The sequence below is a fragment of the Pseudomonas sp. LB3P25 genome (assembly GCF_054897985.1).
Genome location: NZ_CM142711.1, coordinates 1,553,645 through 1,611,315 on the forward strand (window position 1 = coordinate 1,553,645; position 57,671 = coordinate 1,611,315).

Below are 57,671 nucleotides of genomic sequence, written 5' to 3' on the forward strand. Positions count from 1 at the left end.
AGCGCTATCAAGGGTTTATAGCAATGAAACTCGAAATTGCACGAGGTATATTTTTAATAGGAGCCTTGGCAGTTGCTTCACTGGCGGTGGCGGCTTGGGAGCAGCCCCGCACGCAAGTCCTCAGTTCAGTGAACGGCGACGCACACTGTCCGTTGCCACGAGTTGCCAAGGCATCCGTGGCATCCCGCCCCGATCATGATTTTTTGCTGTTCATGTTCGGACTTTCTCAAGGATTGAGGCCGCAAAGTTGAACACATTGAAGCCCAAATAAAAGGCCTCGCAAATGCGAGGCCTTTTTTATTGGTGCGCCAGGCATGGCGCGTTGCGCGTAAGCGCAACCAGTTTGGCTGTGGTGGCCACGCTGGTGACTTGGAGGTGAAAGTCCTCTACACACCCGGCAAGGGGAAGTGTTAGCTGAAGGCAAGGGTGTCGCGGGTGACCGCGAATCTGAAGGAAGCCCGAGGTAAAATGCTGGCCTGACGAACAGGAAGCGGATTAGGCGGCGCAGCGGGGTAAGAAGGCCAATATCTTCAAAGCCCGATACTTGCACGGAACGCTGTGACGTAGATCCGACAGGCATAAGCAGGAAGGTCGCGCGAATTACCCTGGGAGATCTGTTTAGCCTGCCATGTGCTACCGGCGCCGTGAGGTGACGGGATGGGCGACAGAAGTCAGCAGAGGCCGTAGTAGCTGCTCGAAACCGGAGCAATGAAGGGCTGAACCTGCCATGAGTGGATAGTCGGGTGTGATCTCTGTTGGAGCGTAAAGCAGAAACTCCGCGTAGCGGGGGTCGAGACCATCAGGAGGTAGGAGCCGGAAGCTCCGAGGGCCGGTCTGGGCGCTTAGATACCGCAGGCGACACATCAACGGAACCAAGCTCGCTGACGCTGTTTATCAGTAGGCAGGAACCGCCGTATACGGAACCGTACGTACGGTGGTGTGAGAGGACGGCGGGGGCAACCCCGCCTCCTACTCGATCCCTGAGTTCAGGTCGTGATGCCGAACCAATGTGGGAGCGAGCCTGTGTGGCGAGGGGATTTATCCCCGTTGGGCTGCGAAGCGGCCCCAAAATCGAAAACCGCGGTGTATTAGGTACACCGCACTTAATGGTTTTACGACTGCTTCGCAGCCGAACGGGGCGGTGCGACGTTTCGATAAATCCCCTCGCCACACAGGCTCGCTCCCACAGGGTTGTGCTGCGTTCCCTAGGGTTTATCGGGTTTTGCCAAAAGCGTGTAAACACACGGCAGCACAAACAACGTAAACAACGTCCCGATCGACATCCCCGTGGCGATCACCGTGCCGATGTCGAACCGGCTGACGGCGCCCGCCCCCGTGGCGATGATCAACGGCACCATACCGAACACCATCGCAGCCGTGGTCATCAACACCGGACGCAGACGAATGGCCGCCGCTTCCTCCACGGCCTCGCGCGGCGTCAGGCCTTTGTCCTTGCGTAACTGGTTGGCAAATTCGACGATCAGGATTCCGTGCTTGCTGATCAGCCCGATCAACGTCACCAGGCCGACCTGGGTGTAGATGTTCATGCTCGACCAGCCCAGGAACAGCGGGATCAACGCGCCACAGATCGATAGCGGCACGGTCACCAGAATCACCAGCGGATCGCGGAAGCTTTCGAACTGAGCGGCCAGTACCAGGAAAATGATCGCCAGCGCCAGGGCGAAGGTGACCCACAGCGCACTGCCTTCCTGGACGTATTGCCGTGATGCGCCGGCATAATCGAAGGCATAACCCACCGGCGCCTCTTCCCGAGCGATCTGGCGCACGGCGTCGATGGCTTCACCCATGCTGACTAGCGGAACCCCGGACAGGATGGCCGAGTTGAGTTGCTGGAACTGGTTCAACTGCCGTGGGCGCGCCCGGTCGCTCACAGTGATCAGGGTCGACAGGGCCAGCAGTTGGCCTTGGGTGTTCTTGACGTAGTAATTGTTCAGCCAGTCGGGGTTGTCCCGGAAAGGTCGTTCGACCTGAGCGATGACTTTGTAGCTGCGACCTTCAATGGTGAAACGGTTGATCTCCGCCTCACCCAGCAACGTCGCGAGCGTCCCGCCCAGGTCCTGCATGGAAACACCCATCTGTGCGGCCTTGGCGCGATCGATATCCACCACCACTTCGGGCTTGTCGAACGCCAGGTCGAGGTCGACGAAGGCGAACTTGCCGGACTCCATTGCTCTCTTTTTCACCCGGTCGGTCACTTGCAGCAGCGACTCGTAATCGTTGGCGGAGTTGATGACGAACTGAAACGGCAGCCCCTCACCGGTGCCGGGCAGGGAAGGCAGGTTGAAGCCGAAGATCTGCAGCCCGGAAATGCTCTCCAGTTTGCGCTGGACCTCGGGCAGGATTTTCATCTGAGTGCGGCTGCGTTCGTTCCACGGTTTGAGCAGGAAGCCGCCGATTCCCGATTGCACGCCGTTGAAGCCATTGATCTGGAACGACGAGTAGTACTCGGGAAACGTCTTGAAGATCGTGACGAACTCGTCGGTGTACGCGCTCAGATAGTCGAGGTTGGCCGGTTGCGGGGCCTTGGCCATCATGAAAATGATGCCTTGGTCCTCGTCCGGCGCCAGTTCCGACTTGGTGAACATGAGCAACACCGGAATCAGGCACAACACGATCACTGCGAACACCAGCACCACCGGCCGGGTGTTGAGGGTGCCATGAAGCATGCTCCGGTAGCGGCGCTTGAGGCCTTCGAAAATCAGATCCAGGCGATGGGCCAGACCGCTGGGATTTTCGTCGTGACGCAGCAAGAAGGCGCACATCATCGGCGACAGGGTCAGGGCGACAATGCCGGAGATCACCACCGCCCCGGCCAGGGTCAGGGCGAACTCCTTGAACAGCGCCCCCGTGAGTCCTGTCAGGAAGCCGATTGGCGCATAGACCGCCGCCAGGGTGATGGTCATCGAGACCACCGGCATGGCGATTTCCCGGGCGCCTTCGATGGCCGCATCCAGCGGCGTTTTGCCTTCTTCGATGTGCCGGTGGATGTTTTCCACCACGACGATAGCGTCGTCCACCACCAGGCCGATGGCCAATACCATCGCCAGCAACGTCAGCAGATTGATCGAGTAGCCCATCATCTGCATGAAGAACATCACGCCGATCATCGACAGCGGAATGGTGACTACCGGGATCACCACCGACCGCAGCGCGCCGAGAAACAGGAACACCACCACGATGACGATCAGCACCGCCTCGAACAATGTTTTGATCACCTCGTTGATCGAGGCCTGGATAAACAGCGTGGCGTCGTAGGCGATTTCACCTTTAAGGTTCGGCGGCAGCTGGGCTTCCAGGTCCGGCATGATCTTGCGCACTTCCTTGATCACGTCCAGCGGGTTGGCACCGGGCGTGGCCTTGATGCCGATGTACACCGAAGGGGTGCCGCCGAAAGAACTGATTGAGTCATAGTTTTCCGCACCCATTTCAACCCGCGCCACATCGCTGAGCAGCACACGACTGTCACCCTCGACCTTGAGCGGAATCGCGGCAAAGGCTTCGGCGGACTTGAGCTCGGTATTGGCGTTGATGCTGGTGACGACGTACTCGCCTTTCACTTCGCCGGCGGCGGAAAGGAAGTTGTACTTGCGCACGGCATCGGTCACGTCGCTGGCACTCAGGCCGAAACCGGCCAGCTTGACCGGGTCTAGCCACAGACGCATGGCAAACACCTGATTGCCGAGAATCTCGGCTTCGGCCATGCCCGGCAGGGTCGCCAGCTTCGGCTGGATGACCCGTGACAGGTAGTCGGTAATCTGCGGGTTGCTCAGCTCCTTACTGAAGAAGCTGATGTACATCAGTGCCGAGGCGTCGGCGGCTTCCTTGCTCAGTACCGGGTCTTCGGCGTCCTGGGGCAGCTGGTTCTTCACCTCGTTGGCTTTGGCCAGCAGTTCGGTGAACAAGCGGTCGCTGTTGGAGCCGATGCGCGCGTAGATCGAGATCACCGAGAAGTTCTGGCGACTGACCGAGGTCATGTAGTCGATACCCTCGGCACTGGCCAGACTTTGCTGCATCGGTTGGGTGATGTAGCCCTGGATGGTTTCGGCGTTGGCCCCGGGATAAGCGGTGGTCACCGTGATCAGGGCGTTTTCCATTTGCGGGTATTGGCGCAATGGCAACTTGCTCCAGGCCTGGAAGCCCAGCAGCACAATCAACAGGCTGACCACGGTGGCGAGCACCGGGCGGCGGATAAACGGGTCGGTAAAAGCCATGGGGATTCCTTGATCAGTCCGCGCGTGGCGGGCTGTTCTTCTCGGCTAAGGTCTTGTCGTCGCTGATCGCAATGTGTGCGCCGTTGTCCAGTTTGATCTGGCCGGCCGTGACCACTTTTTCACCGTTCTGTACGCCTTTGGTGATCATCACCTGCCCATCGCGGCGCTCGCCGGTTTCGATGAAACGTCGTTCGGCGATCAGGATCGGTTGGCCCTTGTCGTCTTTTTCAAGGCTGCCGTCTTCGGCTTTTTTCTGTGCAACGACATAGAGCGAGTTGCCGTACAGCGTGTAAGTGATCGCGCTTTCCGGCACGACGATGCGCGGCTGCGGGTCGGGCAATAACACTTGCAGGCTGGCGAACATCCCCGGCAGCAGTTTGCCGTCGGGGTTGGCCAGTGTCGCGCGGACCTGGACGTTGCGCGTGCTGTTTTCGACTTTCGGATTGATCGCACTGACGGTGCCGGGGAAGGTTTGTGACGGGTAGGCCGCGACAATGATCTGCACCGATTGGCCGAGGGCGATCTTCGGTACCGACTGCTCGGGCACGAAGAAGTCTACATAGAGGCTGCTGAGGTCTTGCAGGGTGGCAATCATGGTGCCGCTGGCGAGATAGTCACCGATGTCCACTTGACGAATGCCGATGGTCCCGCTGAACGGTGCGAGCAAGCGTTTTTTGGCCAGCGCCGCCTTGAGCTGATTGACCGTGGCCCGGCTCTTTTGCAACACCGCAGAGAGGCGGTCGAATTCGCCTTTGGAAATGGCCTGGCTGCCCACCAGTTGGCTGCCGCGACCGTAATCGAGCTGCGCCAGCCCCAGGTCAGCCTGAGCGGTTTCAAGCAGGGCGGTTTCCACCACGCTGTCAAGTTGCAGCAGCGGTTGGCCGACCTTGACCTTTTGACCGGATTCAAACTGCAAATCCCTCACCGTGCCCGAAGCTTCCAGGCTCAGGTCGACACCTTGCAGCGCCGTGAGGGTGCCGACCGCCGGCAGGCGCGCTTGCCACGGCCGCTCGGTGGCCGTGGCCACGGCGACACTGATCGCCGGTTTCGGCACAGCAAAGCCCTGAATCATCGTGTAGATGGAGAAGGCTTTGTAACCGGCCAGGATCAGCACGATCAGCAGAACAACACCCAACATGATCAGCATGCGGCGACGCAGCATATTTCCACTTCCTTGGAGAAAATCAGGTGAGACAGTGGGGCACATTACCGCGAGTGGGAAGGGGTTTCCAACTGGCAGAACTTACAGGTCGGCGTCACCCCGACCTGTAATTGAATGGACTCGCCCAAGCCGAGGCGTCTGTGCGCCACGGTGGCATTCTTATAGAAGCCAACGACAGCGAGGGCGAGGCCATGAAAAAGCATACGACGATCAACCAGTCTTTGTCAGCCGATGCGGCGGCATGCACCACAGTTGCGGTGGATCTTGCCAAAAGGGTCTTTCAAGTGGCCGGGGAGGATGCCCTCGGTCAGGTGATATTCGAGGATCGAATCAAGTCACGCGAGGCCTTTCAGGTATTTCTTCATAAGCTACCAGTGAGCGTGACGGTGTTGGTGGAAACCGGGCCAGGCGCTCAGGCGTGGGCGCGGTTGCTGCAAACGCAGGGTAATCCAGTGCGCATCCTGCCGGCCCAGTTGGTTGCCAATCATCGCAGCGGCCCGAAAAATGATCGCAACGATGCATTGGCTATCTTGCGCGCAGGCCGCGATTGCAAGATCTCATCTGTACCGCTCAAGAGTGCGGCGGCGCTGGCGATGCAGGCTCTGCACAGGGCCCGGCAGGGATATGTACGGCGACGTACTGCGGTCGGCAATCAGATGCGCGGTTTACTGCTGGAACACGGTGTGGCCATGGCGCAGGGCGAAATAGCTATCAGCCAGCTCGTGCCTCGGGTACTGGAAGATACCACCCAACCGTTGCCCGATTTGCTGCGCGAACTGATCGCCGAACTGCTGGGCGAATGGAGTCAACTGGGCGAACGCGTCAACGTGCTGACTGGTCGGCTGGAAACAGCCGCGAAGGCGGACGAGACGGCGAAGCGGCTGATGACGGTGCGCGGCGTTGGTCCGATCATCGCCACGGCGTTGTTGGCCAAGCAGACCGAGCCTGAACGCTTCGCCAACGCCCGCTTGTTCGCCGCCTACTTCGGGTTGGTGCCCAGCCAGCACAGCAGCGGCGAGAAGGTCCGGTTGGGCAAGATGAGCAAGCATGGCGATGCTTACTTGCGCAGTCTGACGATCCAGGGTGCCCATGCCGTTTTAAGACAGCTACGACCCGATTCACAGCAGCCGGACGACCAACGTCTCCAGCGTTGGATATCCCGCCTGGGTCGCAAGGAGGCGGCGGTGCGCTTGGCCAACCGCAACCTGCGCATCCTCTGGGTGCTATTGCAAAACGACCAGACTTATCGTCGCCAGCCGGGCACTGGCCAGGAGGCTGCGATGAGTCACTGATAACAGAGTTCTGCCACCGGGGCGTTAAGCCGCTCCAACCCATGCTAAGAACATTGACCCCAGGTCAGACCGTCGCGGATTGATGCCTAAGCTGCTACTGGCCCTTGAGGCCTTACTGTAATCGGCATACCGCGAGCTTACCCAATGTTGGCCAGAAGCCGTTGAAGGCTTCCTCGAACAGGCCTCATACATAGATGCAACCGGGTAGCAGTGTTTAAAAGCGGGTTGAACGTGGGGGCGAGTCCATACATAGCAGCTGGCGCAGCCTGCGTTCGGCTGCGGAGCAGTCGCAAATCCAGACACCTCGGTTTGCATGAAACATCGCGGCGCCTGATTTCACGACTGCTCCACAGCCGAACGCAGGCTGCGCCAGCTGCTACAAAGGACCGTATTTAGATGAGGTGAAGATGGTTGTCCCAGAGCCCTGCCGGCAGCTCCAGCGGTTTTGCAACAAGGCTTGTCTGGCGGCAATCGTAGAACCGGCAGCGTCCTTGCCCCGAGGTCACGACAAAGCCATCGGCTACCGCGCCGACCCCGGCGCAATCGGGAAGCGGTGCGTCCAGGCGTACTTCACCGCTGTCCAGGTCCCAGATGAAAAAGCGGTTGCCCCGTGGCGCGGTCAACGCGACCAGGCGAAGCTCGCTGTGCACCGCGACGCTGGCGGTGTAATGCCCCATGGCCTGCAACTGATGCTCAGGCACCGGGAAGGCCACGAACGGCTGGCCGGGACGCTTGATCGCCAGCAGCTCCGATGACTCATGAGACGGCCCCATGAACTGCTGGCCGGCGACGATGGTGCCGTCGTTGGCAATCCCCAAATGACGGACGCTGTTCATCGGCTGGGCGAGGGTTTCCTTGCTCAGCAGGGTGCCGTCGCGTTGCATCAGGACCAGGCTCGGTTCCATGGCGTTGAGGTTCATCTCGACGCGGCTTTCGGCCTCGGTGCGAATGCCGCCGTTGGCGACCACCAGGGTTTCACCGTCGGGCATCCACGACACCTGATGCGGACCAATACCGTGAGTCGCAATCTCGCCGCTGTGCACCAGCCGCTCACCTTCAAATTTATACACACCGAGCAAGCCGCGACCCGGATCGGAGGTATCGTTCTCGGTGGCGTACAGCCAGTCGCCGCTCTTGTGAATCACCGCGTGACCGTAGAAGTGCCGGTTCGGCTGTGAGACCACGGTTTGCAGCAGCGTGCCGTCGCGCAGGTCGATCAGGTAACTCTCGGTGCCAGGACGACGGGCGACGAACAGCGCAATCGGCAGCGTCGGGTGGTTGATGATGTCGTGGCAACGCTGGCCGACCTGGGTGGCAAACACCCGGGTGCCGTCCAGCCGGAAACCGACGGCGTAGTGTTTGCCGTCGGTGTCGTCCCGCGCCGAGAGCAGCAGCGGGCTTTTGTCCTTTTGCTTGAACAGCGTCCAGCCGCCCAGTGTCACCGCACCCAGCAGCAAACTACCTAACGTCAGAGCCTGGCGTCGCAGCATGGAACTTGCCCTCATCAGTCACCGTCGTTGGCGTTGAAGCCCAGTTGGATGCCCAGCGCCTTGGCCAGTTCGCCTTCGTGCAGGCGGTGGACGACGTTGAGGCTGTCGTAGAGGTCGTTGAGTTGCTGGCGACCGGCGTCGTCATTGAGCATTTCAGTCAGCGAACGCTGGTTGCTGGCGAACAGTTTCAGGGACGCAGCGTAAGCGGCGTCGATCTTGTCGGCCAAGGGTTTCTGCTCGCTCGGCAACAGGCCGCGCAGGCCTTTGTTGTCGACGCCTTCCCATACCGTTTTGGCGGCGGCGAGGCTGGCTTCCAGGCCAGTCAGGGACGACTGGCTGCGCCACGCATCGGCCTGGAACGGTTGCGGCACACCCTTCGTTTGACGGCCCATCGGCGTGCCGAGTTTTTTCTTCAGGCTGTCGAGTGCGGTGACTTGCACGCGTAGCAGGTCGGCGATGGCTTCGTGGGAATCGGCGTAGCGCTGGTTCGGGAATTTGCTCAATTGCGCGAGCATGCCGTCGGTGTTGTTCCAGGTTTTCAGGATCTCTTCGGCCAGCTGTTTCTGACGCTCGCCAATCGCTTTCAGCAGCGGGCAGTATTTGGCTTTCTGCGCGTCGTTGGCCACGTCTGGCTTGCTGTCGAACAGGATGTATTCGTAGGCGGAAAGGCCTTGAACCACAACGCTGGACTTGGCCAAGGCAGCGGCATCGATCTGCGGCTGTGCGGTGACCAGTTGTTCGACCTGACGGCCGACGAGGTTTTTCTTGTCCGGCCAGAACTGCACCTGCCAGGCGCGATTGCCTTCGGCCAGCGGCCCGATCAGCAGCGGTTGCAGCTCGGCCCAGGCTTTCTGCGCATGCAGGAAGTCGGCGCGGGCGGTGTCGAGGTTTTCCTTGCCTTCGCAGTAGGCGAGGGCGCTGACGGCCAATTGGCGGTCGGCTTCAACCCAGCGCGTGTAGGTCGGCAGGATCACTGACTTGGCGATCGCCGCGGAGGTGACGGCCTGCGGATCCTGAGGCGAACAGGCACCCAACGCTAGCGCGGCAAGGCTGGTGAACAACAATTTGGGACGGAACATGTCGGGCTCCCGGTTCTTATCGAAAAGTGTTTAGAGAGAATTCAAAAACGCCAGCAACGCAGCGCGCTGCTCGGCATTGAAAGACAAAACCTGTTGCTGCGCCGCTGTGGCTTCGCCGCCATGCCAGAGCACGGCTTCGAGCAGATTGCGGGCGCGGCCATCGTGCAAAAACTGGGTGTGGCCACTGACGGCTTGCGTCAGGCCGATGCCCCACAACGGCGGAGTGCGCCAGTCGCGGCCGCTGGCCTGGAATTCGCTACGGTTGTCGGCCAGTCCGTCGCCCATGTCATGCAGCAGCAGATCGCTGTAAGGGCGAATCACTTGATTGGCCAGTTCAGGTTCTGCGGCGTTGGCGGCGGTGGTGTATTTCGGGGTGTGGCAGGACTGGCATCCGGCCTGGAAAAACAGAGTCTTGCCGGCCAGCACTTCAGGTGCGCTGACGTCGCGGCGGGCTGGTACGGCGAGGTTACGGCTGTAGAACAGCACCAGGCGCAGGATGTTATCGCTGACTTCCGGCTCGCCATTCGGGCCATTACCGTTGGGCGCTTGCTTGCAAGCGGTTTGCGCGTCGGTGCAGTCATCAACGGGTCTTAGGCTTGTGGTGAGGCCCATGTCACCGGAAAACGCATGAACATTTTGTTGATTGAGGTTCGGTTGCCCGGCCTTCCAGCCAAGTCGCCCTAGGACGGTTTTTTGCTGCGCGTCATCCCAGACCCTGTTCGGACGTCCGGCGATGCCGTTTTTGTCCTTCGCCTGAGCCTCAGCGTTAGCCAGGATCGCCTCGTCGGGAATCGCTTCGAGCAGGCCCAGACCAATCATCGGCGGAGCGACACGCGCCGAGAAACGGGTATCAGGGTGCATCGGGCCGTAGCCCAATTGGGTAATGTTCAGACTTGGCTTGCGTAGTTCGATTTCAGTGCCGTCCTTGAAACGAATCGGAACGGGCGTGTAATCGACGCGCACTTTGCCTTCCGGCACGACACCCGGCACGGACATGTCCTGAAACTGGCCGCCATAGACCGGCTCCGGGACGACACCGAGCTGCTCGATGACGTTGGCATACGCCGGCGCATCGGGAATCGACAGGCGTACCAGCATCGACACGGCGTTCTGCGCATCAGGCGTGGGCGGATGACCGCGGCCGTCCTTGATGTGGCAGCCCTGACAGGCATTGGTGTTGAACAATGGGCCAAGGCCATCCCGGGCGGTGGTGGTCGAAGGGGCGATCACCCAGGGGTTGCGGAAGAAGCTATTGCCGACACTGAAGTCCACGCGCCGTGACGGCGGCAGGTTGGCGGACGGCAGGGAAAATGAATTTTGATCGGTCTTGCGCACGGTTGCGCTACCACCGGACCGGGCTTCACCGGGTTCGGCTTTGGTAAAACGCGGGGCGTCATCGCAGGCACTCAGGCCCAGGGCCAGAAACAGTGCGGACAAGCGAAGAGGCAGCGAGGGCATCAGACATCCTGCAAGACGAGCAAAACAAGGGGCGCAAAGTCTAACAGGGCAGGGGAGATTGAATAAGAGGAATTATCGTTTGGTTGATCTGAGGCAACTGATCGTTCCCACGCTCTGCGTGGGAATGCAGCCCGTGACGCTCCGCGTCACATCCAGAGCCGAACGCGGAGCGTCCGTTGAGGCATTCCCACGCAGAGCGTGGGAACGATCGGCGACCCGAAGGTCGCCTTTTTATTCAGCCAGCGTTGATCAGAACTCGTGATCAGCGTTGTCCGGGTTCAGGTCGCTGATGCCCAGTTTGCCAGCGGCCGCTTCGATCGAACCGGTCTGCTTGACCAGGGAGGCGATAGCGTCGCGGACGATCTGGTTACCAGCGGTGTTGCCGGCGGCGATCAGTTGGTCGTAGTGCTCACCCTTGTTGGCGTGATCGACCATGATCTGGATTTTGGCTTCGGTGGCGGCGAGGTCGGCTTTGAGCGCGGTGTCGGCAGCCGGGTCAGCCTTGGCCACCAGGGACGACAGGCTGGCGCCGGTCATTTTGGTGCCGTCGACGCGGGTGTATTCGCCCAGGTACACGTTACGAATGCCTTTGGCATCGTAGAAGTGCGAGTTGTGGGTGTTGTCGCTGAAGCAATCCTGTTCGTCTTCCGGGGAGTTGGCTTCCAGGGAAACCTTCATGCGCTCGCCCGCCAGTTCGCCCAGGGACAGGCTGCCCATACCGAACAGCATTTTGCGCAGGCCGGATTCAGCTGGCTCGGCTTCCAGGGTGGCGCGGTAGTTGTCGGCCACGTTCGGCTTCCAGTTACCGACCATTTCTTCCAGGTCGCTGACCAGCAGTTGGGTCACGGACTTCAGATAAGCGCGACGACGATCGTTATGACCGCCGGTTGCGCCTTTGCCTTCCAGGTAGTCGGAAGCTGGACGGTTGCCGGCGCCAGGGCCGGTGCCGTTCAAGTCCTGGCCCCAGAGCAGGAATTCGATAGCGTGGTAGCCGGTGGCGACGTTGGCCTCGGAACCACCCAGCTCGTTCAGGCTGGCAAGTTTTGCCGGGGTGATGTCTTTCACGTCGACCTTGTCTTCGCCGACCTGAACCTGGGTGTTGGCGATGATGTTGGCCGTGGCGCCCGGGTTACCCAGTGCGTGCTCGTAGGATTTGTCGACGTAGTCGATCAGGCCTTCGTCCAGTGGCCAGGAGTTCACCTGACCTTCCCAGTCGTCGATGATGGTGTTGCCGAAGCGGAACACTTCGCTCTGCAGGTAAGGAACGCGGGCAGCGATCCAGGCAGTCTTGGCGGCTTTCAGGGTGTCGGCGTTCGGCTTGGCGAGGAAGGCGTCGACGGCGGTTTGCAGGGTCTTCGCGGTGGATTCGGCATCGCTGTAAACGGCGAAGACGATGTCGGCGTAATGCGCGACAACGGCTTTGGCCGCGGCTTCATCGACTTTACTGGCAGCGGCAGGTGCAGCAGCCGGGGCCGTGGTGCTGGCGGCCGGAGTCGGTGCTTGCGCAGCGACAGCTTTGTCTTTGCCTTCGCCACAACCGGCGAGGGAAATAGCGATGGCCAACAGACTGGCGGTAGCCAGAGGCATACGAATCATGGCGAACATCCTGCTTCGAGAAGGGGTGGAATGGCGCAGCAAGCGCGCAAAACTGCGACATAATGCAAATCTTTCGCATTATCTGTAAAGGGCTGTACCTGGAAATATTTCTTATTCAGGCGGGAGTTGTGTCGTGGATCAAAAGATCGCAGCCTCGTTTCACTCGACAGCTGCTACAGAGTGAAACGAGGCTGCGATCTCTTGATCTTCTACAAAATAGCCGCGTTACTGCGCTGGGCCTGTTTCAGATACGCGCTCAATTCCCGCGCCGGCAGCGGCTTGCTGTAGAGATAGCCCTGACCTTCGTGACAGCCCTCGGAGATGATGTAGGCCTCTTGCTCGGCGGTTTCCACCCCTTCGGCAATCACCTGCATGCCCAGGCTCTTGCCCAGCTGGATGATGGCTCGAACGATGGTCGCATCGTCGTCGTCATCGAGCAGGTCCTGAACGAAGCTCTTGTCGATCTTGATCTTGTCCAGCGGCAGGCTTTTCAGATAGCTCAATGACGAGTAACCGGTGCCGAAGTCGTCGATCGCGATCAGCGCGCCGGAGCGACGCAGGCTCAGCAGGTGCTGGGCGGCCGTGCTGATGTCTTCCATCAGGCCGGTTTCGGTGACTTCCAGCTCCAGACTGCGCGGTGGCAGGCGATACATCTGCAGGAGGTTGTTGACCACCCGTGGCAACTCGGCGTGGTGCAGTTGCACCGTGGACAGATTCACCGCCATGCGCAGGTCGACGAAACCCTGGTCATGCCAGTCGCGCAATTGCTTGCACGCCTGATCCAGCACCCATTCACCGATGGCGATGATGGTGCCGTTCTGCTCGGCCAGGGGGATGAACAAGTCCGGCGGGACCAGCCCGTGCTCGGGATGCTGCCAGCGAATCAGCGCCTCGACACCCACCACCCGGTGATCGCGATAACTGATCTGCGGCTGGTAGACGAGGTAGAACTGGTCACGAGCCAAGGCGTCGCGCAGGTCTTTTTCCAGCTCGCGACGGCGGCGCATCTCGGTGTCGACGCTGGCGATATAGAACTGATAACGGTTGCGCGAACGAGTCTTGGCCAGGGTCATGGTCTGCTCGGCTTTTTGCAGCAGTTTCTCGGTGCTGTCACCGTCCTCGGGGAACAGGGTGATGCCGATGGTGGCGCGCAGGCGAATCTCTTGATGATCGAGGGCAAATGCCGCTTCCAGGTCATCGAGAATGCTTTGGGCCAGTTCGGCCGCTTCGTAGGGTTGTTCGATGTCGGCCTGAACCAGGGCGAACTGGTCGCCGCCGAGGCGGGCGAGGGCGCCGAGGCGTCCGCTGTGAGCACGCAGGCGATCGGCCAAAGCCAGCAGCAGTTGGTCGCCGGTCTGGTAGCTGAATTGTTCGTTGATGCCCTTGAAGTCGTCGAGGCCGACCACCAATACCGCGACCCGACGTTGCAACTTGCCGGCGTCTACCAGGATTTTGTCCAGTTGCTGCTGCAATTGCTGGCGGTTCGGCAGGCCGGTGAGGAAGTCGTACTGGGCCATGCGTAGCAGGCTGTTTTCCGCTTCGTGGCGCAAATGGGTATTGCGCTCGATGGACTCGAGCAACTGGTTGGCGGTGTTGATCCAGATCCCCAGTTCGTTCTTTTCATGCCCCTTGAGCAGCGGGATTTTGTGTTCGCTGGGGCGATCCGGATTGATTTCCGTGAGGTGCTCGATGATCCGCGACAGCGGTTTGGTCAGTAGCCAGTGATAGACCAGGTACAGCACCAGCCCCATGGCCATGGCACGCAACACGCCGGAGATGAAGATGATCACCGAACTGACGATGAAACCCTGGCCGTAGGTGGCGGTGTCGAGGGTGATGCTCAAGTCGCCGTAATACTCGCTGTAAGGGCCGCGACCCACCAGTTGGGTGGTGAAGGTGCGTTCCTTGCCAAGGATCAGGTCGGTCAGCCAGCGACTGTCGGAATGCTGCAGCTCCCGAGACTTTTGCGCGAGCATGGCTTCGTTGGGATGGCCAATGGAGGCCTTGCGCACAGCGTCGTCCTGAAACAGGCCTTCGATCACCTGCATGCCCATTTCCCGGTCCAGGCTGTAGACGGCCTGGGTCGAGGGGTCGCGGAACATGTCGAGGATGCGTTGGGCATCGCTGGCCACGGCCTGGCGTGTTTTATAGGCATCGAAAACGATCTGCGCGCAGCTCAAGACCACGCCGACGATCAATGCCGACAGGAGCACGACCCGAAGCAACTTCACCGACAAGCTGTTCTTGAGTTCCAGCTTCAAAGAGTCATTCCTTGTTCCGTGCGGGTAGCGTCAAGTTGCCATGAGTATTGGCAATCCGGTGATGGCAGTCAAAGGGACAATCAATCACATGGGGTTTTGCCTGTAGCTTGGCCGAAATGCTGTCGTTTGGAGTATTTGTCCTATTCGTACTGTGTCGGTTGTTGGGTCCTTCAACTTGAGGGGGATTTGGACATATTTTCCGTTTGGTTGATGTTAGACGGCTGTGGCGTTGGGGCAAGGGGCTGTAGGCTGGTTTCGCTGTAGGAATTTGGTCTGGTTTTTACGGATGTACCCCGAGCAATTGTAGGAGCTGAGCTTGCTCGCGATGGCGGCCTGACAGCCGACCATTTTCCTTCAGGTGTACATATCCATTCCTGCGGTAACGGCAGCTGGCGGTTTCGCTCTTACAGCGAGTCCCTTTTTCAAACGCCAAAAAGGAACCAAAAGGCTTCGCCCCAGCGTCCGGCCCCTCGCCTAGGCTCGGCGTTCCTTCGCTCCGGCATTCATCTGGGGGCATCGCCTCCGGTCGGCTTCGCTTCGACCTCCTCTCGATGTGTTCGACTTCGTCGAACGGCGCTGCGCGCCTGCCCCCCAGATGAACACCTCCACTCAGCCTCCCGAAGGGGCGGGTGGATCAAGATCACAAGCTGCAGGCGAGCTAACGCTCGGCCTGTTGAGTGGTGAGGAGCGAAAGGCGAACACCGATCCCCCTGTGGGAGCGGGCTTGCTCGCGAAGGCGGCCTGACAGCCGACCAATCTCTTCCTGCCAAACATCCAATCCCTGTGGGAGCGAGCTTGCTCGCGATGGCGGCCGCACAGGCAACGGATGCGTCCGTTTAAACAGCGGTAAAAAAACCAGACCTTTCCCACAAAGTTTTCAGGTTGCCTGTCGGAAGCGGGGTCAATAACATTTTGGCTGTCGCTGAAAATCAGCGATCGGGAGTGAGATCCCCGACTAAGCAATTGGAAACCAGCGCTAGGCCCTCCATAATTGCCGCCAGCTCCAGGCTGTCAGCAATTGTTTTATGGCGGCTGTGTGCGGGCGGACTTCGGTCCGGCCGGGTTCCTTTTGCCGGTGATCTCACCCTGCACATAGCTGCCACCTCTTTTTCGAGTGAGATCGGGAATCGATGGCACCGAACTCAAAAGGAAATGTAAGTGGATAAGTTAATCCCCGATCCCCCCTTCAATACCACCAAATCCTACAGTCCCAACACTATGTTCATGATCGTCCGGGACATGGATACCGAATCCCTCCTGGCCCACGCCTGTGAGTCATTGGCTTCAGCCAACGTATTGGCCAGTGATTTCGCCACCTACCTGACCGGCTCCCAGCGCAGTACGGCGTTGGCCATCGCGCAGATCGTCATGTTGGCGGACTTAGCCGTTAATCGGGCGTTGGATATCGTCGACCTGCAGGAATAGGCGTTCAGTCAGTTCTACCGCGTCATCGTTCTTTGCGAGCAAGCTCGCTCCCACAAGTACACCACTGAGCCCAGTGGGAGCGAGCCTGCTCGCGAAGACGGCCTGACAGGCAACACATTTCCAGCGCCCATAAAAAAACCCGGCAAAAGCCGGGTTTTTTGACTGGCGTCGATCTTAAGCGGTGAAGGTTTTGCCTTCGAACTGCTCAGCCACGAATTTCCAGTTGACCAGGTTCCAGAACGCTTCGACGTATTTTGGACGAAGGTTGCGGTAGTCGATGTAGTAAGCGTGTTCCCAGACGTCGCAGGTCAGCAGCGGGGTGTCGCCGTTGGTCAGCGGGTTGCCGGCGCCGATGGTGCTGGCCAGGGCCAGGGAACCGTCAGCTTTTTTCACCAGCCAGCCCCAACCGGAACCGAAGGTGCCGATGGAAGTCTTGCTGAATTCTTCCTTGAACTTGTCGAACGAACCGAAGGCTGCGTTGATCGCGTCAGCCAGTGCGCCGGTTGGTTGACCGCCGGCGTTTGGCGCCAGGCAGTTCCAGTAGAACGTGTGGTTCCAGACCTGAGCGGCGTTGTTGAAGATACCGCCCGAGGAAGTCTTGACGATTTGTTCCAGGGTCTTGCCTTCGAACTCGGTGCCAGGCACCAGGTTGTTCAGGTTCACGACGTAGGTGTTGTGGTGCTTGTCGTGGTGGTATTCCAGAGTTTCCTTGGAAATGTGCGGCTGCAGGGCATCGTGTGCGTAAGGCAGCGGCGGCAATTCGAAAGCCATGATGATTCTCCTAATCAGGTCAGTTGCGGTGAGCGCAAGGCCGATCACGGGCGGCCAGACAAGCGCCGGGGAGTTTGTACTCTTTGCGGCGCAGGGATCGGATCATAGCACCGGGGGTGCGGCATAACCACGCAACAACTGTGTGGGATAGAGGTTCCAGAGCCTTTTGGAATAATCAGCCAGCGGCAATTAATTGAATTGCCACGGTGAACATCATCACGGCGACGAGCAGGTCGAGAATTCTCCAGGTACTCGGCCGAGCCAGCCATGGCGCCAACCACGCCGCGCCGAGCGCCAGGGTGAAAAACCACAGCAACGACGCACTGGCCGCGCCCACCACATAAGCACCGGGCTCGGTTTGTTGTGCGCCGAGGGAGCCGATCAGCAACACGGTATCCAGATAAACGTGCGGGTTAAGCAGCGTTACGGCCAAAGCACTGAGCATCACCGCCCGCAGCGAGCGCACCGTCTGGTTTTCGCCCTGTTGCAGGCTCTGTTTCGAGCAGGCCCGACGCAACGCCAGGCTGCCATACCACATCAGAAACGCCGCGCCACCCCAACGGGCGATTGCCAGCAATGTCGGGTTCTGCGCGAGCACCGTCGCCAGGCCGAATACCCCGGCGGCCACCAGCAAGGCATCGCAGGCCACACAGAGTGCCGCCACGGGCAGGTGATGTTCACGCCGAAGGCTCTGAGCCAACACGAACGCATTTTGAGTACCGATCGCCATGATCAGCCCCGCGGCCACCAACAGGCCGTTCACATAGCTTTGCCACATAAGATGTTTACTCCGCGTTGGCCGCCAGATCCCACAGCACGTGCAGGGCGCGTTCGGCATCGGCCTGGCCGACGAATAAATGGTCGTGGTAATAGCCGGCGATCACGTTGCAGCTGATGCCGGCCTGGCCTAATGCCGTGGCGAACGCGGCGGTCAGGCCGACGGCTTCGAGGGCCGAGTGCACGTTCAAGGTGATCCAGGCCGCGACGTAATCGAAACTGAAGCCGGCCTTCTCGGCGTGGGAACGTTCCAGAATCACCGTCAGACCTTCCTGCTCGCGAAAGCTACCGACAATCTCAAGGGCTGCCGGCAACTGGCCGTCGCGCAGGGTGCAGAACACGTATTCGCCGACATTGAGTTGCGGGCTCATGCTACGCAGCAGGGTTGCCAATGACGTTTCGCCAGCCATGTCGGTGATCCTTGTTCAAGAGTTCGTGCTGGCCATTCTCCGGTGTCAGGCTGTATAAGAAAAACCAATCATGCTGATCGCTCATTAGGAAAACTGATGTTCGACTATAAATTGCTTTCTGCCTTGGCCGCGGTGGTCGAGCAGGCCGGGTTTGAACGCGCCGCGCAGGTGCTGGGCTTGTCACAATCGGCAATCTCTCAGCGCATCAAACTGCTGGAGGCGCGGGTCGGCCAGCCGGTGTTGGTGCGGATCACGCCGCCAGCCCCGACTGAAATTGGTCGGCGGCTGCTCAACCATGTCCAGCAGGTGCGTTTGCTTGAGCGGGATCTACAGACGCTGGTCCCGGCGCTGGACGAAGAAGGTCTGCCGGAACGCCTGCGCATCGCCTTGAACGCCGACAGTCTTGCCACGTGGTGGGCCGCAGCCGTCAGTGATTTCTGCGCCGAGCAACACCTGCTGCTGGATCTGGTCGTCGAAGACCAGACGGTGGGCCTCAAACGCATGCGCGCTGGCGAAGTGGCCGCGTGCATCTGCGCCAGTGAGCGTCCGGTGGCTGGTGCGCGCAGCGTGTTATTGGGCGCCATGCGTTATCGAGCGCTGGCCAGTCCAGCATTTATCGCCCGGCATTTTCCTGAAGGTGTGCGCGCCGATCTGTTGTCGAAAACCCCCGCGCTGGTCTTTGGCCCGGACGATTTCCTACAGCATCGCTACCTCGCGTCCCTCGGCGTCGATGGCGGATTCGAACACCATCTATGCCCCTCGTCCGAAGGCTTCATCCGCCTCACCGAAGCGGGACTCGGTTGGGGCCTGGTGCCTGAACTGCAGGTGCGCGAGCAACTGGAGCGCGGTGTATTGGTGGAGCTTTTGCCCGATAAGCCGATCGATGTGCCGCTGTACTGGCATCATTGGCGCAATGGCGGTCAGTTGCTGGGTTTACTCACCGATCAATTGGTGCGCTCGTCGAAGCAATGGCTGGTGCCGTTGGACTGACGGGCAGCGTCAAGACCTCACGCAATACGCAAAACGAAATATTCGGAGCAATTCATGAAGATTCTGGTTACCGGCGCAAGCGGCTTCATTGGCGGACGCTTTTCGCGTTTTGCCCTGGAGCAGGGCCTGGACGTGCGGGTCAACGGTCGCCGGGCCGAAAGTGTGGAGCATCTGGTGCGCCGTGGCGCCGAGTTCATCCAGGGAGACTTGAGCGACCCGGAACTGGCACGCGACCTGTGCTCAGACGTCGAAGCCGTGGTGCATTGCGCTGGCGCGGTCCGCTTGTGGGGGCGTTATCAGGACTTCCATCAAGGCAATGTCCAGGTCACCGAGAACGTAGTCGAGGCCTGCCTGAAACAGCGGGTTCGACGACTGGTGCACTTGTCGTCGCCGTCGATCTACTTCGATGGTCGCGATCACCTGGGGCTGACCGAAGAACAGGTGCCCAAGCGCTTCAAACATCCCTACGCCGCGACCAAATACCTGGCCGAACAAAAAGTTTTCGGCGCTCAGGAGTTCGGCCTCGAAACCCTGGCCCTGCGCCCGCGTTTCGTGACGGGGGCTGGCGACATGAGCATTTTCCCGAGATTGCTGAAAATGCAGCGCAAGGGACGGCTCGCCATCATCGGCAATGGCCTCAACAAGGTTGATTTCACTAGCGTGCAAAACCTCAATGAAGCGTTGCTCAGCAGTTTGCTGGCCAGCGGTTCGGCCTTGGGCAAGGCCTACAACATCAGCAACGGCACGCCGGTTCCGTTGTGGGACGTGGTCAATTACGTGATGCGCAAGATGGATGTCCCACAGGTCACCCGCTACCGTTCCTACGGTTTGGCCTACACCGTGGCGGCGCTCAACGAGGGCGTGTGCAAGCTGTGGCCGGGTCGTCCCGAACCGACCCTGTCGCGTCTGGGCATGCAGGTGATGAACAAAAATTTCACCTTGGACATCAGCCGCGCCCGGCATTATCTGGACTACGATCCCAAAGTCAGTCTCTGGACCGCCCTCGATGAATTCTGCGGTTGGTGGAAGGCCCAGGACATCCGCTGACGCGCGGGTTAGCGCCGCAACTCTGAACCGAGTTCGGGGTTGAGGGTCAATCGATGCGGTAGTGGGGGTTATACTGCGCCGCATCAAGCCATCACCGCGTTCCACAAAGGTTGACTCAATGTCCATGCGTAACGATGCCAACGACGACTTCGACGATGTACCGAGCCTGCGTGCCGACAGCCTCGACGACGATGATTTTCCGACCACCGCTCGTAACTCCGTGCATTCGCGGACTGCGCCAGTCGTTAAAGTCAAAAGCCCGAGCACCGGCCCGCTGTGGGCGCTGGTTGGCGCCTTGTTCTTTGCGTTTGCAGGCCTTGCCTGGTGGAGCTTCCAGCAGCTCTCGCTGATGGAACAGCAATTGGTGGCGACCCAGGAAAGTTTCGCGCGTATCAGTGAGGATGCGGCGGGGCGCTTGCAGGACATTTCCGGCAAGGTTGTCGCCAGTCAGACCAACGTCAGCAGCGACAGCGAAGCCTTGAAGCTGCAAATCAAACAGCTGGAAAGCAAACTCCAGGATCAAAGCAAACAACAGCAAGGCGTTGTCGGCCAGACCACTGATCTGGACAAGCGCTTGGCACTGATGAGCGCGCAGACCACCGAGCTGGATAAGCGCTTGGCGCAGATGACCGCGCAAAGCACCGAGCAACAGACCGCCACCATTCAATTGCAGGCTCAGGTCAAAGTCTTGAACAGCGATGTAGCCGTGCTGAAAAGCTCCCCGGCGGACACAGACAAATTCGACGCGCAACTTAAAAGCCTTGGCTCCGACATCGTTGCACTGAAGAAACAAGGCAACCCGAGCGCCGCCATCGAGCGTCTGGAGCAGGAAGTCATTATCCTCAAAAGCCAACAGGACAATCGCCCGGCCGCGACGCCAGGCGGGACCAATACCGCCGAATTCGACGCCTTCCGTGGTCAGGTCACCCGCAACATCAACACCCTTCAGGCGCAGATCCAGAATTTGCAGCAGCAGCTCCGCGCAAGGCAGTGAGCCTTCAACCGGCCTGTGTAGCAGCTGTCGAGCCAACGAGGCTGCGTTCGGCTGCTCAGCAGTCGTCAATTCAATTAACTCGGTTTACCTGAAGCACCGCGTTGGTTGATTGACGACTGCTTCGCAGCCGAACGCAGCCTCGCTGGGGCTCGACAGCTGCTACAGAGCCGAATGCAGTCTTCGACAGCGGCTACACGCTCTGTGCTTTGCTGAATATTCGTACATAACCCCACGCCGTCTACGCTCTTGAAACATCAACAAGAACGAGGGATGCGCAATGGGGTTTTTGCATAGGTTGGCCTTGCTGGGCGTGATGCTTTTGATGTGCCTGGGGCAGGTTCAAGCTGCCGGCACGGAAAAGGACGACAGCCAGGCTGCCAAAGCCTTGCTGGAAAAAGCCCTGGCGTACTACCACGACAATGGCGACAAAGCCTTCGCTGCATTCAGCCGTCAGGGCGAGTTTGTCGACAAGGATCGTTACGTGTTCGTGGTCGACACCAAGGGCGTGATGCTCGCCAGCGGCGGGCCATCTTCGGCGTTGATTGGCCGTGATGTGTCCGATGTGCTCGGGCCGGATTTGCAGAAAGCCTTCAAAGACGCCTTGAACGTGCCGGAGGGCAATGGCATTCAGCAGGCCGAATATCGCTGGCAGAACTGGTCCGACGGCAAGGTCGAACGCAAGCATGTGTTCTACCAGCGCATCGGTCAGCGGATCCTGGCGGTGGGTTATTACTTACCGCGGGCGTCAGCGGAACAGGCGATGGCCTTGCTGAACAAAGCGGCGACCGATCTGGCCAAGGACGAGAAGGGCACGCTCACGGCCATCAACTCCCTCAAGGGCGGTTACTTGCAGGATGACCTGTACGTCTTCGTCGTCGACCTGAATAACCAGCGTTATGTCGCCCACGGCACCAACCTGCGGTTGATCAATACCGATTTCAGCAAGATCAAGGACCCGGAAGGCAAGCCGGTTGGGGAGCCGGTTCTGGCGCTGATGGCCAAGCAGGACTACGGCGAATACGCATACCGCTGGAAAAACCCGGTGACCGGCAAGGTCGAGGACAAGCATGCCTACCTGAAAAAGGTCGGGCATTTTCTGGTGGCTGTCGGGTATTACAGCCCTTGAATGGCGGTGCCTGACACACCGCATTCGCGAGCAGGCTCGCTCCCACATTGGATCTGCGTCGTACACAAATGCTGTGATCACCGGAGATCTACTGTGGGAGCGAGCCTGCTCGCGAATGCAGGCGCTTCGGTCTATCTACCGAACCTTGTCCTCACGCCCCCGCAACACCATATTCGGCATGGCAATCGCCGCCGCCAACCCCAGCAGCGACACCGCCGCACTGACCATCAGCAAATGCCGGAAGGTCAGCAGCAGTTCGGCACGCAAGGCATTCTGCGCATCCCCCGGCGCAGCGTTCAAACCATCGAGCAAGACGTTCCCCGAACTGCCCTCGGCAATCATCGACGAGCCGGCCAGGTGGGCAAAACTTGAGTCCTGCAACAGCGCCAACAGCAGTGCCGACATCAAGGCCACACCCACCGCGCCGCCCAGTGAGCGGAACAGGTTGGTGGTGCTGGTGGCGACACCGATGTCCCGTTGGGCCACCGAGTTCTGCGTTCCGACCAAGGAAGTCGGGAACTGCATGCCGCTAGCGATCCCGCTGAGCAACATAAACAGACTACTGAGTACAAAGGCCTGGGGAGGACTGAACGCCATACCAAGAATCGACATCGGCATGAGTACGGCGCCGGTCAGGATCATGGGTTTGTAGCGCCCGGTCACTGAGGTCCGGCGGCCGGCGAAATACGCACCGATCGGCAAGCCCATCGCCAGCGGCAACAGATGCAGCGCGGCGCTGTCGGCCCCGGCGCCGGTAACGCTCTGGAAGCGCAGCGGCATCAACACAATCAGCGAGATCGCCTGGAAACTGGTGAAGAAGATCGTGCACCAGCACAGGATCGCATTGCGGTTGGCGAACAAATGCATCGGCAGCAGCGGCTCCAGCGCCCGGCGTTCATGCCAGACGAACAGCGCCAGTACCAACACCGCACAAGCGAGCAGGCCCAGCACTTCGGCGCTGCGCCACGAATGGCCCTGGCCGACCTGGGTGATGCCCAGCAACAAGGCGGTCAAGCCGATGATCATCAGCAACGTACCGAGGTAATCGATGATCGGTTTGCGTTGTGGCACTGGCAAACCCACCAGCGTTCGATTGGCCACCAGCCAGGCACCGAGGCCCAACGGCAGGTTGATCAGAAATACCCAGCGCCATGACAGGTACTCGGTCATGTAACCGCCAAGTACTGGGCCGGCCACACTGGCCACGGCGTACATGCTGCTGAAATAGCCTTGATAGCGGCCGCGTTCCCGGGGCGGCACGATGTCGCCGATGATCGCCTGGCTGACCGAAATCATCCCACCAGCGCCGATGCCTTGAAGAATCCGCGCCAGCACCAGCTGCTCCATGCTCTGGGCCATGCCGCAGAAAAACGAAGCGACCGTGAACAACCCCATGCCAAACAGCATTAACGTGCGGCGACCGTAGAGATCGCCCAGTTTGCCGTAGATCGGCACGGCCACCGTCATCGCCACCATGTAGCCGGAAATCACCCAGGCCAGCAGGCTGACGTCCTTGAATTGTGCGGAAATGGCCGGCATCGAGACGGCGACGATGGTCTGGTCCAGCGCGCCAAGAAAGATCGACAGCATCAGGGCGATCAACACGCTGCGAATGGCCGGTTTGGGCGTTTCAGGCTGGTTGAGATTGGTCACGGGTTAGAACCTGCGGACAGTGATTGACCCGCAAGGAGCAAGGCGAGCGTGGATGCTCGCCAGTGTAAGTCGGTAGCAGGCTATTCGATAGCCTCGTATGGAAGACCGACGTAATTTTCTGCAATGGTTTTTCGACCGGCCTCGGAGTCGACGAAATACGCCAGTTCCGACTCGGCGATGCGCTGACTGAAGGCATCGTTATCCTCGAAACGGTGCAGCATCGAGGTCATCCACCAGGAAAACCGTTCGGCTTTCCACACCCGGCGCAAACACACCTCAGAGTATTTCTCCAGCAAATCCACACGGCCTTCTCGGTAAACCTTCAGCAGAATAGTGAACAGCGTACTGACGTCGCTGGCCGCCAGGTTCAGGCCCTTGGCGCCGGTGGGCGGGACGATGTGCGCGGCGTCACCGACCAAAAACATCCGCCCGTACTGCATCGGTTCGACGACAAAACTGCGTAACGGCGCGATGCTTTTTTCGATGGAAGGCCCAGTGACCAACGACGCTGCCAACTCGCCAGGCAGACGGGATTTGAGTTCATCCCAGAAGCGCTGATCAGACCAGTTCTCGACTTTATCGTCGGCAGGCACCTGGAGGTAATAGCGAGTGCGGGTGGCCGAACGCATGCTGCACAGGGCAAAACCGCGCTCATGCCGGGCGTAAACCAGCTCTTCGTGAACAGGCGGCGTGTCAGCGAGAATGCCGAGCCAGCCAAACGGATAGACCCGCTCAAACACTTTCAGGCACTGCGCGGGAATCGACTGCCGGGACACGCCATGGAAACCGTCACACCCGGCGATGTAGTCGCAATCGAGTCGATACAGCTCGCCGTCCTTCTCAAAAGTCACGAACGTCTCATCGGTTTTCATCCCGTGAGGAACGACGTTGCCGGCTTCGTAAATCGTCTGCGCACCGGCCTCCCGACGAGCGGCCATCAGGTCGCGGGTGACCTCGGTCTGACCGTAGATCATCACTGCTTTACCACCGGTCAGGGCTTGCAAGTCGATGTGTACCCGGCGTCCGTCGAGGGCCAGTTCGAAGCCTGTGTGGACCAGCCCTTCGGTGTCCATGCGCTGACTCACCTCGGCCTGGCGCAACAGCTCTACCATGCCTTGTTCGAGGACGCCGGCACGGATTCGTCCGAGCACATAGTCCGGGGTCTGGCGTTCGAGAATGAGGGTGTCGATGCCGGCGTTGTGCAGCAATTGGCCGAGCAATAAACCGGACGGACCGGCGCCGATGATGGCGATTTGGGTTTTCAGCGTTTTCATTGTTTTTATGACTCGCAAGCTTCACGCGACCAAGGCCGGTGAGTAATTTTTATGGATCGAGTGCTTGCATTTTTCTCTCGCGAGTCTGTCAATTGAAGGGGAAAACTGAGCCGATACCTGTACATTCTGCCAATCGGTGCGATTATCGCCCGCCTACCCCCGAGGCCTGGATTGAAGTGATGAACAAGCCTGACCTACCTTCGATTCCAGTGTTCAAGCTCTACGGTGAAAGCCTGGATTGGCCGACCCCGGACTTGCTGCACTGTGAAACCATTTCCAAACGCAGCCGCGAACATCAATGGGAAATCAAACCCCACCGTCACGCCGATTTGTGCCAGTTGCTCTTCGTATTCAAAGGTCAGGCAGAGCTTGAAATCGAAGGCAAACGTACACAACTGACCGAGCCGGCGATCCTGGTGTTGCCGCCGTTATCGGTACATGGCTATCGGTTTTCCGAGGACGTCGAAGGGTTTGTCGTGACCCTTGCCGCGCCGCTGGTTGCCCATCTTCAGGCGCAACTGGGCAACTCGGTGAACGCCCTGGCCCAGGCCGAAAGTTATCCGGCGGGCAAGGAAGGCGAATATCTCAACAGCCTGTTTTCAGCGCTGCAAGACGAATACACCGGTCACCAACCGGCTCGCGAAATGCTCATGCATTCGCTGGTCAGCGTGATCATGGTGTGGGTCAGTCGCCAGGTGATTTCCCGCCGCAACGCCAGCCAGCGTCCGCAGCGTGCCCGGGAATACCTCAACGGTTTTATCCAGCTTGTGGAAGAGACCTATCGCCAACACGTCAAAGTCGAGGACCTGGCTCATCGGCTGGGGATTTCCGTGTCACACCTCAACGGCACTTGCCGTGAGCTGGCGGGACAACCGGCGTTGCAGATCATGCACGAGCGTCAGTTGCTGGAGGCCAAGCGTTTGCTGACCTACACCAGCATGACCATTTATGAAATGTCCGACGTGTTGGGATTCTCTGATCCGACCAACTTCACGCGCCTGTTCCGACGTCGAGTGGGGATCTCGCCCAAGGCATTTCGCGACCGCTTGAAGGCCGATCAGGACAACGAGGCCTGATCCCCTTCGTTACTTGAGGGCGTTGAGGGTCGCGTTGTGGGGAATGCAGCGCTCGAAGTTACAGCTCGCGTATTCACGGGGCATTTGTCGCAACTGCTCAACGCGCCAGGCCGCGGTGCCATACAGCGCGAGCGTGGCTGCGCAGGTGATGAAAATCGCGAGGTATCTTCTTGTTTTGATGTTCATGGCGTTGACCTCTGAACGAATACCTTTCGGTATTACTTTCAGCATAGGTCAGGGCCAGTGAGTTGCCACCAAAGCGGCGTTTGCATGTAACCCGGTATTCAGAACACTAATGCATCCCTGTGGGAGCGAGCCTGCTCGCGAATGCGGTTAATCATTCAACAATGATGTTGACTGACCCGCCGCATTCGCGAGCAGGCTCGCTCCCACAAGGGGATTCGTTTACAGGCCGATATCCCACACCGGTTCTTCGGGAAACCTCAACACCAGAAAATCCAGCATGCTGCGCAACGCCGCCGGCATGTGTTTGCGTGAGGCATACACCGCGTAAACGTTCATCTGCCGGGGTTCAGCGTGGGGCAGCAGGCGGATCAGTTCGCCGCTGTGGATATGCACACCCGCCTGATAACTGGGGAGCATCGCCACCCCGGCGCCGGCCATCGCCGCGCGCAACAGCGTGCTGGCTTCATTGGCGCTGATGTTGCCCTGCACCGGCACTGACACCTGCTCACCGTCCTCCTCGAAATGCCAGAGGCTTTTGCCGAAGTAGGAGTGGGTCAGGCAATTGTGCTGGCTCAGATCCTCGACCCGCAGCGGCGTCGGGTGTTCGAGCAGATAAGCGGGGGAGGCGCAGATCACCGAGCGGCAGACGGTCAACCGCCGCGCGATCAGGTTCGGGTCCAGATCGTTGCTGGTGCGAATCGCCAGATCGATGCGCTCATCCACCAGATTCACCGTGCGGTCGAGCATCTGCATGTCGATGCTGACGCCAGGGTAACGTTTGACGTAAGCGGCCATGGCATCCGCCAATTGTGCCTGACCAAACGAAGTGCTGACGCTGATGCGCAACACGCCGCGCGGTGCCTCGTCCGGTTCGCTGACGGCGGCTTGCATGTCCGTGGACAGGTCGAGCATCTGCCGACAACGGGGCAGGATTTCACTGCCGGCAGCGGTCAGGCTCAACTTGCGCGTGGTGCGGTGCATCAAACGTGCGCCGACCCAATCCTCCAGCTCCGCCAGATAGCGCGAAACCACGGGCCGTGACAGGTCCAGGTGATCGGCGGCGGCCGACTGGCTGCCGAGGTCAACCACTGTGACGAACACCCGCATTGCTTGTAGACGATCCATGATTTGCCCGCTTTCAGAAACAAACTATGTTCCAGCATCGCATTTTTTGTACTGAGTCATGCAACTAAGCTCTGTCCCCTGTAGGAGCTGACGAGTGAAACGAGGCTGCGATCTGGTAAAGGCAAGATCAAAAGATCGCAGCCTCGTTTCACTCGACAGCTCCTACAGAACCATCGCCAAGCACGGCATTCGGACAACGGAGCAACAGATGATCGGTTTCACCACTCTCAAACGCGTTTTACTGACCAGCGCCGCTCTTGGCTTCGCGGCTCATGCGGCTGCATCGAGCCTGACCCTGGACGTCTACAACCCGGGCGATAAGGCGATTTTCCCGGTGACCTCGGTGTTGGTCAGCGGCGAGAAAGACGCGATTTTGGTGGATGCGCAATTTGGCAAATCCCAGGCCGAGCAAGTGGTCGAGAAGATCCGTGCCAGCGGCAAGCAACTGACCACGATCTACATCAGCCACGGTGACCCGGATTACTACTTCGGCCTCGATACCCTGACCGCCGCATTCCCCAACGCCAAAGTGCTCGCCTCGCAGCCGACCGTGGATCACATCCAGAAAACCGTCGACGGCAAACTGGCGTTCTGGGGGCCGAAAATGGGCGCTGACGTACCGGCCAAAACTATCGTGCCGCAGGTACTCAAAGGCGACAGCCTGATGCTCGAAGGGCAGAAGTTGCAGGTGGTGGGGTTGGACGGCAAGCAGCCGGATCGCACCTTTGTCTGGATTCCGTCGATCAAGGCCGTGGTCGGTGGCGTCGTCGTCGCAGAAAACATCCATGTGTGGATGGCTGACACCCAGACGCCGCAGTCCCACGCCGATTGGTTGACTACGCTGCATGCCATCGAAACCCTGAAACCGAAAACCATCGTGCCGGGTCATTACCTCGGTGAAAGCGCCCGCTCCCTGGCCGCCGTGCAGTTCACCGCCGATTACATCAAGGCGTTCGACGAAGAAACCGCCAAGGCAAAGGACGCTGCCGCGCTGATCGCTGCGATGAAAAAACGCTACCCGAAGCTGGGTGAAGAAAGCTCGCTTGAACTGAGCGCCAAAGTCGCCAAGGGCGAGATGAAGTGGGGTGAATGAGTTCTGTGGCGAGGGGATTTATCCCCGTTCGGCTGCGAAGCAGTCGTCAACGCTTGGGACTGCTGCGCAGTCCAACGGGGATAAATCCCCTCGCCACAGATAAATCCCTTCACCACAAAGTCCTTTCATCATCCAGATTTGTACTGACTCACCAAAATCCAACTGGAGAACGTCATGAGCAAAATCGCAATCATCGGTGCCACCGGTCGTGCCGGCAGCCAACTGCTGGAAGAAGCCCTGCGTCGTGGCCACAGCGTTACGGCTATCGCCCGCGACACTTCGAAGATCGGCCAGCGGGCCGGTGTGGTCAGCAGAAATGTGGATGCCCTCGACGCTGAAGCCTTGCAAGCGGCAGTCGCGGGCCATGACGTGGTGATCAGCGCTGCGCACTTCGCGACGCTTCCTGCCAGCGCTGTGATCGGGCCGGTGAAGAAGGCCGGGGTGAAACGTCTGCTGGTGGTGGGCGGTGCCGGTTCGCTGTTGCTGCCGGACGGAACCCGCGTCATCGACAGCGAGGGTTTTCCGCAGGCGTACAAGGCTGAGGCCAGTGCCGGTGCGCTGTTTCTGGAAAACCTGCGGCAGGAAAAAGAGCTGGACTGGACCTTTGTGTCGCCGTCGGCAGAGTTTGTCGAAGGTGAGCGCACCGGCACGTTTCGGATCGGCAAGGATGATTTGCCGGTGAGTAGCGAAGGGCGGAGCTGGATTACTTTTGCTGATTATGCGATTGCGATGATCGATGAAGTGGAAGCGCCGAAGCATCCTCGGCAGCGGTTTGCAGTCGGGTATTGATCCTTGTAACACCACAAATCTGTAGCAGCTGGCGAAGCCTGCGTTCGGCTGCGCAGCAGTCGTAAAACCATCCACCGCGGTGTGTCAGAAAAACTGTGGATACCGGTTTACGACTGCTGCGCAGCCGAACGCAGGCTTCGCCAGCTGCTACAGGGTTTCGACTCACCGCGCCTGAGCCTGCTCCACCAACCACCCCATCAACTCGCGCAATTTCGGCGAAGGTCCGGGTTTCTCCGGGAAAACCAGGTAATACGCCAATCCGGTCTTCACCTTCAATTCAAACGGCATGACCAGCCGCCCGGCACTTAAATCATCGCCAATCAACGACCAATCCCCGATCGCCACGCCTGTCCCCTGGGACGCCATCGACATCGCCAGGTCCAGCGTTTCGAAATGCTGGCCTTTGCCGACATTGCTCAAGCGAACATCCGCAGTGGCCAGCCAGGCCTTCCAGTCCCGTTCATCCCGGGTCGGGTGCAGCAGCATGTGCTGCTCCAGATCCTCCGGCGTCAGCAGCGGCACCGGACCTTCGAGCAACGGCTTGGAACAGACCGGCGTCAGCTGTTCATCAAACAGATGTTGAGACACCAATGAACTGTCCGGCGGTGCGCCGTACATCACCGCTGCATCGAACTGTTCGCGATGAAAATCCACGCCGTGTTTGACCGTGGTGGTCAATTCCACCGGCACATCCGGTCGCTCCCGTTGCCACTGCAACAGCCGCGGCAACAGCCAGCGCATGACACACGTCGGAGCCTTGAGTTGCAGGGTTTCGCGCTTCTCGCCGATCTGCTCCACGGCTTCGTCGATCAAGCCGAAAATCTGCTGGACCCGTGGCAGCCATTCCCGTCCTTCGGCGGTCAAGTCAAGGCCTCGGGCCTGGCGAATGAACAGTTCATAACCCAGATGTTCTTCCAGCCCGGCGATCTGCCGACTCACCGCACCTTGGGTGATGTAAAGCTGTTCAGCAGCACGAGTGAAGTTGCAGCACTGCGCGGTAATCAGAAAAGTGTGCAGCGCCGGCAGGGGAGGCAATCGTTTCATTGGGATCCAAGGTATGACGTGAGGACATGGCTAGTATGACTTTTTATCCATTGTTGCGGCTACGTGTCGCCCGTTCCAATGAGGCCATCCCTGGACCTGCCCACTCATCATAAACACTGCGCAGGTCCGGCGTCTCAAACGAACAAAAAGGGCAAAGACATGGCGACGTGCGGCGAAGTATTGGTCAAGTTACTCGAAGATTACGGGGTTGAGCAGGTGTTCGGCATTCCCGGGGTTCACACCGTGGAGCTGTATCGCGGGCTGGCCCGTTCGAGCATCAACCACGTCACTCCGCGTCACGAACAGGGCGCCGGTTTCATGGCCGACGGTTACGCTCGCACCAGCGGCAAACCGGGTGTGTGCTTCATCATCACCGGCCCTGGCATGACCAACATCACCACGGCCATGGGCCAGGCCTACGCCGACTCGATCCCGATGCTGGTGATTTCCAGCGTGCAATCGCGCAGCCAATTGGGCGGCGGTCGCGGCAAGCTGCACGAGCTGCCAAACCAGAGCGCATTGGTCGGTGGCGTTGCAGCGTTCTCCCACACCTTGATGTCGGCGGCGGAATTGCCGGGCGTCCTGGCGCGTGCCTTTGCTCTGTTCCAGGCCGGACGTCCGCGCCCGGTTCATATCGAAATTCCGTTGGACGTATTGGTCGAAGAAGCCGATGACCTGCTCGCCAGCGTACCGGTGAACATCGACCGCGCCGGCGCCTCGCCGAGCGCAATCAGCCGCATGACCGCGCTGCTGGCCGGTGCCAAGCGCCCACTGATTCTCGCCGGTGGCGGTGCCATCGATGCCGCCGCCGAGTTGACTGAACTGGCCGAACTGCTGGACGCCCCGGTGGCCCTGACCATCAATGCCAAAGGCATGCTTGAATCCAACCATCCGTTGCTGATCGGCTCGACCCAGAGCCTGATCGCGACTCGCGCTTTGGTGGCCGAGGCTGACGTGGTATTGGCGATCGGCACCGAACTGGCCGAAACCGATTACGACGTCACCTTCGCCGGCGGTTTCGAGATTCCTGGCGTGCTGCTGCGTGTGGACATCGACCCCGACCAGACCGTGCGCAACTACCCGCCGAAAGTCGCGTTGGTGGCCGACTCGCGCAACGCCGCCCAAGCCTTGCTGAGCGAACTGTCTCACCACTCGCTGGCCGAGCGCCGTAACGATTGGGGCCAGGTCCGTGCCGCACGCTTGCGCGACGAACTGGCCGCTACTTGGGACGCTCCGACCCTGGCCCAGACCCGCTTCCTGGAAACCGTCTTGCACGAACTGCCAAACGCAGTTTTCGTCGGCGATTCGACCCAACCGGTGTACACCGGCAACCTGACGTTCAACCCGGAACGCCCGCGTCGCTGGTTCAACTCGTCCACCGGTTACGGCACCCTCGGTTACGCCTTGCCGGCGGCGATCGGCGCTTGGCTCGGCGGTAGCGTCGAAGGGGGTGTCCGGCCTCCCGTGGTGTGCCTGATCGGCGACGGCGGCCTGCAATTTACCCTGCCGGAGCTGGCCAGCGCGGTTGAAGCGCACACCCCGGTGATCGTCCTGCTGTGGAATAACCAGGGCTACGAAGAGATCAAGAAATACATGGTCAACCGCGCCATCGAGCCGGTCGGTGTGGACATCTACACCCCGGACTTCATCGGCGTGGCCAAGGCGCTGGGCTGTGCCGCCGAAGCCGTCGACGGTGTCGAGCAACTGCGTACTGCCTTGCGTGCCGCCACCGATCGTCAGGGCCCGACCCTGATTGAAATCGATCAGACTTCGTGGATGAAGGCGGTGTCGAAATGACTTTCCGCATGACTTTCCCAACGGCACTCGACGGTCTGTTCATCGACGGTCAATGGTCGGCCGGCAACGAACATTTGCGCGTGATCAACCCGGCGACCGAAGCCTTGTTGACCACCGTGAACGGCGGCGATGAACGTGCTGTCGATCAAGCCGTCACTGCCGCGTCCAACGCCTTCAAGGATTGGTCGAAAACCACCGGCGCCGAGCGCGGCGCGATCCTGCGCAAAATTGCTGCGGGTGTGCAGGCCGGTCGCGAACAGCTGATGCATTTGCAGTCGAACAACAACGGCAAGCCGCTGTTTGAAGCCGCCATCGACGTCGACGACGTGATCGCCACCTTCGAGTATTACGCAGGTCTGGCCGAAGGGCTCGATGCCAAGCAAGACAGCAACGTGGAGCTGCCGAGCGATGACTTCAGCGCTCGTGTGCGCCGCGAACCGTGCGGTGTTGTCGGCCTGATCGTGCCGTGGAATTTCCCGATGGTCACCACCGCCTGGAAACTCGCCCCGGCCCTGGCCGCCGGTTGCTGCGTGGTGCTCAAGCCGTCCGAAGTGACACCGCTGCCGGAACTGGAACTGGCGGCGATCATCGCCGAGGCCGGTCTGCCCAAAGGCGTGTTCAACCTGGTCTGCGGCACGGGCTTGGCGGTCGGCGCGCCGTTGTCGGCTGACCCGCGCATCGCCAAGATTTCCTTCACCGGCAGCAACGCGGTCGGTGTGCAGGTCATGCAACGCGCAGCAGAAACCGTCAAAGGCGTGAGCCTGGAACTGGGCGGCAAATCCTCGCTGCTGGTGCTCAAAGATGCAGACATCGAACTGGCCGTGGAAGTGGCCTGTGGCGGTGGTTTTTTCAACGCCGGGCAGATGTGTTCCGCCACCAGCCGCGTGCTGGTCGCCGATGAACTGGCCGAAGAGTTCCTCAGCCGTTTGAAGGCCCGCGCTGAAGCCATTCGCGTGGCCGACCCGTTCGACCCGAACGTGGAAATGGGCGCACTGGTCAATCAGGCGCAATACCAGCGCGTGCTTGGCCATATCGATCGCGGTTTGAGTGCTGGCGCCAAGCTGATGTGCGGCGGTAATCGTCCGGCAGACCTGCCGCGCGGCTATTTTTTGCAGCCGACGATTTTCACCGACGTGCCCCCAGGCAGTGCGCTGTGGTGTGAAGAGATTTTCGGGCCGGTGATCTGCGTGCGCAGTTTTGCCTCCGAAGCCGAGGCGATTGCCCTGGCCAACGACAGCCAGTTCGGCCTGGTGGCCAGCGTGGTCACCCGCGACGCCGAAGCGGCAGATCGGGTCGCTAACGCCTTGCAGGCGGGGCTTGTGTGGATCAACGCGCCGCAGGTGATCTTCCCGCAGACCGCCTGGGGTGGCTACAAACAGAGCAGCATCGGCCGCGAATTGGGGCCGTGGGGTTTGCAGGCTTTTCAGGAAATCAAACACGTGATTCGAGCGGTCTGACGGCTCGAAAAGGGTCAGCGCATGCCTCGTGATGAGGCATGAGCTGGCGTCATGGCTTCAATGAGTTTTTATCGATAGTCAGGTGTTTTGCACGACCTCAGGATGAACCTGTCGGCTCAACTCAAGCCCTTTGAAACCGGGGGGTTGGTGCTGATCTGGGCGCGCGGATGCAACGGTTGCGACCCACCTCATACTTACAAAAACAAAGGGAGTCCTTCATGGGCGAGCATGATTTAAACAGACGTCAATTCATTAAAACCGTGGGCGTGGCGTCGGTAGCTGCGGCGGCCATTAGCATGCCCTTCATCCGGGCCAACGCCAGTGACACACGCTTCCAGGGCAAGACCCTGCGTTTGCTGACCTGGTCGGATGACACCGGTCTCGCCGCACTGCGCAACATCGCGGCAACCTTCGAAGACAAATACGGCTGCAAGGTCATCGCTGACCGCACCGGCAGTACCTCGGAAATGGTCGCCAAACTCAAGGCCGGCGGTGATCGTCCGCAGTACGACATCATCACCCTGGCAGGCGTCGGCGCCGAAGGTCTGGCCGCCGCCAACCTGCTGGAAAAACCCGACCTCAACCGCATCCCCAACCTGGTCGACGTACCGGAGAAATACCGCACCGGCGCCAATGGCCACGGCATCGGTTACCTGCTCTGGTGCAACAGCCTGGTTTACAGCACCCGCACGATCAAAGAGGCGCCGGACAGTTACGCCTCCCTGTGGGATCCCGAGTTGGCGCCGAACATCTTCCTGCCGCCGCCGAACTGGACCGAAGCGATGGACCTGATCATCATCGCCGCCAAACTGGCCGGTGGTGACGAACACAACATCGAGCCTGGCTTCAAGAAACTCGCCGAGCTCAAGGATCGTGTGGTGACCCTGGGTGAAAACCCGAACCAGATCGCCGAACTGTTCCGCACCGGTTCCCTGGACTTGGGCGGCTTGTACGCGCCGGCGTTTTTCCCGAAACAGATTCGCGATCCGGCCTACGGTCTGGGCGCCACTTTCGGCATGAAGGAAGGCTTCTACACCGACCTGATGCTGTCGGTGATGCCGAAGAATCGTCCGGGCGATACCGACCTGGCCTACGCCTTCATCAACCACTCTCTGGACCCACTGGTGCAGGGCAAGATGGCTGAAGACATCTACAACGGCCCGGTCAACGCCAAGGCGATCATCTCCGCCGAAGCGCGCAAGAGCCCGTACATCCTCACGCCGGAGCAGATTGCCGAGAAGGCGATCATGCACGACAACGCCTTCCTGGCCACCGTGCATGACCAATGGATTCGTCGTTACACGGAAATCTTTTCTTCCTGATCGAGTGGCGAACACAGGATCTTCAACCACTGAAGATCCCCTGTGGGAGCGAGCCTGCTCGCGAATGCGGACTGACATTCACTATTGATGTCGACTGATGGATCGCTTTCGCGAGCAGGCTCGCTCCCACAAGGGGCCAATGTGGTTTTAAGTCTTGTGTTTGTCAGCTGCTTTCCATTGACGAGACCCTTGCTATGGAACACCAACCTTTGACTCATCCGGTAAGCGCGGCTCCCGTGCGTGCCAACCGGGGTGTTTCGCCGACGACGCGTGCCTGGTTTTTTCTCTCGCCGTCGATGCTGTTTCTGGGCGTACTGATCGCCGCCAGCCTCCTGGTTCTGCGCATGAGCGTGGGTACCAAGGGCGCGGAATGGACCGGGTTCAGCCTGGCCAGTTACGCCCAATTGCTGGAACCGTATTACCTCAAATCCTTGCTGCTGACCCTGCGTCTGGCGCTGATCAGCGCGGTGATCGCGGTCGTGTTGGCGATCCCGGTGGCCTACACCATGTCGCGGCTGACCTCTCCCTTCGTGCGACGGATCTTCCTCGCCGCGGTGCTGTTGCCGTTGCTGGTCAACCTGTTGCTGCAAAGCTACGGCTGGCTGGTGATTCTCGGCCCGGGCGGGATGCTCAATCAGGCGCTGATGGGCCTGGGCCTGATCAAGCGCCCGATCATGTTGCTCTACAACCAGAACGGCGTACTGATGGGCCTGGTGCAAACCGCGTTCCCGTTGGCAGTGCTGCCGATTGCCAGCGCCATGCGCGGCGTCGCCCGTACTTATGAAGAAGCCGCTGCAACCCTGGGCGCCAGCCGTTTGCAGGTGTTCCGCCAGGTGGTGCTGCCGATGAGCATGCCGGGGATCATCACGGGCGCGACGTTGGTGTTCGCCTACAACGCCAGCAGCTTCGTGGTGCCTTTGCTGCTCGGTGGCCGTCGCGTGCCGATGCTGGCGGTGATGGTGCATGACCAGATCGCCCCGCTGATGAACTGGCCCGCCGCCTCCGCTGCCGGTGTGGTGTTGATTGTCACCACGCTCGCGATCATGACCTTGTCCGAATACATCACTGGCCGTCGTCGGCGCATGCTGGAGGCTTCCCAATGAGCACCCTGATCAAGAAACGTTATGGGCTGCTGCCCGGCGAGACCGGCAAGTTTGCCGGCATCCTGTCGGGCTTCATCCTGCTGCTGGCGGTGTTGCCGATCCTGACCATGATCGTGATGTCGTTCAGCGGTGCGTCGAACCTCGACTTCCCGCCGAGCAGCTACAGCCTGCAGTGGTACAAGGCTGCCTGGCACACCTTCGTGTCGCCGGATTCCAGCGATGTGCTGAGCCTCGGCAAGGCCATGACCACCAGCCTGATGGTGGCGTGCCTGACCATGGTGTTTGCAACGATCATTGCGGTGCCGGCCGCTTATGCCCTGACCCGTTGCGAGTTCCGCGGCAAAGCCGTGGCGCTGCAATTGATGTCGCTGCCGCTGGTGTTTCCGATGGTGGTGTTGGGCCTGGCGTTGCTGCTGGTGTTCGACAGCCTGCCGTTCCAGATGACCACCTCGCGGCTGGTGATTGCCCACGTGATCCTGGCGTTGCCGTTCGTGGTGAAAAACTGCACCGCCGCGATGCTCTCCATCGGCAGCGAAGTCGAAGAAGCCGCACAGATGCTTGGCGCTTCACCGACCCGGGCGATTATCGATGTGGTGGTGCCGCTGATGAAGTCGGGGATTCTGGCGGGGATGCTGCTGGCGTTCATCGTCTCGTTCAACGAATTCACCGTGACCTATTTCCTCTACACCATCGACGTCATGACCGTGCCGATCTGGATGTACAGCCGCACCGTGTCTTCGCTCGACCCAACCGTATTTTCGTTTGCCGTGCTGATCGTGCTGATCGACTTCGTCCTGATTTGGGCGTTGGAGAAGCTAGTCGGTGAAGGTGGCGTTTCGTTCTGATTCTTGAGGTGCAACATGACTGGTCTGATTCTGGAAAACGTCGAGAAACATTACGGCTCGGCCTGCGCGGTAAAGGATGTAAACCTGCATTTGCCTGAGGGCAAACTGGTGTGTTTTCTCGGCCCGTCGGGCTGCGGCAAAACCACGTTGCTGCGAATGATTGCAGGGCTCGAAACCCTGAGCGGCGGCGAGATTCGTCTGGACGGTGAAGACATCGGCCACACGCCTGCGCATCAACGTAATTTCGGCATGGTGTTTCAATCGCTGGCGCTGTTTCCGCACATGACGGTGGGGGAGAACATCGCCTATCCGCTGAAACTGCGTGGCGTCAGCAAGGCCGATCAGCAGGCGCGGGTGGTGGAGTTGCTGGAACTGATTCAGCTGCGGGAGATGATTGATCGTCCAGTGGCGAAGCTGTCTGGCGGTCAACGTCAGCGCGTGGCGATTGCCCGGGCGATTGCCAATCACCCGAAAATCCTGCTGCTCGACGAACCGCTTTCGGCGCTGGACGCCAAACTGCGTGAGTCGATGCAGGTGGAAATCCGTCAGCTGCAACAACGCTTGAACATCACCACCATCCTGGTGACCCACGACCAGCGTGAAGCCATGACCATGGCGGATATCGTCGTGGTATTGGGTGAACATCGCGTGCAGCAAGTGGGCACGCCGATTGAAATCTATCGTCACCCGGCCAATGAGTTTGTCGCGGACTTTATCGGCTCGGGCAACATTTTTCCGGCCACTGCGCTGGGCAACGGCAAGATTGGGTTGCCGGGTGGTGATGCGCTGGAAGTACCGATCTGCAGCAGCATCGTGGTGGGTGAGAAAGTGAAGATGCTGATTCGCCCTGAGGACCTGCAACTGTCGCATCCACAGGCGACGGCGGGTAACCGGTTGCTCGGTAAGGTGACGTTTGTGCGTGATATTGGCGCGACGATTGAGACGACCGTGGAGTGTTCCGGGGTGTCGTTTACGGCGTTGAGTACGCCGTGTCAGGGGTTTGGGTTGAGCATTGGCAATCCGGTGTCGGTGACGTTGCCGGCTGAGGCTTGCCGCGTACTTAGCGCCTGAGTTCCTGCCGTCAGATCCACCCCTCACCCCAGCCCTCTCCCCAAGGGGTAGAGGGGGCCGACTGAGGTGTTCTTTCGAGTGACATCGACTTGAAATATCGAGCCGAACTCAAGCTTTGAAAAGCATGAAGATCGGCTCCCTTTCCCCCTCTCCCCCGTGGGGAGAGGGCTGGGGTGAGGGGTGGCTCTTGAAACCACCTCAACACCTCAAACCGACAACCGCAACCGCGCCAAATCCCGCAACGGCGGCGCCCCGAACAACCGGCTGTACTCCCGGCTGAATTGCGAAGGGCTTTCATACCCGACCCGATACCCCGCCGCTGAAGCCTCCAACCCTTCCGCCAGCATCAACCGCCGCGCTTCTTGCAGGCGCAGTTGCTTCTGATACTGCAACGGACTCATCGCCGTCATCGCCTTGAACCGGTGATGCAACGTCGACACGCTCAGGTTCACTTCCTTCGCCAGATCATCGATGCGCAGCGGCTGTTCATAGTTGCCGTTGAGCCATTTGATCGCCTGACTGATGCGATGGCTTTGGCTGTTGGCGATCGCAATTTCATACAGCCGATGGCCCTGCTGGCTGCGCAACAGCCGATAAAGAATTTCCCGACGAATCAGCGGTGCGAGCATGGCGATGTCTTTCGGGGCGTCCAGCAATCGCGCCAGACGCAGCACGGCGTCGAGCATGGCCGTGTCGATCCGTTCGACATACAGGCCGCGGCCGGTAGGGCGGGTCGGTACACTCAAGGGGCCGGCGTCGGCAATCAACGCGGTGATTTCCGCCGGATCGATGTCCAGCCGTACCGAGAGGATCGGCTCTTCAGACGTGACATTCACCACCCGCCCGCTCAGCGGCATAGAGACCGACACCACCAGGTAATTCAGCGGATCGTAATTGAAGTATTCGTCGGCCAGCCTGACCTCTTTGCGACCCTGCGCCATGATGCACAACGCCGGTTGCGCCAACCCCGGGGCAAAGTCATGGGACTTACTGTGCCGTGCCATAAACAGCGAACCGACGGCCGTGGCATAAGTGCCATCTTCCGCCGTGTTACGGCGGATGATAGCGGCCAGTTCCGCGCGCTGTTTCTCCATGTCGGCGTCCAGCGGGGGTTGAAAATGATCGAGCGACGACATGTCGGGCATCCTCGTTGAAGCGTTGGTCATTCGGCGAGCATAAGTTTGTGCAAGACGAAGCGGTAGACACATCCTGCCTCAACCTTGCCTGATTCTGCACGGAGTGAATTGACGGCGCCTCTATGACAGGGCAACCCAAGGAAAACTTGCTTGAAAGCCGTGTTTCAGTCCTGTGACAGGATTTACACGTTTTTACAGGTGCGGGGTACAGCTTCGCAGGATTGTGCAACAAGCCGGCAGGAATCGACTAACGGCGCAGCACCCGGGCGCTTAACCTTGGATCCTGTCGCAGCCCGTCCCACGGCTGCCACTCGAGTACCTGGGAGGGTTAACCATGTCTACGCAGATCCCCGTCAGTCATATGGCCTTTGTCCGCGCCCGCGCCGGGCGTTCAGCGGAACTCGGCGCGCGCCTCAGCGCGTTGATCGAACCGTCTCGCAGCGCACCGGGTTGCTTGAGCTTCGCCCTGCAACATTCGCAGTGCGATCCCGAGTTGTGGCTGGTGTCCGGTTTCTGGATGAACCAGCAGGCCATGACCGCTTACTTCAGCACCCCGGCCATGCAGATTTTTGCCGAGTTGGTGCAAGACCTGGTGGTCAACAGCCTGGATTTTCATACCTTCAAGGACGTATCGGCCGCCCAGGCGCTGGGGCAGTCTCAGTCGTGGGTACACAAAATGGCGGGTTGAGGGTTTAATGGCTCAACTCTCAATCAGCCAGGATCCGCGACATGGCACGCAAAGCCTTTGAAACCTTCGAAGCCGTATCTGCCGTAGTACCCCGTGAAGGCGGTTATCACGCCGCAATCGCCACCAAAGCCATCGGTGGTTCGGGTGCACCGCGCTTTCATAAGCTGCTCGAAGAACAGACCTTCAAAACTGCCCATGAGGCCGATGAGGCCGCAGCCAAAGAACTGACCCGTCTCAGGGACGTCAGCGAAGACGGCGACCTGATCTGGTAATTACTTGACCGCCCTCGGGCGATACATCTTGAACAACGCCTCAGGCCCCAGCTGGAAATAATCCGCTGGCCCGCCGCCGCGCAGAATCGGTTCTGCCGCGGCGGTGTCGTACACCCCATCCTTCAATAGCCACTTGGCGATATGCACGGCGACCACTTCGCCGAGAATCAGCCAGCTCGGCACCACGTTCCCATCGGCCCGCTGCAACTGAATGATCTGCGTGACCTTGCACTCGAAGGACACCGGGCTTTCGGCAACGCGCGGCACCTGAATGATTTTCGACGCGACCGGCGTCAGCCCGGACAGTTCGAATTCGTTGGTGTCGGGTGGGACCATGGCAGAACACTGGTTCATCTGCTCGGCCAACGGACGGGTCGCCAGGTTCCAGGCGAATTCGCCGGTTTGCTCGATGTTATTCAGGCTGTCTTTGCGCCCGACACTGGAAAAACCAATGATCGGCGGAATGTAGTTGAAGGCGTTGAAGAAACTGTAAGGCGCCAGGTTCAGGCGACCATTCGCATCCTGAGAAGAAATCCAGCCAATGGGGCGCGGGCCGACGATGGCGTTGAACGGATCATGCGGCAGGCCGTGGCCGTTGGCGGGTTCGTAGAAGTGGATGTCGTCGGGCATGAGGTGGATTCCAGGAGCTCTTGGGAGACGGCCATGGTGCAAGGACGAGCCGATAATTTCCAGCAGTGAGATTCCAATGTGGGAGCGAGCCTGCTCCGGGCTGCGTTCCGACGATGGCGGAGTATCAGTCGACATCAATGTTGAATGTCAGTCCGCAATCGCGAGCAGGCTCGCTCCCACAGGGTTATCAGTCGACTCTGGAATTTGTGGTCCTCCAGAAACAACTACGCCCAGCCGAAGCGAATCTGTGGAGCGCATTAACCGCTGATTAATTCGGACTTTTGCCGATGTGACAGTTTTTTCATACAGCACTTACCTATTTTTCACCGCCCCCTCTTCAGTCTGCGCAACGGCCAAAAGTCTTCAAACGGCCGCCATGAACACTGGAGATTTACCCTCGATGAACAAACTTCCTCAAATCACCCTGGCGTTCTGGGTGATGAAAATCTGCGCGACAACCCTGGGGGAAACCGCGGGGGATTTGCTGTCGATGACCCTCAACGTCGGTTACGCCATCAGCTCGCTGATTTTGATCAGCGTGTTCGTACTGACGCTGATCACGCAGTTGATCTCCAAAACCTACAAGCCGGTGCTGTACTGGATCGTGATTTTGTCGACCAGCACGGCCGGCACCACCATGTCTGATTTCATGGACCGCACCCTTGGGTTGGGCTATGCCACGGGCTCGATGATCCTGATTGCGATTTTGATAGGGATTTTTGCTGCCTGGCGCTTGAGCGGCGATTCGCTGAACGTCACCAAGGTCCAGACCTTTCGCGGCGAGATGTTCTATTGGATGGCGATACTGTTTTCCAACACCCTGGGCACTGCGCTTGGCGACTACCTGGCCGATGACTCGGGCCTCGGTTTTGCGGGTGGCGCACTGCTGATCGGTTCGACCATTGCGGTGGTGGTGTTGCTCAAATACTTCACGAAGATTTCGTCGGTGCTGCTGTTCTGGGTGGCGTTTGTGCTGACGCGGCCGTTCGGCGCGACGCTGGGCGACTTCCTGACCAAGCCCCATGAAAAGGGTGGGCTGGATTTCGGCACCATTGGTTCGTCGTTGGTGTTGGCGGGGATTTTGGTGGTGTTGATTGCGGGGGCTTCTTACGTGCAAAACAAGTTCACGAAACCGGCGGTTTCCGAGTTGACTTGATACCGAGGTGCGGCCATCGCGAGCAGGCTCGCTCCCACACTGACCGAGTTCTTTCATGAGAATGCGGTCAAATGTGGGAGTGAGCCTGCTCGCGATGGGGCCATCACAGCCACCATCAATGTAACTGTCAGTCCGTCTCGATCCGCGAATGCTTGCGGGTGTCTTTCATGGTCACGTAGACCAGCAACGACACGGCAATACACGCGGTGACATACCAGTAGTAACCGGTTTCCATGCCGATGCTCTTGAACCACAGTGCGATGTATTCAGCGGTGCCGCCGAAGATCGACACGGTCAGCGCGTACGGCAGGCCGACGCCCAGTGCGCGGATTTCGGTCGGGAACAGTTCGGCTTTTACCACCGCGTTAATCGAGGTGTAGCCGCTGACGATGATCAGCGCCGCCATGATCAGGAAGAACGCGCCCCACCAGGTTTGCACGGTGTGCAGGGTGGTCAGGATCGGTACGGTGAACAGCGTCCCGAGAATACCGAAGGCAATCAGGATTGGCCGGCGACCGACTTTATCCGAGAGCCCGCCAACAAGCGGTTGCAAGCACATGAACAGGAACAGCGTGGCGGCGGAAATGGTGGTGGAGTCGGAGATGCTCATACCGACGGTGTTCACCAGGTATTTCTGCATGTACGTGGTGTAGGTGTAGAACGCCAGGGTGCCCCCCATGGTCAGGCCGACCACGGTCATCAGTTCCTTCGGATGGCGCATCAAGGTGCGCATCGCGCTTTCCTTAGCCTTCTCTTTCTTGGTGAACGACTCGGTTTCTTCCATGCCACGACGCAGGTAGAGCGCGACCACCGCACACAACGCACCGATGGCGAACGGGATGCGCCAGCCCCAGGCGTACAGCTCTTCAGTGGTCAGGGTCTGTTGCAGCACGATCAGCACGGCCAACGCGATGAGCTGACCGGAGATCAGGGTCACGTACTGGAAGCTGGAGTAGAAACCGCGACGTTCCTTGGTCGCCATCTCGCTGAGGTAAGTCGCCGAGGTGCCGTACTCACCCCCGACCGACAAACCTTGCAGCAGGCGCGCGAACACCAGCAGGATCGGCGCGCCGATGCCGATGGTTTCATAACCCGGGCTCAGGGCGATCAGCAGCGAGCCGAAGCACATCAGGTAGACCGAGGCCATCAACGCACGTTTGCGACCGGCCTTGTCAGCGTAGAGGCCCATCAGCCAGCCACCGATCGGGCGCATCAGGAAGCCCACGGCGAAGATCGCAGCGGTGTTCAGCAGTTGTGCGGTGGTGTCGCCTTTGGGGAAAAAGGCTTTGGCGAAGTACAGGGAGAAGGCGGCGTAGACGTACCAGTCGTACCACTCGACCATGTTGCCGACTGAGCCGCTGAAGATCGATTTGATGCGACTGGCAGTGGTTCTTTCTTTGGCAGGCGAAGCTGCCGACCCAAGAGGCAGGGTTTGTGAGTTATCCATGACGGATCCTTCATTTAATTGTTTTTGTGGAGCGCGTTGAAACGCAGCCTGCTTGGGCTATAGCAGGAGCTGTGCCAAAGAGAGGAGGGCCGGTTTAGAGGGGGTTTGAAACTTGAGTGAGCGGAAATCCGCTTATTTTTGAGGGGGTGTGAGCGGAAAATCGCTTATTGGTCATGAGATGTGTTGTCTGTGCCGGCCCCTTCGCGAGCAGGCTCGCTCCCACAGTAGATGGGTGTACGCCGGTCCATTGTGGGAGCGAGCCTGCTCGCGAAGGGGCCACTCCAGGCACTACAAAACTCAACTGTCTTGCAGGAACATCTCGCGGGTCAGGCTATGCCGCTGCATCTTTTCATTGAACGTCCGGCGCGGCAGCTGCAGCTCTTCAAGCACCGCTTTCACATCGCCCTTATGCCGGGTCAACGCCGCGCGCAAACAATGCGCTTCAAACGCTTCCTGCTGCGCCGCCAGCGACTGCCCAGGATCAATCCCCACCGGTTCCGGCTCGCCCAGCCCCAACACTTGCCGCTCAGCAACGTTTGCCAATTCGCGCACGTTGCCCGGCCAGTCGTGGCTCAGCAGGTGGCTCAACTGCGGGCCGCTCAGGGGTGGAAAAGTGCGCCCCAGACGCTCGGCAGCATTCTGCGCAAACGACTCGAACAACAACGGAATGTCTTCACGCCGCTCGCGCAACGGCGGCAGCCGCAACTCGGCCACGTTCAATCGATAGGCCAGATCCTCGCGAAAACGTCCAGCCCGGGCTTCATCCAGCAAGTCGGGTTTTGTCGCGGCGATGATCCGCAAATCAACGCGAATGCTTTGATTGGAACCCAACCGCTCCAGCTTCTGCTCCTGCAACACCCGCAGCAATTTCACTTGTTGGGCCAATGGCATGCTTTCGATTTCATCGAGAAACAAGGTGCCTCCATCGGCATATTCGAGCTTGCCGATGCGTTTGCCTGAAGCGCCGGTGAACGCGCCGCTCTCGTGACCGAACAATTCGGCCTCGAACAACTGCTCGGGAATCGCCGCACAGTTCAACGCCACAAACGGTTTGTCGGCACGCGGACCAAAGTCGTGCAGGCAACGGGCAACCAACTCTTTGCCGCTGCCGGTTTCACCGCGAATCAACACATTGACCGGCAGCGTTGCCAGGTCCAGCACTTGCCGACGCAGCGTCTGCAAACCACGGGACACGCCCAGCAGCGTCGTATCGAGTTTGGCGCGGTTGTCCGCCTGCTCGTGCAGGGCGCGGTTTTCCAGCACCAACCGCCGCTTGTCCAGCGCGCGGCGCAGACTGCCGAGCAGGGTTTCGGGGCTGAAGGGTTTTTCAAGGAAGTCGTAGGCGCCATCGCGCATCGCTTCGACCGCCATCGGCACATCGCCGTGGCCAGTCAGCAGAATCACCGGCAAGTCGGCATCGCGCCGTTGAACCTCCGCCAGCAGTTCCAGGCCGGTCATGCCAGGCATGCGCACGTCGCTGAGGATCACCCCGGGGAAATGCTTCGGCAACTGCGCCAGGCACTCATCGGCGCGGCTGAACAACTGCACCTCGAACCCCGACAGGCTCAGCCATTGTTCGACGGCACTGCGAATACTGCTTTCGTCGTCGACCACCATCACTGAATTCAGCATGAGCCAGGCGCCTCCAGGTCGATGGGCAGGGTCACGGTGAACACCGCGCCGTTTGCATGATTGTCGGCGCTCAGGCGTCCGCCCGATTCGTGAACGATGGCAAAGGATACGGCCAGCCCGAGGCCCAGGCCATCACCCACCGGTTTGGTGGTGAAGAACGGATCGAACACGTTGGCCAAGTGCTCTTCGGCAATGCCGCCACCGTTGTCGGCGACCGTCAGGCGCCAGAGTTGTTCGTCGGCTTCGAGACGGATTTCCAGGCGTTTGCAGGGTTTGTCCTGCATGGCGTCCAAGGCATTGCGCAGCAAGTTGATCAGCACCTGTTCCAGGCGAATCGCATCGCCACGCACCCAGGCCGGACGTGTCAGGTGCAGCACCGTACTGACCTGTTCATCGCGCAACCTTGTGTCGAGCAGCTGCAACGATTGGTCCACCACCGACGCCAAATCCAGCCGTTCGCGTAGGCCGCTGGGGCTTTTGCGGGCGAAGGTTTTCAGGTGACCGGTCAGGGCAGCCATGCGCGTGAGCATGTCATCCACCGGTTTGAGCGCCTTGTAGGCATCGTCGACCCGACCGTGATCGAGCAGCAGGCGCAAGGTCGCCAGTTGCATGCGCTGGGCGGTCAGGGGCTGGTTGATTTCATGGGCCAGTGCGGCGGACATCTGGCCGAGCGCGGCGAGTTTGGCCGATTGCACCAGACCGTCCTGAGCGGTGCGCAGGTCGCGGGTGCGCTCTTCCACCAGTTGTTCGAGCTCTTCGCGGCTGCGCTGGCGCAGTTTGGCCAGACGCCAGCGCTGATTGAGGAACAGCAACAGAAACACCAGCGCCAGCCACAACCCGGCAGCGGCGAGCGCGGCGTTGCGGCTGTCTTCGAACGCGACTTGCGGGCGGCGCAGCAGGTGCAGCGTCCAGCCTTCCGTGCTCAGCGGCAGCGATTCCCACAGGTAATTCGCCGTGCCGTCGGGGCCTACGACGCGCGTCAGATCGCTGTTGTCGTCAAAGCGCTGCAGCGATTGATAATCCAGCGGTGTCAGCGGTTGTTTGTCGTATTGGCGGGTGGTCTTGAGCTCGGCGTGATCGCTGTCGTTCAACGGTTTCAACAGGCGATAACGCCAGCCCGGCTGATTGGCGATGAAGATAATCCCGCGTGCATCACTGACCAGCAGCGTGTCGCTGCCCTGACGCCACTCGCGCTCCAGTTCCGGAAACTCGAGTTTCACCACCATGGCGCCGAGGAACTGACCGTCGTCATCGGTGACCGCGCTGGACAGGAAGTAACCGGGAATGCCACTGGTCACACCCACCGCGTAAAAACGCCCGGTGCCCTGGGTACGGGTCTGGCTGAAGTAGGGGCGAAAGCCATAGTTGTGGCCGACGTAACTGCTGGGCAAACGCCAATTGCTGGCGGCTACGGCCAGACCGGTGTGATCCAGCAGTTCGAGGGTCGAGGATTGCGCCGCGCCATTGATCTTTTCCAGTTTGCGGTTCAGTGCGTCCTGCTGTTCAGCGGATACCGAGCCCTTGAGGGCTGCGCGCAACTCCGGGTCCAGCGCCAGCACGGCGGGCAGGGCGCGGTAGCGATCGATCAGGGTGTGCAGGGAATTGGCGTACAACGCCAATTGCTGATTGGCGCGGGCGGCGTCTTCGACCAGCGCCTGGCGTTCGGCGTGACGCATGGCCAAGCCGGCGGCAAAGATGGCGCCCGCGATGATCAGCAAGGTGTAGAGCGTCAGTCTCAAGGCGCGAGAGGTTACAAACATGCTTTTGGCAAATATAGGTATTCGGGCGGGCACGATAGCATGTGGCCCTGAACTTGTTTTAGGGCTTGCGCATGGTTGAGTTACACCGCTGTGATCTTCTTGGAGTTTGAATGAAGTACGGCCCGTAGATCATTCAACATTTTGATCCTCTTGTCGGTTTTCTCTGCGATTCGTTGTGGTGAGTAGCCGAGCACTTCGCCCCTGTTGAATTCTTTAATCATGGCTAACAGTCGGTTTTTTCCCCGTTGCAAGGTACCGATCATGTTGGTGATGTCGCCATCCAGCTGGGTGACCTCGTCCTCGGTGAGATCGGTTCCTGCGGCGTTAACTTCGTGAAGGATGTCTGCGACTTTGAAGACGGTGCTCAAACCAGTCCCGGCATAAGGGACTTTTTTCAATGCCAATGTTGCTACTTCTTTTCCTAGTTTTTCTCGCCCGCTTTTTGTGGTTGGCAGGTATTTTGATAGTAGATCGGTGATGAAATGATCCGAGGTTTCGGAGGTGACTTTGGCAATGAGCTTGTCCGGGTTCAGCCGACCCTGCTCCAGGCTCACCGAAGTGTTAAGCCCGGTTTTTTTTCCGACGTATTCCGTCCCCATGCTGATGAGTTTGCTGGACGCAGCCCCAATTAATGCTCCTCCGATCATGCCCGGGGGGCCTAGTGGAGTCCCAAGCAGTGCTCCAACGCCTGCGCCAGCGGCGACTGAGATGCCTTTTTCGGACAGAAAGTACCCCGTTCGCTTGGCACTGGACAGACCGTGTTCTTCGGCTGATCGGTGATTGATGATTTGCTTGGCGGTGTCACGTACGCCTAAGGAGACCTCATCCAGCAGTTGCAGGTGTCTGAAAATTTTCAAATCAAGTTTCTTGCTTCGGTCACCTTTGGCAGATGCAGCCTTGATTTGCTCAAGGATCGCGAATGGCAACCTGATTCCACCCTCATGATCGAAGTACGTCAGTGGATTATTCCCCACCATCACATACAGATTCAGCCCATCCACATCCCCCGCCGGGTCGGCACTGACCCAGCGTTGCAACCACGGTGCGTAATAACGCGCGCCGTAGTAATACAACCCACTGTCATCCATTTCCTTGCCCGAGTAACGGACGGTTTTGTAGTCGACGTCCAACTGACTGCCTCGCGCGAACCAGGCCGTGGCGCCGAACGGGTAATAACCTTCCTGGCTGATCACGTGCGCATCTTGATCGAGTTCAATCGCGCACGAACCCAAGTGGTCATCGAGGCTGTAGCGCAATTGATCGGCGGCGATCTTTGCGGGTTTGCCGCTGGCCCAGTGCAGGCAACGCACGCTGCCGTGTCCGCCGGGCAGGGTGATCACGTGCAGTTCTTCGCCGTTGTCGCGGGTGCGGATTTCCAGGCCCGGCAGGTAGATGACTTCCTGGAAATGAGTAAGCGAGAGCGTGCGGGTTTCATGGCGTTTGTACACGCGCACGCCCTGGCTGTAGCGGTAGAACTCCTGGTCATCGGGGGCGTTGGCGCGTTGGACCAGCGTCACCGATTCCAGTTGGTCCAGGCTGTTCCACTGCAAGGCTTTGCCCGGTTGCAAGTTCTGGAGGTTGCCGTGGCGGTCAAACAGCGTGTTGAAGTCGGGTTCGTCATCGGGTGTCCGGCGCACGCCGCGATTGCTGGTGGGGTCGATGCACATCTCGCGGGTGTGTGAGGCGCCCGCCCGCACGTGACGCAGTTCGATCAGGTTGCCGCCGGGATCGTACTCATAGTGCTGCGTGTAGTTGAGTCGATTTTTGGGATCGCCGGGCTGGGGCCGGCCCGGAATATCCGACGGCGGCGCATCGTCGTAACCGGTGGCGCGGGTCAGCCGGTACAGCGAGTCGTAGGTGAAGTCGCGGTGGCCGTCGACGAACTGGTTGGCGAAATAAAGCGGCTGGAAGGTGTGATCTTCGAGGCGGGTGATGTTGCCGACGCGGTCGTAGAAATACTCGAAGTTTTGCAGCGCCGGCTCGGCTGTTTTTTGCGCGCGTTGCGTGGACAGGCGCCCATCGGCGGGATCGTAGGTCCAGGTGCTGAGTACGTCATTGCCGGCGCTTTGTTCGATGATCTGGCCAGCGGCGTTGTACTGCGCGTCTTGCAAAACCGACTGCCAGTTCAGGCTGCCTTTGATCCGCAGCTCAACCTGCTTGAGCTGGCCGGCAATGTCGTAACGCGACTGTTGCTGGTGATCACCGGCATCGGTCTGGCTCAACACCGCGCCCAGCGGGCTGTAAATTCGGCTGCTGCGGTAGGGCTTCTCCTCAAGGGTTCGGGTTTCGCGCAGTGGTTGCCCCAGCAGGCTGTAGCTGTGGAAACTCAAGGTGCCGGAGCGGTCGAGTTGTTCGGTCAGTTGGCCGCGCAGGTTGTGGGCGGGGTCGGCGGATACATCGGCATAGGTAAAGGTTTCGACGTTTGGCTGGCCGTTTTCCTCAATGGCAATCGGGCGCAATTGAGGGTCGTAGGTGGTGCGCCAATGACTGCCGCGTTGATCCCAGCGCTGCAGTTCTTCACCGGCGAGCCCTGGCAGGCTCAGACGCCAGCCGGCATCGACGCTGTCGATCTTTAGTGGCTCACCGGAAAGTCGGTAGACCGTAGTCAGGTTGGGGGCGAGCCCGAACAGTCGCGGGTCCGAATGTTCGAGCAGCCGCCCGGCGGCGTCATGCCGCTGTCGGGTGATCAGAGTGTCCAGCGGCCCACTGACGACCTTGCGCAAGTACGCGATCTGGCGAACCGGTAAGCCCCGACTATCAATGACCGTCAGGTTCGGGGTGCGCCAATGAACCGTGGTAGTCATTGTTTGCCCGCCTTCATCTCACCTTTAGGCGGCGCAACATAGGTGTCATTAAAGTCCAGGCTGGTTTTATACCAAGGGTGGATGATCTCGAGTGCGACATCCCCTTTGGCGTTGATGATCTTGATCAGGCGACCCAGCACGTCGTAAAAGTTCTGATCGTGATGGCCGAACTTACGAAAGGAATGGTCATTGATATAGCAGTGTCCATTGGCGAAGTACGGACGAAACACCCGAACGGGCAATCCTTTGTTGTTGTATTCCACACGTTCGCTGACGCGCCAGCGTGAATCGGCATGCGCGACCTTCGGCTCGCCGTTTTCAATCACCAGCTCACCGTTTTCCACCACAAACGCCAGACCGGGCTCGACCCGTTGTTTGATCTGCAGTGGCCGACCGAAACCATCCACAAAGGCTTTGACGATCTGAATTTTCTGCAGCTCATCGTCGTGATAGCGGTCGGCGGTGAGGACAACACTGTGCACCGGTTCGCGGGGAGCCAAGTTGATCAGGTTGAGCAGCGCTTGTTCAGGCTCGGTCAGGGACTTGAGCCGAGACAGGCGACGGCGGGCGCTGGCGCGAATGTGCAGACTGGGTAGCACGTCACCTTGTGCGATCCAGGTAGTTAGCCAGTCAGGCGTTTGCCTTACGGAATCGGGGAGTTCGCCCATCCAGCTGAACAGGTCCTTGCGCAACACGCTGGCGGCTTGTTGCAGGGCGAGTTCCGGGTTTTCGATCGCCGGGTCCGGACGATGGTTCTCGGGAAGTTCGTGTTCGCAGAGGGGGCGAAAACCGACCTTCTCGCCGCCTTCGGTGCCATAGAAGCTGATGGCGAGCGGTTGGCCGGACGGTTCGTAAAGGGCCTCCTCGATATTGTCATTGGCATCGATGATGCGCCAGGGTTGTACGGCGTGGTAATCGTACTCAACACGGGTACTGCAACCGTCCGGTAGTTCGACGCGAATGATCGCCAAACTGTAGGCGTCATATTCGGCTTTGGTGTCGCCGTGGCTTTGGGTTTCGCGAAACTGCTGCACCCTGTAAAAATTGTTGAGGTCTGCATACTCGGCAAAATTGTAGTCAGACGACCACAGATTTTGTTTGGCGTCTTCAACAGGGTCCTCCTCCAGAAAGAGCTTCATGGGGTGGTACCCGATGTTGGCCAGTTCCTTTCTGATGTCGAAGGGTGACGGCAAGGCGCCGTAGACATCCAGCGCGGTCTTGTCCAGTTGTGCGATTTCCAGCGGTGCCCGCAGTGCCTCGAAGTCGGCTTCTTTATCGGGAAGCACTGTTGTTCGATCGTCAGTCTTGAGGTAGCGATGGACCGACTGCGTGGTCAGTAGCCTCTGAGCGACCCATTCGGGCGAGGCGTACAGATCGATAAACCCTTCATAGGAAATGTCTGCGGGGGCGAGCCCCCCGGATGCTGGCTTCTTGGGCAGTACCAACGCATTACCACGTTGCAGATAAGGCAGGCCCAGTCGCCAGCCTTGCAGATCCTCCTTCAAGTGAATGAACTCGGCGCGGGTTTCGTTCAGGTAGTAGGACTGTTGGGCCGGGTCATGGGCATCCGTCCACCATTGGTTTTCATCAGCGTCATCGAACGGCGGTTCGTCATCATCCGGGTTTCTGCGCCGTGCATAGCTGACCGTGATGGCATGCACAGGCAGACCGAACTCGTCATGGCCCAAGGTGATTTCATGTCGGCACAGAGGGTCGTTCATGAAGCGCTCGTACTGGTAGCTGATCTTCTCCAGTTGCAAGGGCAGCATGATCGGGTAAGCGTCATGGTCTCCCTTTTTGCGCAGTTCGCGGACCTTGTAACGGCTTTCCTCCACCGCGAAAGGCACCGCTGTGGCCAGGTCATCGCCGGCGGCGTAGGTCTCCACGCGCCGTACCGAACCTGCGAGGGCGCGGGCGATTTCGTGGGCGGTGGCTTCATCGGGCGGCGGGATCGGGTCATCGAAAGCGTCGTTGCGGTGATACTGGCAGAACAGCGTGGGTTTCAAATCACAAGCTTCGGAGTCACGGTTGAAATAGCCATCGCGTGGCAGGTCGATCAGCCGTCCGGTATGAAACCAGGTGCAAACCAGCGCCGGGGCGGTAAAACCAATGTCCTCTTCACGTGCGCCGGTTTCGCTATCGGTCTGACGCAGCAGTCCAAAGCCGCGAAACTCCCGGTTCAGGCCATCGTAATAACCCTGCTCATACTGGAAAAACTGGTTCAGGCAATTGCCGGTGATTTCATCGAGCTGGCTTTGTCGCTTGACCACGGGCACCGGGAACGGCAAGTAGGAAATCGGCAAGCGTTTGAGCTTGAGTATCCGATGCTTTTCATTCAGCCATTCCTGCGCCGAACTGCGATACACCACTTGGGTACTGCAACCCATGTTGTTATTACTGGCAACCAGCATGTAAGGCTTGGCGCTGACGAAATCGTAGCGCCAGTGCCGTGGCGCCATGTGCGGCACCGTCAGGATCAGGCTTGCGCAACCCAGGCCTTGCAGGTCGGCGAGGGTGACCTGGCACAGGTTGTCGTAACGGATGCCGTCGGGCCAAGGGACCGTGACGGGGATCAGCTCCAGACCATTGCCGCCGTGATTCAAATAGATCTCGAAACAGTCGGACTTCAGATAAATCAGTGCCGGTGCGCCGGAGCCGTCGAGGTCGGCAATTCGCACGCGCGCCGCGTCGAATGTCGCGTAGTCGAAGGGCAGGGCACTCATGACAAAACCCTTGCCGAACCGACCGTGGCCCAGGTTCGGCCAGCATTTGATTTCATCGTGCCGGATGCGGCACAGCTCAGTCATATCACTGCCCAGCAAGTTGCCCAGCATCACCAGTTCGCTGCGTGAGTTGCTGAACAGCGGCAGGCAGTCGGTGTCCGGTTTGTGCTCGACGTCCTGGCCTTGGGCGAAACCACCCTCACGCCGGTTGGCGTACAGGCGCACGCTGCGCGGGCCGATCAGCGCCATCGAACTGAGCCCGTCGCCCATCAAGTCGCCAGACTGTGAAAGCGTGTGGAAGAACTCCACCGGGAACGCTGTAAAGGGAATGAACTCTGACCAGCTGCGATCGGAATTCAGGGTGTGGAAACCGCTCATGCCGGGTGAGGCGAGGATCCAGTCGAGCCGGCCGTCGCCGGTCAGATCGGTCAACGCCTGATAGGTCGGTTGATTGCGATCGGCCACAGGGATGCGGGTCAGTTCTGTCCATGGGCCATAGTGGATGTCGTCGGCCCCCGTCGGCGCGCGCAAGGGTTCGCGGTAGTACCAGCTCTGGTCGTAACGACAGATAAATCCGGGCACGCCTTCACCAAACAGATCAACGCATTGGTGGTGCGCGCCGTCCTCGATGCCGGGCATGTTTTCGAAGGGGAAAAACTCTTTCGACAGCTTATTGAGTTCGAAGCCTGAATAGTCGAACTCCACCGGTGGCATGTCTTCCACCGCGTCACTGGCGTCGTACGCTTGATAGTGCGCCGCATCCAGTTGGGTGTACGCCTGCGCAGTCGTCTGGTATTTCAGCAGCAATCGCCGAATCAGCGCCGGTTTTTGTTCCGGTTTTGCGGGGAAATGGTGAAACATCAAGACCTGATGGCACAGGCGTCGGGTGCCCAGTTCGAAACCATAGGTGTAGCTATGGAAGGGATCGTCGCGCAATTGCCACTCACCATAACCCTCGCCGGGCGCATCGAACGGCGGGCCGTAGAGCGGTTTCTCTTCCAGATCAGCAGTCCGTTCGCCGTAGTCGAACAGCAGGTGGAAATGCCAGGCCAGGTTCGCCAAATTTTCCTCCGTCCAGGCATACAAGTCTTTGCTGGCCTCGGCATTGCCGTAACACACCCGGTGCAGGTAGCGCTGGGCACGATAGTCGTGCGAGTCATCCGGGGTGTGAGCCTGATCTTCGGGTTTGTAGTCGAAACAGATGTGTTCGCCATGGGGGTTCATGCTTTCGAGCAGCAACCACACACCGATACGTTGCGGCGCGTTGGCGTTGGCCGGGTCGACAGGCTCGGCACGGCGCGAAGCGTCAGTCTTGCCGTAGACATGAAGACTGCCATCGGCCCCGTGCACCAGCCAGAAGGGCGGCTTTTCCTCCGGTTGCCAGAGCTCGATCAGGTCGAACGAACTCTCGATCCGCGGCCAGTAGCGCACCACGCGGTGCTCGCCAATATCGAGCTCGTGGTATTTGGCCACGGTTCTGGTCTTTGGCTTGCCCTCGTCATCCAGCTCGGGCATCAACTCCTCGCCACCGGGGCCGACCATGATGTCGACGTCGAGGTAATCGGGCACCCCCTTGCTGGTCCGGCGGGTGATGGCACTGGTGCCCAAACGCCAGCCAATGCCGAACGGACCGTTACCGCCCTGGCTGTCATAGCTCAGCGCCATGGCGGGATCGAAACCGCGCCCTGCTGAAAGGGGCAGCGGCAACTCGAACGAGACACTGCCCGTCACGCCGACCGATCCCCAGCTTTTGCCAATGGTGGCAATGGAAGCACTCTTGGCGATGGAGGGTTCAGTGATGCTCAGGGAGGCTTGTTCTTCCATGGGGCTGATCCTGTTTTGGCTTGGCGCCCGCGCGTGGCAACGGTATCGCGTGATGAAGCAAAGCTAACAAGACCAGCAGGCGGCGTGACCTGTCAGATATGACAGGTAAGGCCGGTTTTTTAGACCGAATAACGTGGAAAAGACTGCGTTATATAGCGAATAGTAAAAGTGAAACCAAAAAAAACGGCCGGGCATCTGAGAAGATGACCCGGCCGTGGTGGCAGGTTGAAGCGCTTACTGCACTTCGACCGCCAGGCTTTCACTGATCTTTTTCTGCCAGATGGCAGGACCGGTGATGTGAACCGACTCGCCCTTGCTGTCGACCGCAACGGTCACTGGCATGTCTTTCACGTCGAACTCGTAGATCGCTTCCATGCCCAGTTCGGCGAAAGCCACCACGCGGGATTTCTTGATGGCTTGTGCCACCAGGTAAGCCGCGCCGCCGACCGCCATCAGGTAAACGGCTTTGTGGTCTTTGATCGCTTCGATCGCGGTTGGGCCGCGCTCGGATTTGCCGATCATGCCCAACAGGCCGGTTTGCTCGAGGATCTGACGGGTGAACTTGTCCATTCGCGTCGCGGTAGTCGGACCGGCAGGGCCCACCACTTCTTCGCGCACCGGATCAACCGGGCCGACGTAGTAGATGAAGCGACCTTTCAGGTCCACTGGCAGGGTTTCACCCTTGTTCAGCATCTCGACCATGCGCTTGTGCGCGGCGTCGCGACCGGTGAGCATTTTGCCGTTGAGCAGGACGGTTTCGCCCGGCTTCCAGCTCTGCACGTCTTCCGGGGTCAGGGTGTCGAGGTTGACGCGACGGGCCGACGGGCCGGCTTCCCAGACGATTTCCGGGTAGGCGTCCAGCGGTGGCGCTTCCAGCGAGGCCGGACCGGAACCGTCGAGCACGAAGTGCGCGTGACGAGTGGCGGCGCAGTTCGGGATCATGCACACCGGCAACGAAGCGGCGTGGGTCGGGTAATCCATGATCTTCACGTCGAGTACGGTGGTCAGGCCACCCAGGCCCTGAGCGCCGATGCCCAGTTGGTTGACCTTCTCGAACAGCTCCAGACGCATCTCTTCGATACGATTCTGCGGGCCGCGTGCTTTCAGCTCGTGAATGTCGATGGATTCCATCAACACTTCCTTGGCCATGACGGCGGCTTTCTCGGCGGTGCCGCCGATGCCGATGCCGAGCATGCCCGGTGGGCACCAGCCAGCGCCCATTTCCGGAACGGTTTTCAGCACCCAGTCGACGATCGAGTCGGACGGGTTGAGCATGGCCATTTTCGACTTGTTCTCGGAACCGCCGCCCTTGGCTGCCACGTCCACTTCCACGGTGTTACCCGGAACGATGGAGTAGTGGATAACGGCCGGGGTGTTGTCCTTGGTGTTTTTACGAGCGCCCGCCGGGTCGGCGAGGATCGAGGCACGCAGGACGTTTTCCGGCAGGTTGTAAGCCCGGCGCACGCCTTCGTTGATCATGTCGTCCAGGCCCATGGTGGCGCCATCCCAACGTACGTCCATGCCCACGCGAACGAAGACGGTAACGATGCCGGTGTCCTGGCAGATCGGGCGGTGGCCGGTGGCGCACATCCGCGAGTTGATCAGGATTTGCGCCATGGAGTCACGGGCCGCTGGCGATTCTTCGCGCAGGTAGGCTTCGTGCATCGCCTGGATGAAGTCAACGGGGTGGTAATAGGAAATGAACTGCAGGGCGTCGGCAACGCTCTGAATCAGGTCGTCTTGCTTGATCACGGTCATGAGTCGCGCTCCTCTAAAAGACGGGAACATTCAATAAGGTGCTTGCAGCTTGGGTACATCGGTCGGTTGCAAGCACCTTTCAAGGCACGCCGGGGCTGCTGGCGCGACGCTAAAAAGGCGCGGCAGTATAACGCGCCTCGGTTCCGGGTACACCCGCCGGTAGTCAACTTGTGGCGAGGGGATTTATCCCCGTTGGGTGGCGAAGCCGCCCCGAAAGCTGCACCTCGGTGGACCAGGTACACCGCATGCGTCGGCTTGACGACTGCTTCGCAGTCGAACGGGGATAAATCCCCTCGCCACAGGTAATGCACTTGGCGATAAGCAGGGATCGGGAGGTCATGCCTTTGACGCCAGTTTTCCGCTCTTAAAATTGAATGGTCATTTATCAGGCACGCTACTAAAGTGGCATTCGGTCTGTAGAGTAGGACACTCAAGCAGCCTTCTTTCGCACGGTGAGTCAACGATTGACGCATAACGCCATCCAGCGCCTGTTACTCAAACGTTTTGCCCTCGCAGCCGGCACCTACGCCCTGGCCTTGCTGCTGTTGTGGCTGGCGTTTTTCACGGGGCATTACGATGAATCCCTGGCCAGCGTGGCCATCGGTAGTGCGCTGGTGGTCATCAGCCAGGCGGCGTTGTTCGCGGTGTTTTACAGCGGCTGCAACCTGCGTTTTTCCGACCCCAGCCTGACCGAAGCGCAAGTGTTGCTGGGGTTGGGTTGGCAAACCTGGCTGATCGCCAATCTGGATGAAGCACGCGGCGCGTTTCTGGTGTTTTACGTGCTGATTCTGCTGTTCGGGTTGTTTCATCTTTCGCGCATTGCCTTTCTGCGGTGCACGCTGTTGGTGTTCGTCAGTTTCAGCGCGATCACGCTGTGGGAGGGCTACCACTTCCAGTTACCCGACCCGGCGCTGGCCGCGTTGCAGGTGTGCGTGCTACTCATCGTGTTGGTCTGGCTGGAGCTTTATGCCCGTTACGTCCAGACCTCCCGTCAACGCATGCGCCAGCGCCGATTCGCCTTGCAGGCGCATCAGGACACCCTGCGCGGGATGATGCGCCAGCTCGAAGACCTGGTGGCCACCGACGAACTGACCGGGATGTTCAATCGCCGGCATTTCCTGCGTCTGGCCTCCCGTGAGCTGAAGGCCATGGACGCCGGTGTCGTGCATGGCCTGGCGCTGATCGACCTCGACCATTTCAAACGGATCAACGATGTGCACGGCCATGCCGCCGGTGATCAGGTGCTGCAAGCCTTTGCCGGGGTGGCCACGGCCTGCTTGCGCGATGGCGATGTTCTGGCCCGTTACGGCGGCGAAGAATTCGTGGTGTTGCTGCCCGACTGCAACGCCGAACGCCTGACCTCGTGTTGCGAACGGTTGCGCATCGCGTTCACAGATGTCGAATTGATCGGCCTCAACGTCAGCCATCTGAGTTTGTCGGCGGGCATGACATTGCTTGAGCTGGGCGACGATCTCGACGAAGCCTTGCAGCGCGCCGATCAGGCGCTCTATCGCGCCAAGCGTGACGGCCGCAATCGTTGCGCGGCGGCGTGGGAGAACGTCGATGCCTGAGTTACGCGTCGGCGAACGCCAATGGTCGGTGCCGGCGGGCAGCAACCTGCTCGATGCGTTGAATCAGAACGGCGTATCGGTGCCCTACAGCTGTCGCGCCGGCAGTTGCCATGCGTGTCTGGTGCAATGTGTACAAGGGCTGCCGAGTGACAGCCGCCCCGACGCCCTGAGTGCAGAACAACGACAGCAAGGCTGGCGCCTGGCGTGCCAGTGTCAGGTGGTCGAGGACTTGCAGGTGCACACCTTCGATCCTCAGCAGGACGGCCGCCCGGCCGAGGTAGCGGCTGTCGATTGGCTGAGCGCCAGCGTGTTGCGTTTGCGCCTG

The 57,671-nt window shown here is 59.7% G+C and carries 45 protein-coding genes (2 of these 45 running past the window's edge); 22 read left to right on the top strand and 23 right to left on the bottom strand.

Going from position 1 to position 57,671, the window contains the following annotated elements; genetic code table 11:
* Together ACYZTW_RS06770 and ACYZTW_RS06775 are read left to right on the top strand one after the other, a co-directional pair.
* Positions 1-21: the final stretch of a lipopolysaccharide kinase InaA family protein gene (locus ACYZTW_RS06770; protein WP_462004244.1), read on the top strand. Its footprint begins 693 nt before the window's first position; the window shows 21 of its 714 coding nt (coding positions 694-714); the start codon falls outside the window, past its left edge; it ends in the stop codon at positions 19-21.
* 2 nt (positions 22-23) lie between these two features.
* Positions 24-251 carry a hypothetical protein gene (locus ACYZTW_RS06775; RefSeq protein ID WP_462004245.1) on the top strand — a complete coding sequence of 76 codons (228 nt, stop codon included), beginning with the start codon at positions 24-26 and terminating at the stop codon, positions 249-251.
* 954 nt (positions 252-1,205) lie between these two features.
* Here the strand turns inward: ACYZTW_RS06775 and ACYZTW_RS06780 are convergent.
* A complete protein-coding gene (locus ACYZTW_RS06780) occupies positions 1,206-4,232 on the bottom strand; it encodes a multidrug efflux RND transporter permease subunit (RefSeq protein WP_462004246.1) in 3,027 nt (1,008 codons plus the stop codon).
* Positions 4,233-4,245: 13 nt separating this feature from the next.
* Positions 4,246-5,394, bottom strand: a complete 1,149-nt coding sequence (locus ACYZTW_RS06785) for an efflux RND transporter periplasmic adaptor subunit (RefSeq protein ID WP_462004247.1) — start codon at positions 5,392-5,394, stop codon at positions 4,246-4,248.
* Positions 5,395-5,585: 191 nt separating this feature from the next.
* Here ACYZTW_RS06785 and ACYZTW_RS06790 point away from each other — a divergent pair, with 191 nt between their 5' ends.
* Positions 5,586-6,686 (top strand): IS110 family RNA-guided transposase, encoded by a 1,101-nt coding sequence (locus ACYZTW_RS06790; RefSeq protein WP_462005284.1) that lies wholly within the window; start codon positions 5,586-5,588, stop codon positions 6,684-6,686.
* 392 nt (positions 6,687-7,078) lie between these two features.
* Here ACYZTW_RS06790 and ACYZTW_RS06795 read toward each other — a convergent pair whose 3' ends face one another.
* From ACYZTW_RS06795 to ACYZTW_RS06815, 5 genes are all read right to left on the bottom strand, one after another.
* Positions 7,079-8,176, bottom strand: a complete 1,098-nt coding sequence (locus ACYZTW_RS06795) for a DUF1513 domain-containing protein (RefSeq protein ID WP_462004248.1) — start codon at positions 8,174-8,176, stop codon at positions 7,079-7,081.
* 14 nt (positions 8,177-8,190) lie between these two features.
* On the bottom strand, positions 8,191-9,255 hold the full coding sequence (locus ACYZTW_RS06800; RefSeq protein ID WP_134417439.1) for an imelysin family protein: 1,065 nt from the start codon (positions 9,253-9,255) through the stop codon (positions 8,191-8,193).
* A 30-nt stretch (positions 9,256-9,285) separates the two neighbouring features.
* On the bottom strand, positions 9,286-10,713 hold the full coding sequence (locus ACYZTW_RS06805) for a di-heme oxidoreductase family protein (RefSeq protein WP_462004249.1): 1,428 nt from the start codon (positions 10,711-10,713) through the stop codon (positions 9,286-9,288).
* Between the two features lie 249 nt (positions 10,714-10,962).
* Positions 10,963-12,309 (bottom strand): imelysin family protein, encoded by a 1,347-nt coding sequence (locus ACYZTW_RS06810; protein ID WP_462004250.1) that lies wholly within the window; start codon positions 12,307-12,309, stop codon positions 10,963-10,965.
* Between the two features lie 209 nt (positions 12,310-12,518).
* Positions 12,519-14,570 carry a putative bifunctional diguanylate cyclase/phosphodiesterase gene (locus tag ACYZTW_RS06815; protein WP_462004251.1) on the bottom strand — a complete coding sequence of 684 codons (2,052 nt, stop codon included), beginning with the start codon at positions 14,568-14,570 and terminating at the stop codon, positions 12,519-12,521.
* 1,158 nt (positions 14,571-15,728) lie between these two features.
* Here ACYZTW_RS06815 and ACYZTW_RS06820 point away from each other — a divergent pair.
* Positions 15,729-15,995, top strand: coding sequence for a DUF6124 family protein (locus tag ACYZTW_RS06820; RefSeq protein ID WP_462004252.1), 267 nt, complete (start codon positions 15,729-15,731; stop codon positions 15,993-15,995).
* A gap of 174 nt (positions 15,996-16,169) precedes the next feature.
* Here ACYZTW_RS06820 and ACYZTW_RS06825 read toward each other — a convergent pair whose 3' ends face one another.
* The 3 genes from ACYZTW_RS06825 to ACYZTW_RS06835 form a co-directional block, all read right to left on the bottom strand.
* On the bottom strand, positions 16,170-16,766 hold the full coding sequence (locus ACYZTW_RS06825) for a superoxide dismutase (RefSeq protein ID WP_462004253.1): 597 nt from the start codon (positions 16,764-16,766) through the stop codon (positions 16,170-16,172).
* Between the two features lie 175 nt (positions 16,767-16,941).
* Positions 16,942-17,544, bottom strand: coding sequence for a LysE/ArgO family amino acid transporter (locus tag ACYZTW_RS06830; RefSeq protein WP_462004254.1), 603 nt, complete (start codon positions 17,542-17,544; stop codon positions 16,942-16,944).
* A gap of 7 nt (positions 17,545-17,551) precedes the next feature.
* Entirely contained in the window at positions 17,552-17,953 is a 402-nt protein-coding gene (locus ACYZTW_RS06835; protein WP_462004255.1) for an ACT domain-containing protein, read from the bottom strand.
* A 96-nt stretch (positions 17,954-18,049) separates the two neighbouring features.
* On the opposite strand from ACYZTW_RS06835, the gene ACYZTW_RS06840 reads away from it, so the two are divergent.
* The 4 genes from ACYZTW_RS06840 (at position 18,050) to ACYZTW_RS06855 (ending at position 22,110) form a co-directional block, all read left to right on the top strand.
* Positions 18,050-18,943 (top strand): LysR family transcriptional regulator ArgP, encoded by an 894-nt coding sequence (locus ACYZTW_RS06840; RefSeq protein ID WP_462004256.1) that lies wholly within the window; start codon positions 18,050-18,052, stop codon positions 18,941-18,943.
* Between the two features lie 54 nt (positions 18,944-18,997).
* A complete protein-coding gene (locus tag ACYZTW_RS06845) occupies positions 18,998-19,990 on the top strand; it encodes an NAD-dependent epimerase/dehydratase family protein (RefSeq protein ID WP_462004257.1) in 993 nt (330 codons plus the stop codon).
* Positions 19,991-20,108: 118 nt separating this feature from the next.
* A complete protein-coding gene (locus ACYZTW_RS06850; protein WP_462004258.1) occupies positions 20,109-20,984 on the top strand; it encodes an ATPase in 876 nt (291 codons plus the stop codon).
* A 277-nt stretch (positions 20,985-21,261) separates the two neighbouring features.
* Positions 21,262-22,110 (top strand): cache domain-containing protein, encoded by an 849-nt coding sequence (locus tag ACYZTW_RS06855; protein ID WP_462004259.1) that lies wholly within the window; start codon positions 21,262-21,264, stop codon positions 22,108-22,110.
* 135 nt (positions 22,111-22,245) lie between these two features.
* On the opposite strand, the gene ACYZTW_RS06860 is transcribed toward ACYZTW_RS06855, so the two are convergent.
* Positions 22,246-23,763 carry an MDR family MFS transporter gene (locus ACYZTW_RS06860; protein WP_462004260.1) on the bottom strand — a complete coding sequence of 506 codons (1,518 nt, stop codon included), beginning with the start codon at positions 23,761-23,763 and terminating at the stop codon, positions 22,246-22,248.
* Positions 23,764-23,843: 80 nt separating this feature from the next.
* Positions 23,844-25,028 (bottom strand): 4-hydroxybenzoate 3-monooxygenase, encoded by a 1,185-nt coding sequence (gene pobA / locus ACYZTW_RS06865; protein WP_462005714.1) that lies wholly within the window; start codon positions 25,026-25,028, stop codon positions 23,844-23,846.
* Positions 25,029-25,216: 188 nt separating this feature from the next.
* Between pobA and ACYZTW_RS06870 the strand changes: the two genes are divergently transcribed.
* Positions 25,217-26,113, top strand: a complete 897-nt coding sequence (locus ACYZTW_RS06870; RefSeq protein ID WP_415766673.1) for a helix-turn-helix domain-containing protein — start codon at positions 25,217-25,219, stop codon at positions 26,111-26,113.
* Positions 26,114-26,122: 9 nt separating this feature from the next.
* On the opposite strand, the gene ACYZTW_RS06875 is transcribed toward ACYZTW_RS06870, so the two are convergent.
* Together ACYZTW_RS06875 and ACYZTW_RS06880 are read right to left on the bottom strand one after the other, a co-directional pair.
* The gene (locus ACYZTW_RS06875) at positions 26,123-26,299 is read right to left on the bottom strand and encodes a hypothetical protein (RefSeq protein WP_283189005.1); all 177 of its coding nucleotides are present in this window, start codon (positions 26,297-26,299) and stop codon (positions 26,123-26,125) included.
* Between the two features lie 219 nt (positions 26,300-26,518).
* The gene (locus ACYZTW_RS06880; RefSeq protein WP_462004261.1) at positions 26,519-27,424 is read right to left on the bottom strand and encodes a LysR family transcriptional regulator; all 906 of its coding nucleotides are present in this window, start codon (positions 27,422-27,424) and stop codon (positions 26,519-26,521) included.
* A gap of 208 nt (positions 27,425-27,632) precedes the next feature.
* Here ACYZTW_RS06880 and ACYZTW_RS06885 point away from each other — a divergent pair, with 208 nt between their 5' ends.
* Complete coding sequence (locus tag ACYZTW_RS06885; RefSeq protein WP_462004262.1) at positions 27,633-28,517, top strand: MBL fold metallo-hydrolase; 885 nt, start codon at positions 27,633-27,635, stop codon at positions 28,515-28,517.
* 174 nt (positions 28,518-28,691) lie between these two features.
* Positions 28,692-29,306 carry an NAD(P)-dependent oxidoreductase gene (locus tag ACYZTW_RS06890; protein WP_462004263.1) on the top strand — a complete coding sequence of 205 codons (615 nt, stop codon included), beginning with the start codon at positions 28,692-28,694 and terminating at the stop codon, positions 29,304-29,306.
* 162 nt (positions 29,307-29,468) lie between these two features.
* Here the strand turns inward: ACYZTW_RS06890 and ACYZTW_RS06895 are convergent, their stop codons facing one another.
* Positions 29,469-30,350: a LysR substrate-binding domain-containing protein gene (locus ACYZTW_RS06895; RefSeq protein ID WP_462004264.1), complete on the bottom strand. Its 882-nt coding sequence runs from the start codon at positions 30,348-30,350 to the stop codon at positions 29,469-29,471.
* Between the two features lie 159 nt (positions 30,351-30,509).
* On the opposite strand from ACYZTW_RS06895, the gene ACYZTW_RS06900 reads away from it, so the two are divergent.
* The 6 genes from ACYZTW_RS06900 (at position 30,510) to ACYZTW_RS06925 (ending at position 37,945) form a co-directional block, all read left to right on the top strand.
* The gene (locus tag ACYZTW_RS06900) at positions 30,510-32,147 is read left to right on the top strand and encodes a 5-guanidino-2-oxopentanoate decarboxylase (RefSeq protein WP_462004265.1); all 1,638 of its coding nucleotides are present in this window, start codon (positions 30,510-30,512) and stop codon (positions 32,145-32,147) included.
* Positions 32,148-32,155: 8 nt separating this feature from the next.
* Positions 32,156-33,604, top strand: a complete 1,449-nt coding sequence (locus ACYZTW_RS06905) for an aldehyde dehydrogenase family protein (protein WP_462004266.1) — start codon at positions 32,156-32,158, stop codon at positions 33,602-33,604.
* A 218-nt stretch (positions 33,605-33,822) separates the two neighbouring features.
* Positions 33,823-34,926 (top strand): ABC transporter substrate-binding protein, encoded by a 1,104-nt coding sequence (locus ACYZTW_RS06910; RefSeq protein ID WP_462004267.1) that lies wholly within the window; start codon positions 33,823-33,825, stop codon positions 34,924-34,926.
* Between the two features lie 194 nt (positions 34,927-35,120).
* On the top strand, positions 35,121-36,029 hold the full coding sequence (locus ACYZTW_RS06915; RefSeq protein ID WP_150798174.1) for an ABC transporter permease: 909 nt from the start codon (positions 35,121-35,123) through the stop codon (positions 36,027-36,029).
* Positions 36,026-36,874 carry an ABC transporter permease gene (locus ACYZTW_RS06920; protein ID WP_462004268.1) on the top strand — a complete coding sequence of 283 codons (849 nt, stop codon included), beginning with the start codon at positions 36,026-36,028 and terminating at the stop codon, positions 36,872-36,874. The genes ACYZTW_RS06915 and ACYZTW_RS06920 overlap by 4 nt, the downstream gene beginning before the upstream one ends.
* A gap of 15 nt (positions 36,875-36,889) precedes the next feature.
* Entirely contained in the window at positions 36,890-37,945 is a 1,056-nt protein-coding gene (locus ACYZTW_RS06925; RefSeq protein ID WP_462004269.1) for an ABC transporter ATP-binding protein, read from the top strand.
* Positions 37,946-38,151: 206 nt separating this feature from the next.
* On the opposite strand, the gene ACYZTW_RS06930 is transcribed toward ACYZTW_RS06925, so the two are convergent.
* The gene (locus ACYZTW_RS06930; RefSeq protein ID WP_462004270.1) at positions 38,152-39,081 is read right to left on the bottom strand and encodes an AraC family transcriptional regulator; all 930 of its coding nucleotides are present in this window, start codon (positions 39,079-39,081) and stop codon (positions 38,152-38,154) included.
* Positions 39,082-39,415: 334 nt separating this feature from the next.
* Between ACYZTW_RS06930 and ACYZTW_RS06935 the strand changes: the two genes are divergently transcribed.
* Complete coding sequence (locus ACYZTW_RS06935; protein ID WP_283181489.1) at positions 39,416-39,769, top strand: putative quinol monooxygenase; 354 nt, start codon at positions 39,416-39,418, stop codon at positions 39,767-39,769.
* Positions 39,770-39,810: 41 nt separating this feature from the next.
* Positions 39,811-40,041, top strand: a complete 231-nt coding sequence (locus tag ACYZTW_RS06940) for a hypothetical protein (RefSeq protein WP_008156042.1) — start codon at positions 39,811-39,813, stop codon at positions 40,039-40,041.
* On the opposite strand, the gene ACYZTW_RS06945 is transcribed toward ACYZTW_RS06940, so the two are convergent.
* Positions 40,042-40,671 (bottom strand): flavin reductase family protein, encoded by a 630-nt coding sequence (locus ACYZTW_RS06945; protein ID WP_462004271.1) that lies wholly within the window; start codon positions 40,669-40,671, stop codon positions 40,042-40,044.
* A gap of 400 nt (positions 40,672-41,071) precedes the next feature.
* Here ACYZTW_RS06945 and ACYZTW_RS06950 point away from each other — a divergent pair, with 400 nt between their 5' ends.
* Complete coding sequence (locus ACYZTW_RS06950) at positions 41,072-41,827, top strand: COG4705 family protein (protein WP_462004272.1); 756 nt, start codon at positions 41,072-41,074, stop codon at positions 41,825-41,827.
* Between the two features lie 127 nt (positions 41,828-41,954).
* On the opposite strand, the gene ACYZTW_RS06955 is transcribed toward ACYZTW_RS06950, so the two are convergent.
* From ACYZTW_RS06955 to ACYZTW_RS06980, 6 genes are all read right to left on the bottom strand, one after another.
* Positions 41,955-43,274: an MFS transporter gene (locus tag ACYZTW_RS06955; RefSeq protein ID WP_462004273.1), complete on the bottom strand. Its 1,320-nt coding sequence runs from the start codon at positions 43,272-43,274 to the stop codon at positions 41,955-41,957.
* A 297-nt stretch (positions 43,275-43,571) separates the two neighbouring features.
* Entirely contained in the window at positions 43,572-44,906 is a 1,335-nt protein-coding gene (locus tag ACYZTW_RS06960; RefSeq protein ID WP_462004274.1) for a sigma-54-dependent transcriptional regulator, read from the bottom strand.
* Positions 44,900-46,666: a sensor histidine kinase gene (locus ACYZTW_RS06965; protein WP_462004275.1), complete on the bottom strand. Its 1,767-nt coding sequence runs from the start codon at positions 46,664-46,666 to the stop codon at positions 44,900-44,902. The genes ACYZTW_RS06960 and ACYZTW_RS06965 overlap by 7 nt, the downstream gene beginning before the upstream one ends.
* Before the next feature lie 80 nt (positions 46,667-46,746).
* On the bottom strand, positions 46,747-49,470 hold the full coding sequence (locus ACYZTW_RS06970; RefSeq protein ID WP_462004276.1) for an RHS repeat-associated core domain-containing protein: 2,724 nt from the start codon (positions 49,468-49,470) through the stop codon (positions 46,747-46,749).
* Positions 49,467-54,017 (bottom strand): SpvB/TcaC N-terminal domain-containing protein, encoded by a 4,551-nt coding sequence (locus ACYZTW_RS06975; protein ID WP_462004277.1) that lies wholly within the window; start codon positions 54,015-54,017, stop codon positions 49,467-49,469. The genes ACYZTW_RS06970 and ACYZTW_RS06975 overlap by 4 nt, the downstream gene beginning before the upstream one ends.
* 234 nt (positions 54,018-54,251) lie before the next feature.
* Positions 54,252-55,775, bottom strand: a complete 1,524-nt coding sequence (locus tag ACYZTW_RS06980; protein ID WP_129437918.1) for a fumarate hydratase — start codon at positions 55,773-55,775, stop codon at positions 54,252-54,254.
* A 464-nt stretch (positions 55,776-56,239) separates the two neighbouring features.
* Here ACYZTW_RS06980 and ACYZTW_RS06985 point away from each other — a divergent pair, with 464 nt between their 5' ends.
* Both ACYZTW_RS06985 and ACYZTW_RS06990 read left to right on the top strand, forming a co-directional pair.
* A complete protein-coding gene (locus ACYZTW_RS06985) occupies positions 56,240-57,346 on the top strand; it encodes a GGDEF domain-containing protein (protein ID WP_462004278.1) in 1,107 nt (368 codons plus the stop codon).
* A protein-coding gene (locus ACYZTW_RS06990; RefSeq protein ID WP_462004279.1) for an iron-sulfur-binding ferredoxin reductase crosses the window boundary here: on the top strand, positions 57,339-57,671 show its start. It continues 603 nt past the right edge of the window; only the first 333 of its 936 coding nucleotides appear in the window; its start codon is at positions 57,339-57,341; its stop codon lies off the right edge, out of view. The genes ACYZTW_RS06985 and ACYZTW_RS06990 overlap by 8 nt, the downstream gene beginning before the upstream one ends.

What these genes read in the sequence shown, in the direction of transcription:
- ACYZTW_RS06775 (WP_462004245.1), top strand. Translation starts at nt 24, where the DNA reads ATGAAACTCGAAATTGCACGAGGTATATTTTTAATAGGAGCCTTGGCA.
- ACYZTW_RS06780 (WP_462004246.1), bottom strand. Translation starts at nt 4,232, where the DNA reads ATGGCTTTTACCGACCCGTTTATCCGCCGCCCGGTGCTCGCCACCGTG.
- ACYZTW_RS06785 (WP_462004247.1), bottom strand. Translation starts at nt 5,394, where the DNA reads ATGCTGCGTCGCCGCATGCTGATCATGTTGGGTGTTGTTCTGCTGATC.
- ACYZTW_RS06790 (WP_462005284.1), top strand. Translation starts at nt 5,586, where the DNA reads ATGAAAAAGCATACGACGATCAACCAGTCTTTGTCAGCCGATGCGGCG.
- ACYZTW_RS06795 (WP_462004248.1), bottom strand. Translation starts at nt 8,176, where the DNA reads ATGCTGCGACGCCAGGCTCTGACGTTAGGTAGTTTGCTGCTGGGTGCG.
- ACYZTW_RS06800 (WP_134417439.1), bottom strand. Translation starts at nt 9,255, where the DNA reads ATGTTCCGTCCCAAATTGTTGTTCACCAGCCTTGCCGCGCTAGCGTTG.
- ACYZTW_RS06805 (WP_462004249.1), bottom strand. Translation starts at nt 10,713, where the DNA reads ATGCCCTCGCTGCCTCTTCGCTTGTCCGCACTGTTTCTGGCCCTGGGC.
- ACYZTW_RS06810 (WP_462004250.1), bottom strand. Translation starts at nt 12,309, where the DNA reads ATGATTCGTATGCCTCTGGCTACCGCCAGTCTGTTGGCCATCGCTATT.
- ACYZTW_RS06825 (WP_462004253.1), bottom strand. Translation starts at nt 16,766, where the DNA reads ATGGCTTTCGAATTGCCGCCGCTGCCTTACGCACACGATGCCCTGCAG.
- ACYZTW_RS06830 (WP_462004254.1), bottom strand. Translation starts at nt 17,544, where the DNA reads ATGTGGCAAAGCTATGTGAACGGCCTGTTGGTGGCCGCGGGGCTGATC.
- ACYZTW_RS06835 (WP_462004255.1), bottom strand. Translation starts at nt 17,953, where the DNA reads ATGGCTGGCGAAACGTCATTGGCAACCCTGCTGCGTAGCATGAGCCCG.
- ACYZTW_RS06840 (WP_462004256.1), top strand. Translation starts at nt 18,050, where the DNA reads ATGTTCGACTATAAATTGCTTTCTGCCTTGGCCGCGGTGGTCGAGCAG.
- ACYZTW_RS06845 (WP_462004257.1), top strand. Translation starts at nt 18,998, where the DNA reads ATGAAGATTCTGGTTACCGGCGCAAGCGGCTTCATTGGCGGACGCTTT.
- ACYZTW_RS06850 (WP_462004258.1), top strand. Translation starts at nt 20,109, where the DNA reads ATGTCCATGCGTAACGATGCCAACGACGACTTCGACGATGTACCGAGC.
- ACYZTW_RS06855 (WP_462004259.1), top strand. Translation starts at nt 21,262, where the DNA reads ATGGGGTTTTTGCATAGGTTGGCCTTGCTGGGCGTGATGCTTTTGATG.
- ACYZTW_RS06870 (WP_415766673.1), top strand. Translation starts at nt 25,217, where the DNA reads ATGAACAAGCCTGACCTACCTTCGATTCCAGTGTTCAAGCTCTACGGT.
- ACYZTW_RS06875 (WP_283189005.1), bottom strand. Translation starts at nt 26,299, where the DNA reads ATGAACATCAAAACAAGAAGATACCTCGCGATTTTCATCACCTGCGCA.
- ACYZTW_RS06880 (WP_462004261.1), bottom strand. Translation starts at nt 27,424, where the DNA reads ATGGATCGTCTACAAGCAATGCGGGTGTTCGTCACAGTGGTTGACCTC.
- ACYZTW_RS06885 (WP_462004262.1), top strand. Translation starts at nt 27,633, where the DNA reads ATGATCGGTTTCACCACTCTCAAACGCGTTTTACTGACCAGCGCCGCT.
- ACYZTW_RS06890 (WP_462004263.1), top strand. Translation starts at nt 28,692, where the DNA reads ATGAGCAAAATCGCAATCATCGGTGCCACCGGTCGTGCCGGCAGCCAA.
- ACYZTW_RS06895 (WP_462004264.1), bottom strand. Translation starts at nt 30,350, where the DNA reads ATGAAACGATTGCCTCCCCTGCCGGCGCTGCACACTTTTCTGATTACC.
- ACYZTW_RS06900 (WP_462004265.1), top strand. Translation starts at nt 30,510, where the DNA reads ATGGCGACGTGCGGCGAAGTATTGGTCAAGTTACTCGAAGATTACGGG.
- ACYZTW_RS06905 (WP_462004266.1), top strand. Translation starts at nt 32,156, where the DNA reads ATGACTTTCCCAACGGCACTCGACGGTCTGTTCATCGACGGTCAATGG.
- ACYZTW_RS06910 (WP_462004267.1), top strand. Translation starts at nt 33,823, where the DNA reads ATGGGCGAGCATGATTTAAACAGACGTCAATTCATTAAAACCGTGGGC.
- ACYZTW_RS06915 (WP_150798174.1), top strand. Translation starts at nt 35,121, where the DNA reads ATGGAACACCAACCTTTGACTCATCCGGTAAGCGCGGCTCCCGTGCGT.
- ACYZTW_RS06920 (WP_462004268.1), top strand. Translation starts at nt 36,026, where the DNA reads ATGAGCACCCTGATCAAGAAACGTTATGGGCTGCTGCCCGGCGAGACC.
- ACYZTW_RS06925 (WP_462004269.1), top strand. Translation starts at nt 36,890, where the DNA reads ATGACTGGTCTGATTCTGGAAAACGTCGAGAAACATTACGGCTCGGCC.
- ACYZTW_RS06930 (WP_462004270.1), bottom strand. Translation starts at nt 39,081, where the DNA reads ATGTCGTCGCTCGATCATTTTCAACCCCCGCTGGACGCCGACATGGAG.
- ACYZTW_RS06935 (WP_283181489.1), top strand. Translation starts at nt 39,416, where the DNA reads ATGTCTACGCAGATCCCCGTCAGTCATATGGCCTTTGTCCGCGCCCGC.
- ACYZTW_RS06940 (WP_008156042.1), top strand. Translation starts at nt 39,811, where the DNA reads ATGGCACGCAAAGCCTTTGAAACCTTCGAAGCCGTATCTGCCGTAGTA.
- ACYZTW_RS06945 (WP_462004271.1), bottom strand. Translation starts at nt 40,671, where the DNA reads ATGCCCGACGACATCCACTTCTACGAACCCGCCAACGGCCACGGCCTG.
- ACYZTW_RS06950 (WP_462004272.1), top strand. Translation starts at nt 41,072, where the DNA reads ATGAACAAACTTCCTCAAATCACCCTGGCGTTCTGGGTGATGAAAATC.
- ACYZTW_RS06955 (WP_462004273.1), bottom strand. Translation starts at nt 43,274, where the DNA reads ATGGATAACTCACAAACCCTGCCTCTTGGGTCGGCAGCTTCGCCTGCC.
- ACYZTW_RS06960 (WP_462004274.1), bottom strand. Translation starts at nt 44,906, where the DNA reads ATGCTGAATTCAGTGATGGTGGTCGACGACGAAAGCAGTATTCGCAGT.
- ACYZTW_RS06965 (WP_462004275.1), bottom strand. Translation starts at nt 46,666, where the DNA reads ATGTTTGTAACCTCTCGCGCCTTGAGACTGACGCTCTACACCTTGCTG.
- ACYZTW_RS06970 (WP_462004276.1), bottom strand. Translation starts at nt 49,470, where the DNA reads ATGACTACCACGGTTCATTGGCGCACCCCGAACCTGACGGTCATTGAT.
- ACYZTW_RS06975 (WP_462004277.1), bottom strand. Translation starts at nt 54,017, where the DNA reads ATGGAAGAACAAGCCTCCCTGAGCATCACTGAACCCTCCATCGCCAAG.
- ACYZTW_RS06980 (WP_129437918.1), bottom strand. Translation starts at nt 55,775, where the DNA reads ATGACCGTGATCAAGCAAGACGACCTGATTCAGAGCGTTGCCGACGCC.